This is a genomic window from Streptococcus infantis (assembly GCF_047465525.1).
Taxonomy (GTDB): domain Bacteria; phylum Bacillota; class Bacilli; order Lactobacillales; family Streptococcaceae; genus Streptococcus; species Streptococcus infantis_R.
Genome location: NZ_JASGZS010000016.1, coordinates 1 through 45,120 on the forward strand (window position 1 = coordinate 1; position 45,120 = coordinate 45,120).

Here is a 45,120-nt window from a genome sequence, read left to right on the forward strand (position 1 = left end):
GAACAAGCTATTGTAGACTATATTGATTACTACAACAACAAACGAATTAAGGTAAAACTAAAAGGACTTAGTCCTGTACAATACAGAACTAAATCCTTTGCTTAAATTAATTGTCTAACTTTTTGGGGTCAGTACATTTTAAACTTCGTTTTTTAATCCTCCATTTAAGCGCTTTTATGCTATACTGATAATAACATGACTATTGGAGGTTCACATGAAAAAACTCCCCTTGGCCTTTTCAGGGTGCTTATTGGGATTGGCTGGAGCAGGCAATCTCATCCTGGATATTTTTCCACTATTATCTCACATCTTTAGTTTGTCAGGCTTGATTTTATGGTTTTATTTTTTATACAGTCATCTTAGTGATTGGCAAGAAAGCCAGCAAGAACTTAAGAAAGCTCCGCTATTATCGGGAATGGCAACCTTTCCCATGGCAGGGATGATTTTATCAACCTACTTACTGCGAATCTTACCTGCGAGTATGAGTATCATAGCGCAAACTCTCTGGTGGTTTGCTTTTCTTCTAGATGTAGGTTTAATCATCTACTTCACTAAAAATTATGTGCAGACTAAACCAAGAACGAGCGCAACGCCAAGTTGGACAGTTCTCTATGTAGGGATAGCAGTAGCAAGCTTGACCTACCCAGTGGTGGGTATAGTCGAGATTGCCTATGGCGCTTGGATTTTTGGCTTTACCTTAACCCTTTACCTTTATCCTCTGATTTATCAGGATTTGAAAAGTAATCCATTGCCACGGGCTTTACTGGGGCAAGAAGGAATCTATTGTGCTCCCTTTTCTCTATTGTTAGCAGCACTCGTTCGGATCGGAGGTTCAGGTCTTCATGGCTGGATTTTGCTAGTCATGATCCTTGCTTCACAAACTTTCTTTTTCTTTGTCCTCAGTCGTTTACCAAGGATTTTAAAACAGGGATTTCAACCAGCTTTTTCAGCCCTAACCTTCCCAACTATCATCACAGCAACTTCATTGAAAATGGCCCGAGGCATCCTGCAGTTTCCAGTCCTAAACCTTCTCGTTTGGCTCGAAACGATCATTTGTTTAACAATCCTTGTCTATGTATTAGTAGAGTATATGCGGTATTTAAGAAACTAAAAAAGCCCCTAGCACTGAGAAGTGTTAGGGGTTTGTTGTCGACAATAAACATAATCAATTAGTTCAGCTTATACCTACTGTTCTTCATGTTCGGATAAAAAATAATAAGTCATAGTACCGAAGATTGATCCTACTCCAAGTCCTAGTAGTAGGAAAAGTGCGATCGTTTTGAGTTCTAGAAACTGCAAGAAGAAATCTGTAATCGAGTGATTTTCAAGGATTACTTTTTTGGAAAATAGGATAAATAAGTAGAGAGTTGGGGTGCTAATTCCAACTAACCAACTTCTTAACTTGATTTGATGCTTGCTGTAAGTGATTTGTGGAATCTCGGATTGATCATCATCTTCTAAGTGGAGCCCTCTAGTAGAATATCTTGCCTTGAGACTGAGGGCAAAAATCATCAAGAAGTATAGATAGGGCATAACCGTTCGAACTATCTCTATAAAGCGCCCAAACAAAAGATAGAACAGGAAGAGAAAGAAGGAAGAGTAAAAGATTTGGACCATGGAACGGGCGCAAGCCTTGTAGATGACCTCTTGACGGCATTCATCAAAGGGGCCTTGGATATGAAAGAAATTTCGAACTAAGCGAGTGGTTAAATCTTCTTTTTTCATGGTAGTGACCTCTTAATAAGATTGTTTTTGATTAACTTCTTTAAAGAGTTGATAGAGAGTATAGAAGTAGACTAGACTAAAAACGATACAGATGGTTAGAAATAAGAGATATCTCCAATCCATAGAATTCGTTAACAGTTGTGGGAAAGATACGAGGATAAAGCAGAGAGATGCGTTTAAGAGGCGTATTTTTTTTGATGTGATTTTCTGAAATCTTTGTCCTTTGTTCAAGACAGGAAGGGCTAAGAGGAAGATGATCAGAAAAGGACGCGTAATTTGGCCATAAACCAGGAAAACTGTCATAAAGATACTGATCAAAATATGACTGAGAATTAAAGTTTGTAGTGATTTCATAAGTTTCCTCCTAATCGTCGTCTTGATCTTCTCTAGCTTTTTGAATACGAAGAGTGATGACAATATGCACTGTTAGTCCGAAAAAGAAGGCTACAACGATGGTTGACAAGATACTTCTTGTATTCAAAAGAGCGGTAAGATAGCTTTTGCTATCATCCATGAGGATATTGAGAAGTGGTATGACAAATAACATAAAGACTCCATAGAAAAGTCCAGCTTTAAGGCCAGGATTACGTAACTGTTTCTTTTCCTTCTGGCTCAACATATCAGGATCGATAGCAGCAATACCAGTTTTTTTAGTTTGAGTAGTGACATAGAAAGCACAAATCAAGGAAACCAGAAAAATAATGATTGGATATCCGATTGCGACTACTTTGGGATATTTATAAGCAAGGACAAAGGGGATGAGATTACCTAAAGTCATGAAGTAAAAGAGAACCATAAAGACTTTATTTCCGATGCGGTCAGCCTCGCGTCGTTTGTGTTCATCAAGTGGCCCTGAAACGCCATAGATACGTTTGATTAGTTTTTCATAGAGGGGTTCTTTTTTCATAAGCTTTCTCCTAATCCTTATCCTGCTCTTTTTTAGCTCTTGCAATACGACGGGAGATGAGGAACTGTATGCTCGCTCCGAAGAAGATAGCACCGAAAATGCTTGCTAAACCATTTCTTATAGTGAGAAGAGAACGGAAATAGTCCTGACCTTCACCAGTAAGTATATGGAGAAGAGGGGTTATAAAAAACATCCATAGGCCAAAGAATAAACCAGCTTTAAGACCAGGGTAGTGTAGTTGCTTATTTTCTTTCTCACTCAACATATCTGGTTCAATAGTTGTAATCCCTGTTTTTTGCATTTGGTAGGTGACATAGCCAGCAGCGATGAGGGCAATCACTAAAATCAGAGGAGGGTAGACTAGAGCCACTAGTTGGGGATATTTATAGGCTAGAACGAGTGGAATAACATTGCCGAAAATCATCAGATAAAAGAGAATCATAAAGACTTTATTTCCGATGCGGTCAGCCTCACGTCGTTTGTATTCGTCAAGCGGATCAGAAATACCGTAAGTGCGTTTGATCAGTTTTTCCGTGAAGGTTTCTTTTTTCATTTTTCTTCTCCTTTTTTAAAAATCGTCCTCCCAAAAGAGACTGTTTAGGTCAGTTTGGAGGCTGCGGGCGAGATTGAGACAGAGTTCCAGAGTTGGATTGTACTTGTCGTTCTCAATCATGTTGATGGTTTGCCTCGAGACGCCGATATCCTTGGCAAGTTCGAGTTGGGACTTGCCCAGTTCTTTGCGGAACTCTTTCACACGATTCATGCTTCCTCCTTTTTAGATTGTGTCGTATATATTTGACTATAGTATATTCTTTTGAAAATAAAATGTCAACTATTTTTGACATATTTTTAAAAGAATCTTGGTGATAATATTTCTATGTGAAAATCTTCTAGCGATTTTATGCTATTTTATGCTATAATGAAGAAAAATAAGAGTGATTTGGATATCCTGAATGCTATCCAATAAAGAAAGAGCAGAAAATGAACCATAAGATTGCAATTTTATCAGACATTCACGGCAACACGACCGCCTTAGCTGGAGTGCTTGAGGACGCTAAAAATTTGGGAGCAACTGAATATTGGCTTCTGGGAGATATTTTTCTTCCTGGACCGGGAGCAAATGACTTGGTGGCTCTTTTGAAAGACCTACCCATTACAACATCGGTTCGAGGAAACTGGGATGATTGTGTCTTAGAGGCTTTAGATGGGCAATATGGTCTAGAAGATCCCGAAGAAATTCAGTTTCTCAGGATGACTCAGTATCTGATGGAGCGCATAAAACCCGAGCATATTGATTGGTTGAGAAAGCTACCTATGATAGCCAAGAAAGAAGTCGAAGGCTTGCGCTTTTCTCTTTCACATAATTTGCCTGAGAAAAATTATGGTGGTGATTTGCTGGTTGAAAATAATACCGAAAAATTTGACCAGCTACTTGATGAAACTACTGATGTAGCCGTCTATGGACATGTTCATAAACAGCTCTTGCGTTATGGTAGCCAAGGTCAACAAATCATCAATCCAGGTTCGATTGGTATGCCTTATTTTAACTGGAAAGGGCTGAAAAATCACCGAGCCCAGTATGCCTTACTCGAAGTTGAAAATGGTGAATTGGTCAATATCCAATTTCGTAAGGTTGCCTATGATTATGAAGCAGAGTTAGAATCAGCCAAGGAAAAAGGCCTTCCTTTTATCGAAATGTATGAAGAGTTGCGACGTGAGGACAACTATCAAGGCCATAATAGAGACTTGCTGGCTAGACTGAATGAAAAATATGGATATGTCGAGGATGTCAAAAATTATTTTGATTTTTTGTAAGAGTTGCTTTAACGAACAAATACTAAATAAAACGATTGGACTAGCCAATCGTTTTTAATATATCTTATTGTAATTGAGATTGATCTGCTAGGTAAGAACCACCGAGATAAGTTTTGCTGAGTTTTTCAAGGGTTCCATCTTGGTAGAATTCTTTAAGGACCTTGTCAAATTGTTCTTTAAATTCTTTTTGGTCACTTGAAAAGATGATGTAGTTGTTTGGATTATCATTGCTCTCCAAGTCGACTACGTTCAAGTCTAAACCTCGGTCTTGGATAATCTTTTGAACAGAGATTTTATCAAAGATTAGGAAATCAAATTCACCGTTAGCGAGGTCGGTCAGGCGCTTAGCCACATCTTCACCAGAGTATTGGATAGTGGCAGGATTGTAGGAGTGGTTTTGATTCCAGTCTGTAACGACTTTGGCAGTAGAAGTTCCGGTGTCATCCTGGGTTGTTTTACCAGCGATGTCTTGAAGAGAAGTAAGTGCCTTGTCTTTTCTGCTCACAAGAACCAAAGGATTTTTTGCGATAGGTAGAGAGTAGAGGTATTTGTCTGCTCTTTCTTTGGTGTAGCTCAAGTTGTTGGCAGCAGCTTGGTAACGGCCAGCATCCACTCCAGGGAAGATACTTTCCCAAGCTGTTTTTTGAAATTCAATCTTGTATTGATCCAGTTTTTCATCGACTGCTTTTAAAACCTCAACATCATATCCGGTCAAATTACCATCTTTTTCAAAATCAAAAGGAGGGATGTCTCCAGCAGTTGCTACGACAATGGTTTTAGGACTAGCAGTGGCAGTAGATGTACTATCTTGTTTGGCTTGTCCACAGGCGACTAACAAGGGACTGATGGCTAATAATAAGAATAATTTTTTCATAAGATAATGGTATCTAGTTTACCAGACAATCAATCAGATATCTAATATATATTTTTTATGGAGATGATAGAGAAACATTATAAATTTTAAAATGGAGCCTAGAACTGAAAGTGGAATTTGAAAAAAGATAATTTGTTTCACTAATGAAAAATCTCTGCAAGCTCTTTCAAAATATGGTAAAATGGAAGCAGTAGAATTAGAAAAGGAAATCAATTATGAAATTTCTTGAGTTAAATAAAAAACGTCATGCGACTAAGCATTTTATTGATAAACCGGTTGATCCGAAGGATGTTCGTACAGCTATAGAAATCGCAACCTTGGCACCGAGTGCTCACAACAGTCAGCCTTGGAAGTTTGTTGTGGTTCGTGAGAGAAATGCTGAATTAGCAAAATTAGCTTACGGTTCAAACTTTGAGCAAGTAGCATCTGCCCCTGTAACCATTGCCCTGTTTACGGATACAGACCTTGCCAAACGTGCTCGTAAGATTGCCCGAGTTGGTGGTGCTAACAATTTCTCAGAAGAACAACTTCAATACTTTATGAAAAATCTTCCAGCCGAATTTGCGCGTTACAACGACCAACAAGTCAGTGACTACTTGGCTCTTAATGCTGGATTGGTTGCGATGAACTTGGTCCTTGCTTTGACTGACCAAGGAATCGGATCAAACATTATCCTTGGTTTTGACAAATCAAAAGTCAATGAAGTCTTGGAAATCGAAGAACGCTTCCGTCCAGAGCTCTTGATTACAGTGGGATACACAGATGAGAAGTTGGAACCAAGCTATCGCTTGCCAGTAGATGAAATTATCGAAAAAAGATAGGAAGAAAAAATGACAGTTATTGATTTTACAGCAGAAGTAGAAAAACGTAAAGAAGACCTCTTGGCTGACTTGTTTAGCCTTTTGGAAATCAACTCAGAACGTGATGACAGCAAGGCAGATGCTGAGCATCCATTTGGACCTGGGCCAGTAAAAGCCTTGGAAAAATTCCTTGAAATCGCAGACCGTGATGGCTACCCAACAAAAAATGTCGACAATTATGCAGGACATTTTGAGTTTGGTGAAGGAGAAGAAGTTCTCGGAATCTTTGCCCACATGGACGTAGTGCCAGCTGGTAGCGGTTGGGACACTGATCCTTACACTCCAACTATCAAAGATGGTCGTCTCTATGCGCGTGGTGCTTCTGATGATAAGGGACCAACTACAGCTTGTTACTATGGTTTGAAAATCATCAAAGAATTGGGTCTTCCAACTTCTAAAAAAGTTCGTTTTATCGTCGGAACTGATGAAGAATCAGGTTGGGCAGATATGGATTACTACTTTGAGCATGTAGGACTTGCAAAACCAGACTTTGGTTTCTCTCCAGATGCTGAATTCCCTATCATCAATGGTGAAAAAGGAAATATCACTGAATACCTTCACTTTACCGGTGAAAATACTGGTGCAGTTCGTCTTCACAGCTTCACAGGTGGTTTGCGTGAAAACATGGTACCTGAATCAGCAACAGCAGTCGTTTCAGGTGACTTAGCTGACTTGCAAGGAAAACTAGACGCTTTCGTTGCAGAGCACAAACTCAGAGGAGACATCCAAGAAGAGAACGGTCAGTACAAGGTGACTGTAATTGGTAAATCAGCCCATGGTGCTATGCCTGCTTCAGGTGTCAATGGTGCGACTTACCTTGCCCTCTTCCTCAGCCAATTTGCTTTTGAAGGACCTGCAAAAGACTACCTTGATGTTGCTGGTAAGATTCTCTTGAATGACCACGAAGGTAAAAACTTGAAAGTAGCTCATGTGGACGAAAAAATGGGAGCACTTTCTATGAATGCGGGTGTCTTCCGCTTTGACGAAGCAAGTGCTGATAATACTATTGCCCTTAACTTCCGTTATCCAAAAGGAACCAGCCCAGAGCAAATCAAGTCAGTTCTTGAAACCTTGCCAGTTGCTTCAGTTAGCCTTTCTGAACATGGTCACACTCCTCACTATGTGCCAATGGAAGATCCGCTTGTCCAAACCTTGTTGAATGTTTATGAAAAACAAACAGGACTTCAAGGTCACGAACAAGTTATCGGTGGTGGAACATTTGGTCGTCTCTTAGAGCGTGGTGTAGCCTACGGTGCTATGTTCCCAGATTCTATCGATACTATGCACCAAGCCAACGAATTTATCGCCTTGGATGATCTTTTCCGCGCAGCAGCTATCTACGCTGAAGCTATTTACGAATTGATCAAATAATGCTATAGAAGTCTGAGATTTTATGCTTAGACTTCTTTTTGGAGGAGAAAATGTCTCAAATCGAAAGAATCAAGCAAGCTATCATAGAGGATCCACAGAATACCAGCTATACTGAGCAAGGCATCGAGCCACTCTTTGCAGCACCAAAAACAGCTCGTATCAATATCATTGGTCAGGCACCTGGTCTCAAAACCCAGGAAGCAGGGCTATACTGGAAGGATAAAAGTGGGGACCGCTTGCGCGAATGGTTGGGTGTGGATGAAGACACCTTTTACAACTCAGGTTACTTTGCAGTCATGCCCATGGATTTCTACTTTCCAGGTCATGGGAAATCGGGTGACCTGCCACCTCGTCCAGGTTTTGCAGAAAAATGGCATCCAAAACTCTTGAAGGAATTGCCAGATATTCAATTAACACTCTTGATTGGTCAGTATGCTCAAGCCTACTATCTACATGAGAAAGTTAGTGGCAAGGTGACAGACCGTGTGCATCGGTTCAAGGATTATTTGCCTGATTATTTCCCTCTGGTGCATCCTTCACCACGCAACCAAATTTGGATGAAAAAAAATCCTTGGTTTGAGGCAGAAGTGGTGCCAGAATTACAAGCATTGGTACAAAAGATTATTCATCAATAAAGGAGAAAAAGGATGGATGCCTATCAACAAGTAGCTAATAAGTTACAAGAGTTGGGGATTACCTATGATGTGGTGGATCATCCACCTGCATTCTCGACAGAGCAGGCAGATAGCTATATTGAAGGCCTGGAAGGGGTTCGGACCAAGTCTATGTTTTTGACCAACAAAAAGAAAACCCAGTACTATTTGCTCATCATGGATGACAAGAAACCATTGGATATGGATGACTTTAAAGTTCAAGTGGGAGCTAATCGGATCCGCATGGCCTCATTGGATTCCTTGGCTGAGAAAATGAACCTACCAGCAGGAACAGTATCACCTTTTGGTTTGTTAAATAATGAAGAAAAAGACATTCATGTTTATTTTGATAAGGATATTGTATCAGAGGATGTCATGACCTTCCACCCTAATACAAATGAAAAAACGATTTTTATTAAAACCCAAGACTTATTTCGATTTTTAGAGTCGATTGGATTTACCTATGAGATAGTAATCTTACCTTAATGCCATTATAAAGGAGAAATGATGAACGAAATTAAATTTAACGATTTTTACCAGCTTTATCAGAAAGAGTCACTTTCTGTGCTGGATGTGAGAGAAGTAGAGGAATTTGAGGCTCTTCATTTAGAAGATGCTCGTAATTTCCCTCTCAGTAAACTGACTGACACTTTTGAAAAACTAGATAAAGATAATCTTTACTACGTGATTTGTAAATCTGGAATGCGTTCAGCACGCGCCTGCCAATTTTTAGCAGAACAAGGCTATGAGGTTGTCAATGTCAAAGGTGGCATGGATGCCTTAGAATAAGAAAAATTTCCTTCGAAACCTTTTAAAAATGAGAAAGGACTCGAAGGATTTTTTTGCATTAAAATTCGGAAAATTGAAAACATTTTAGAATTATTTCGTGACAGCCTTTTCTAGCCTTTAATCATGTTATACTAAGAAAGTATTTTATTTTTAATAAGGAGAGTTTATGGCTAAAAAAGGTGCTTTAACAGGATTACTCCTGTTTGGAATATTTTTTGGAGCAGGTAACTTGATTTTCCCTCCAACTCTGGGCGCACAGTCTGGAGAAAACTTCCTTCCTGCCATTGCAGGATTTGTATTTTCGGGTGTTGGGATTGCCGTCCTAACCTTGATCATTGGTACCCTTAATCCGAAGGGTTATATCTATGAAATTTCTAAGAAAATTTCTCCATGGTTTGCGACGATTTATCTTGCAGTTTTGTACTTGTCGATTGGCCCATTCTTTGCCATCCCTCGTACAGCAACGACATCGTTTGAAGTTGGTATTAGTCCACTCTTGGATCAAGCAAATAAAGGTTTAGGTTTGATTGTCTTCACCATTCTTTACTTTGTAGCTGCCTACCTAATCTCGTTGAATCCTTCAAAAATCTTGGATCGTATCGGTCGAATCTTGACTCCAGTTTTTGCCATCTTAATTGTTATTCTGGTTATCCTTGGAGCTTTCAAGTATGGTGGGAATGCACCACAAGCAGCTTCAGGAGCTTATCAAGCTTCCGCCTTTGGTGCAGGTTTCCTTGAAGGATACAATACACTTGATGCGCTTGCATCGGTTGCCTTCAGTGTTATTGCAGTACAAACCTTGAAACAACTTGGTTTTTCAAGTAAGAAAGAGTATATTTCAACCATTTGGGTGGTTGGAATCGTTGTAGCACTCGGATTTAGTGCTCTTTACATCGGTCTAGGTTTCTTGGGCAATCATTTCCCAGTGACAGAAGAAGCAATGAAGAGTGGAACTCCGGGAGTTTATATCTTGTCTCAAGCGACTCAAGAAATCTTTGGTTCTACTGCTCAGCTTTTCCTCGCGGCTATGGTAACCGTTACTTGCTTTACAACGACTGTAGGTTTGATTGTATCAACTGCCGAGTTCTTTAACGGACGTTTCCCACAAGTCAGCTACAAGGTTTATGCGACAGTCTTTACCTTGATTGGTTTTGCTATTGCAAATCTTGGTTTGAGTGCTATTATTAAGTACTCTGTACCAGTTCTCGTTATTTTGTACCCAATTACGATTGCCATTGTCATGATTGTGATTGTGAACAAGTTTGTTGCTCTTTCAAAACCAGGAATGCAATTAACGGTTGGTATTGTCACAGCCATTGCTATTGCAAGTGTTTTAGGATCTACTTTTAAAGTTGAGGTCCTTGCAAATATCGTGAACGCTCTACCATTTGCGGCGGCTTCTCTGCCATGGTTAGTACCAGCTATTATCGGTATTCTACTTTCTCTTGTTCTTCCAAATAAACAAGAAAGTGAAGCTTTTGAAATGGAATAATCACTAAAATCACTTTTGTAGCTAAGTCGACAGGAGTGATTTTCTTTTTTTATCCGATGATAAATGTGTTATAATAGGTAGCAAAAGAGGTGAAGAAATGAATCAAACTGTAGAATATATCAAAGAACTAACTGCTATTGCGTCACCAACAGGTTTTACGCGTGAAATTACGAATTATTTAGTTGAGATTCTTGAAAAACTAGGCTATCAACCAATCCGTACTGCCAAAGGTGGTGTCAACGTTACTGTCAAAGGTAAAAATGACGAGCAACAACGCTATGTGACTGCTCATGTGGATACCTTGGGAGCTATCGTTCGCGCTGTTAAACCAGATGGTCGTCTCAAGATGGACCGTATCGGTGGTTATCCTTGGAACATGATTGAAGGCGAAAACTGTACGGTCCATGTAGCTAGTACAGGGAAAACTGTTTCAGGTACGATTTTGATCCACCAAACTTCTTGTCACGTTTACAAAGATGCTGGAACTGCGGAACGTACACAGGACAATATGGAAGTTCGTTTGGATGAAAAAGTGACCAATGAAAAAGAAACACGCGCACTCGGTATTGAGGTTGGTGACTTTATCAGCTTTGACCCACGAACTGTCGTGACTGAGACAGGCTTTATCAAGTCTCGTCATTTGGATGACAAGGTCAGCGCAGCTATTCTCCTTAATCTCCTTAAAGTTTATAAAGAAGAAGGGATCGAGCTTCCTGTCACTACGCATTTTGCCTTTTCAGTCTTTGAAGAAGTTGGGCATGGTGCTAACTCAAGTATCCCTAGTCAAGTTGTCGAATATCTGGCAGTAGATATGGGAGCAATGGGAGATGATCAGCAGACAGACGAGTACACAGTGTCTATCTGTGTTAAAGATGCTTCTGGTCCTTACCACTATGAATTCCGTCAACACTTGGTAGCTCTCGCAAAAGAGCAAGACATTCCATTTAAGCTAGATATCTATCCATTTTACGGTTCTGATGCTTCTGCAGCGATGTCAGCTGGAGCAGAGGTTAAGCACGCTCTTCTAGGAGCAGGTATTGAATCAAGCCATTCTTATGAGCGTACTCATATTGATTCTGTAGTGGCTACTGAGCGTATGGTGGATGCTTATCTCAAGAGTGGGTTGGTAGACTGAAGAGTCGATAAAGTACTATGTATGAAATACTGAAACAAATAGCAACGCCTGCTATAATAACAGGATTGATTTCGAGTTTGTATGCTTATTTTCAAAAGAAAAAAGAGGACTATCGTAAGTATGTGTATGAAAATAAACAAGAAAACTTTAAAGAACTAGTTGTTTATGCTGATGAACTGGTCGATAAAGGAATTACTAATCCAGATTTAGAAAAACTACTTTTTAAAATTTCTCAAAAAATTAATCCGTATGGACGAAAAATAAAAACTTTTGGAAAATATCAGTGGATAGAAGATGATGGATATGTGTGGTATCAAATAGAAATTATAGAGAAAAAACTTGCTTCTCAAATACTTCAAATAGAAGATTTAAAAGAACTAGCTCATCGGATACAAATTTCTAAACGATTACTAGATATTAAAGTAGAAAATAATATTCCGCTCATAAATTCAGCTAAAATATGGTTTAATTTATTTCAGTATGCGATGTTATTACTTCAGCTATTTTTCATTTACTCTGGGTATAATTGTTTTATTAAACAACCGACTGTAACCTCTTCGTATTTGGCTTTTTGCTTACTTGTTGTAATGATTTTAATTTTTTTACTCCCAGAATTTAGTGTTGATGAAAGTGATGATGGAAAATCTGGAATATTTATTACAGTGTATCTTTTCTATATTGCCGCAGTTGATGCTGGAATAGCGTATTATTTGTATAATAATTCTTCTATTGCTCTGCTTGTTGGAATGGTTTCATTTTGTCTAAGTCTTGGTGAAGTAATTTTAAAAGCTATTATTTTCGGGGAAAGTGAAATTGGTAAAGTATCTACAATTTATATCGAAGAATATAGAAAACTACAGGGACCTAAGTTAAGTGAGAGACGCTTAAGAAATTATTTTAAAGTTATTCCATTTTTAAATAAGATTAAGATTTTATTTCATAAAGATAAGAGGGAGGGGAATGATGACCTATAAACACCGACTCTTTGACCTTAATCACACCCTTTTAGAGTTGAAAGGAGAAACTTATGTGCCTCATCTGTCAACGAATTGAACTCATCAAGTCTGGTGATAATCCCTACTTTGTCAAGGAATTAGAAACAGGCTATGTTGTCATTGGTGACCACCAGTACTTTGAAGGCTACACGCTCTTTCTAGCCAAGGAACATGTCACAGAACTACATCATCTAGATCCAAGTGTCAAACTTCGTTTTTTAGAGGAAATGAGTATGGTTCAGGAAGCTGTCTCTAAAGCCTTCTCTGCTCAAAAGATGAATGTAGAGTTGTTAGGAAATGGGGATGTCCATGCCCACTGGCATATTTTTCCGAGACGTGAGGGTGATATGAAGGGGCACGGTCTTAATGGTCGTGGTCCAGTCTGGTGGGTTCCTTGGGAAGAAATGATTGCTGAAGAATATCAAGTTAAGGGAATTAAATTAGAAGACTTGATTGCAAGATTATCTGAGACTTTAAACCAGATGATTAAATGAAAGGATAACAGATGAAAAAAAGATACCTTATCTTATCAGGATTATTAGCCTTGACATTGGCAGCTTGTTCACAAGAAAAAACAGCAACTACAGAGGCCAAGTCTTCTACAGAACAAAAGACTGTACAAGAAGGAACCGCGGGAAGTAAGTCTCAAGAAGCTAGTCAAAAGAAAGCAGAAGTGGTCAACAAAGGAGATCACTACAGCATTCAAGGAAAGTACGATGAGATTGTTGTCGCTAATAAGCATTATCCTATGTCAAAAGATTACAATCCAGGAGAAAATCCTACTGCAAAGGCAGAACTGTTAAAACTCATTGCAGCTATGCAACAAGCAGGTTTCCCAATTAGTGATCACTATAGTGGCTTTAGAAGTTATGAAACTCAAACTCAGCTTTACCAAAACTATGTAAATAAAGATGGCAAGGCTGAAGCTGACCGCTATTCGGCAAGACCTGGTTATAGTGAACACCAAACTGGTCTGGCTTTTGACCTGATTGAAACAAATGGAGACCTAGTCACTGAAGAAAAGGCAGCCCAATGGCTTTTGGACCATGCAGCTGACTATGGTTTTGTCGTTCGTTATCTAAAAGGTAAGGAAAAGGAAACGGGTTATATGGCTGAGGAATGGCACCTTCGCTATGTTGGCAAAGAAGCCAAAGAAATCGCAGCTAGTGGTCTCAGTTTAGAAGAGTACTATGGCTTTGAAGGTGGAGACTATGTTGATTAGTCGCAAAACATCTTGCAAGATTACTTAAATTTTGATAAAATGAATAATAATTAAATAGGAATCTGCAAGACTAGTATCTCAGGGGAAGTATATCAGGGAGGAGAGCCGTGACTGAAAGCTCTCTATATGAAAGCTGGGTGAATTCACTTGCCTATGGATTCAGAAATAAAGGTCTGACTTGTCAGATGAAAACGGATGGTACCGCGTGTCAACGCTCCGAATGGAGTTTTTGGCATGTGGTTTTCTTTTTATCTACGAGAGACTGATGGAGGAATTATGTCAACTATTGAAGAACAATTAAAAGCGCTTCGTGAAGAAACGCTAGCTAGCTTGAAGCAGATTACTGCTGAAAATGAAAAAGAGATGCAAGAATTGCGTGTCTCAGTCCTCGGTAAAAAAGGGTCACTGACTGAAATCCTTAAAGGGATGAAAGACGTTTCTGCTGAAATGCGCCCTGTTATCGGAAAACACGTCAATGAGGCTCGTGATGTCCTAACAGCTGCCTTTGAAGAAACAGCTAAGCTCTTGGAAGAAAAGAAAGTGGAAGCGCAACTAGCTAGTGAGAGCATCGATGTTACACTACCAGGTCGCCCAGTTGCTACAGGTCACCGTCACGTTCTCACTCAAACTAGTGAAGAAATCGAAGATATCTTCATCGGGATGGGTTACCAAGTCGTGGATGGATTTGAAGTTGAAAAAGACTACTACAACTTTGAACGTATGAATCTTCCAAAAGACCACCCTGCCCGTGATATGCAGGACACTTTCTATATCACAGAAGAAATCTTGCTCCGTACTCACACGTCTCCAGTTCAGGCGCGTGCGATGGATGCCCATGATTTTTCTAAAGGTCCTTTGAAGATGATCTCACCAGGACGTGTATTCCGTCGTGATACAGACGATGCAACCCACAGTCACCAATTCCACCAAATTGAAGGTTTGGTTGTTGGGAAGAACATCTCTATGGCGGATCTTCAAGGAACCCTCCAGTTGATTGTACAAAAAATGTTTGGTGAAGAGCGTCAAATTCGTTTACGCCCATCTTATTTCCCATTCACTGAGCCATCTGTTGAGGTGGATGTTTCATGCTTCAAGTGTGGAGGAGCAGGCTGTAACGTATGTAAGAAAACTGGTTGGATCGAGATTATGGGTGCCGGTATGGTTCACCCACGTGTCCTTGAGATGAGTGGTATCGATGCGACTGTTTACTCTGGATTTGCCTTTGGTCTTGGACAAGAGCGTGTAGCTATGCTTCGTTACGGAATCAACGATATTCGTGGATTCTACCAAGGGGATGTCCGCTTCTCAGAACAGTTTAAATAAGCTTGAAACCTGAAACACAATCCTATACAGTTCTAGTCATTTCCTCTCGGCGAGAAATGGCAAGAGCTTACTCGAAGAAAAAGAAAGGAATTGAAAAGGTCTCGATTGATGAGATCTTACGATCAGAATTATGTTAGTATCATACAAATGGTTAAAAGAATTGGTGGACATTGATGTACCATCACAAGAGTTGGCTGAGAAAATGTCAACTACAGGGATTGAGGTAGAAGGTGTGGAATCACCAGCTGCCGGTCTCTCAAAAATTGTCGTCGGTGAGGTCTTGTCTTGTGAAGATGTGCCAGAAACACACTTGCATGTCTGCCAAGTTAACGTTGGCGAAGAAGAAGCCCGTCAAATCGTCTGTGGAGCACCAAATGTGCGCGCAGGTATCAAGGTCATGGTGGCACTTCCAGGTGCTCGCATCGCTGACAACTACAAAATCAAAAAAGGGAAAATCCGTGGCTTAGAGTCACTTGGAATGATCTGTTCACTTGGTGAATTGGGTATTTCTGACTCAGTTGTACCTAAGGAATTTGCAGATGGTATCCAAATCTTGCCTCAAGATGCTGTTCCTGGGGATGAAGTCTTCTCTTATCTAGACTTGGATGATGAAATCATCGAACTTTCTATCACTCCAAACCGTGCAGATGCTCTTTCTATGCGTGGAGTTGCTCACGAAGTGGCAGCCATCTATGACAAGGCAGTCAACTTTAAAGAATTCAGTTTAACAGAAACAGACCAAACTGCAGCAGATGCTCTTTCTGTCAGCATTGAGACAGACAAGGCGCCTTACTATGCAGCCCGTATCTTGGACAATGTGACCATTGCACCAAGTCCACAATGGTTGCAAAATCTCCTCATGAACGAAGGAATCCGTCCGATTAACAATGTAGTTGACGTAACCAACTATATCTTGCTTTACTTTGGTCAGCCTATGCATGCCTTCGACTTAGATACCTTTGAAGGAAGCGAGATCCGTGTGCGTGAAGCACGTGCTGGTGAAAAATTGGTAACCTTGGACGGTGAAGAACGTGAGTTGGAAACAAATGACTTAGTGATCACTGTTGCTGATAAACCAGTAGCCCTTGCAGGTGTTATGGGTGGTCAAGCTACAGAAATCTCTGAAAAATCTACTCGTGTCGTCCTTGAAGCTGCAGTTTTCAATGGCAAATCTATCCGTAAGACTAGTGGTCGCCTCAACCTTCGTTCAGAATCTTCTTCTCGCTTTGAAAAAGGCATCAACGTGGCAACTGTCAATGAAGCCCTTGATGCGGCAGCAAGCATGATTGCTGAATTGGCTGGTGCGACCGTGCGTAAAGGTATCGTTTCAGCAGGTAAGTTGGATACATCTGATGTGGAAGTTTCTTCAACTCTTGCAGACGTTAACCGTGTTCTTGGTACCGAGCTTTCCTACGCGGATGTAAAGGACGTCTTCCGTCGTCTTGGATTTGGCCTTTCTGGAAATGCAGATAGCTTCACAGTAAGCGTCCCTCGTCGTCGTTGGGATATCACTATCGAAGCGGACCTCTTTGAAGAAATCGCTCGTATCTATGGCTATGATCGCTTACCAACTAGTCTTCCAAAAGACGATGGGACAGCAGGTGAATTGACTGCGACACAAAAACTCCGTCGTCAAGTTCGTACCATTGCTGAAGGTGCTGGATTGACAGAAATCATCACTTATGCTCTGACAACTCCTGAAAAAGCGGTTGAATTTACGATTCAGCCAAGTCATTTGACAGAATTGATGTGGCCAATGACTGTGGACCGTTCAGTTCTCCGTCAAAATATGGTTTCAGGTATTTTGGATACAGTTGCCTACAACGTAGCACGTAAGAATAAAAACTTGGCTCTTTATGAGATTGGAAAAGTCTTCGAGCAAACTGGTAATCCAAAAGAAGAATTGCCAAATGAAATCAATAGCTTTGCATTTGCTTTGACTGGCTTAGTGGCTGAAAAAGACTTCCAAACCGCAGCTGTTCCAGTTGATTTCTTCTATGCTAAGGGAATCCTTGAAGCCCTCTTTGCTCGCTTGGGCCTTGAAGTGGCTTATACAGCAACCTCTGAAATTGCTAGTCTTCACCCAGGACGTACAGCTTTGATCTCACTCGGTGACCAAGTCCTTGGTTTCCTCGGTCAAGTACATCCTGTTACAGCCAAGGCTTACGACATTCCAGAAACCTATGTGGCAGAGCTCAACCTTTCAGCTATTGAGACAGCTCTTCAACCAGCCGCTCCATTTGTGGAAATTACGAAGTTCCCAGCAGTCAGCCGTGATATTGCTCTTCTCTTGAAAGCAGAAGTCACTCACCAAGAAGTTGTAGACGCTATCCAAGCTGCAGGTGTGAAACGATTGACAGATATCAAACTCTTTGACGTTTTCTCAGGCGAAAAACTAGGACTTGGTATGAAGTCAATGGCTTATAGCTTGACCTTCCAAAATCCAGAAGATAGCTTGACTGACGAAGAAGTCGCACGCTACATGGAAAAAATCCAAGCATCACTCGAAGAAAAAGTGAATGCAGAAGTGCGTTAAAAATTTTCAATCCATCCCTAGGGATGGATTTTTTAGTAGAAAAAATCATCAAGCTTTAGCCTGATGATTGAATCAAATTGACGGGGAAACAACTCCTTTTTAATACTGTTACAAGATGATCAGACATCGATGTTTTTTGTCATCCAATCAGCTATGAAGTGATAGGTATCGTTTCGATTATTCTCGTTTAGAATTTCGTGACGAGCCTCTTCAACTAATCGGAGGCTTACTTTCGAATGTGAAGCCTTTAGGAGTTTTACAAATCTTTCTATACCTTTACCATTTTCGCCTAGAGGGTCTTCTTGTCCCGAAATCACAAGAATTGGGAGTTGGGTTGGAATCTCTTCGATCACTTGTTTACTCGCTACTTGGTTAGAAAAGTAAAAAATAGATCTGTACATAGGAATAGTAGGTATGAATTGACAGAATGGATCCTTCAGATAAGCTTGGTTGGATTCTTCATTTTTTGAGAGCCAATCGACAGATGTTTTAGGATTCTTAATAGTTCGATTAAAGCTATCAGTTGATAGATAAGTCAAGAGTTTACTGCGGTGTTTATTCCCTTTTATAAGTCGGATGCATTCTGTTAGTATGAGAGCGAATCGAGTCAGAAATTGAGGCTGTTGACCAGTCGCCATGATAATCAAGGCATTGATAGGTGGTTTTCGTTTAGCTACATAATAGCGACACATAAGAGAACCCATAGAATGCCCTAGAAGGACGATTGGAAGTCCTGGATAGCTTTCTTGAATAAAAGAGGTCACTCTTTCAATATCATCGATGAGTTCCTCGGGAGATTCAGGAAAGACTCCGAGTTGACTTGGATTTTGAGCAGTATAGCCGTGGCCGAGATGATCATGGCCGATAACAGTAAAGCCTTTGTTATTCATGGCTAGAGCAAATTCTTCATATCGTTCTACGTATTCTACCATGCCATGTACAAGCTGAAGAATGGCTTTTGGTTGTTCAGCTTCCCAAATGATTAAGTTATTGTTGTTTGGTTCGAGTTTAAGTCTTTTTTTCATATCAGATTCCTTGCTTATGATAATCTATAGTCTATCAAAAATATACCATAAAATACCATGATAAGCTAGGCAGAATGATGAAGATTAGTAGTAACAATTCAGGACTGAAAATGAACATTTGAGGATATAGACAACGGATTTATCAAGAAATGAGTATAATAAATTTATCACTTAAAATCTGGAGGACTAAAATGCTTGGTGATGAGCCAATAAAGTCCTTATCCAGTAAATATCCTTCTTGAAATCAAGATTTAAAAATGTACATAAATCATTGTAAATGCTATCAAAAAGGAGTATAATGAGTGCAATAAATTTCGGAGGTGGATGATGCTCGAAGTAAGAAATCTAGAGAAAAGTTTTGGGCCTAAGCAAGTTTTGTTTGGTGTTTACTTTCAAGCAAGACCAGGGCGTATTTTAGGGCTGGTTGGTAAAAATGGAGCTGGGAAAACAACTATTTTTCACAGTATTTTGAAATTTTTAGACTATCAAGGGGAGATTGAGCTTGATGGTCAAGACATTCGTCAGGAGACCTATGCTCGCATTGGTTATCTCCCTGAAGAACGCAGTCTTATGCCTAAATTGACAGTCCTTGAACAAGTTCGTTACTTGGCGACCCTAAAAGGCATGGACTCTAAGGAAATCAAAGAAAAACTCCCTCAATGGATGGAAAAACTGGAAGTCAAGGGGAAACTGACGGATAAGATCAAAAGTCTCTCAAAAGGAAATCAACAGAAGATTCAGTTGATTATCACTTTGATTCATGAACCAGATTTGATTATCCTAGATGAGCCTTTTAGTGGCTTGGATCCAGTTAATACCGAACTTCTTAAGCGGGTTATCTTGAAAGAAAAAGAACGTGGCGCGACCATTATCTTTTCTGACCATGTCATGACCAATGTCGAAGAACTTTGTGATGATATCCTCATGATTCGTGATGGGCGTGTGGTCTTGCATGGACCGGTTCAAGAGGTCCGCAATCAATACGGCAAAACACGACTTTTTGTTTCAAGTGACCGAAGCAAGGAAGAACTGGAGAGCCTTCCTCATGTCAAACAGGTTAGCTTGACCAAGCAAGGTAGCTGGAAGTTGATCTTGGATGATGAAAGTGCAGGTAGAGAGCTCTTCCCAATATTGACTCAAGGTCAATATATCGCGACTTTTGATCAACAAGCTCCAACAATCGATGAAATCTTTAAATTAGAATCAGGGGTGGAAGTATGAGAAATATGTGGGTTGTAATCAAAGAAACCTATCTAAGACATGTCAAGTCTTGGAGTTTCTTCTTTATGGTGATTTCGCCTTTCCTCTTTTTAGGTCTATCTGGAGGAATTAGTGTTCTCCAAGGTTCTTCCTTGGCTCAAAATAGTAAGGTAGCAGTAGTTAGTTCTGTTCCTCTTGTTACAGAAGAACTTAAATCGACCAATGGTCTTAACTTTGACTATAAGGATGAAGCGAGTGCCCAAGCTGCTATCAAGGATGAGAAAATAAAAGGCTATCTAACCATTGACCAGGAGAACAGTGTCCTCAAGGCAGTCTATCATGGTGAAACTTCACTAGAGAGTGGCATTAAGTTAGCAGTGACTGCTAAGTTGAATGAACTTCAATCCCAACTCAACCGTTCAGAAGCAAATTTGTCTCAGGAACAGGAAAAACGCTTGGCTCAAACAATTCAATTCACAGAACAGATTGATGAAGCCAAGGAAAATAAAAAGATGGTCCAAACCTTTGCGGCTGCAGGACTAGGTTTCTTCCTCTATATGATTTTGATTACTTATGCTAGTGTCACTGCTCAAGAGGTAGCTAGTGAAAAAGGAACTAAAATCATGGAAGTGGTCTTCTCAAGCATTCGTGCTAGCCATTATTTCTACGCACGCATGATTGCCTTACTTCTTGTTATTTTGACTCATATTGGTATTTATGTTGTAGGTGGACTTGGAGCTATTTTCTTCTTTAAGGATATGCCTATCTTGGCTAATTCAGGTATTTTAAATCACTTGGGAGAAGCCTTTTCGATCAATACCTTGTTGTTTGTCTTGGTTAGTCTCTTTATGTATGTGGTCTTGGCTGCCTTCTTAGGTTCTATGGTTTCTCGACCAGAAGATTCTGGTAAGGCCTTATCGCCTTTGATGCTTTTGATTATGGTAGGTTTTATTGGAGTAACTGTCTTAGGAACTTCTGGTGATAATTTAATCTTGAAAATCGGTTCTTACATTCCATTCGTTTCAACCTTCTTTATGCCTTTCAGAGCTATCAATGGTTACGCAAATGGACTAGAGGCTTGGATTTCGCTTGCTATAACGGTGATTTTTGCAGTTACTGCAACAGCCTTTATCGGACGCATGTATGCTAGTTTGGTCCTTCAAACAGATGATTTGGGGATCTGGAAAACCTTTAAACGAGCTTTAAGTTATAAATAAAGTATCTGACCTGTGAGTGTATCTCCCAGGTCTTTTATACTCTTCGAAAATCTCTTCAAACCACGTCAGCTTCCATCTGCAACCTCAAAACAGTGTTTTGAGCAGCCTGTGGCTAGCTTCCTAGTTTGCTCTTTGATTTTCATTGAGTATTAATTAGCTGAAATATTTCACATTTATTTCTCCTAAACCTTTGACTATTAGGCAAAATTATCGTACAATAAAGAGTACATGATAAAATGAGATCAGAGTTTATCCACTCTGGCGTTAGTAGTAAAAAATGAGGAGAAACGCTTTGGAATTAGAAGTATTTGCTGGGCAAGAAAAAAGTGAACTATCTATGATTGAGGTGGCTCGTGCCATCTTGGAACTCCGTGGTCGTGATCACGAAATGCATTTTAGTGATTTGGTTAATGAAATCCAAAACTATCTCGGTACATCTAATAGCGATATTCGTGAAGCTTTGCCTTTGTTCTACACAGAGTTGAACTTTGACGGTAGCTTTATCTCCCTTGGAGATAACAAATGGGGGCTTCGTTCATGGTATGGAGTCGATGAAATCGATGAGGAAATCATTGCTCTTGAAGAAAGTGATGATGAAGAAGTAACACCTAAGGCTAAGAAAAAACGTGTCAACGCCTTTATGGATGGTGATGCAGATGCTATTGATTACAGTGCAGATGATCCAGAAGATGAGGATGCATACGAAGAAGATCCAGCTCTTTCTTATGATGATGAAAATCCAGATGATGAGAAAAATGAAGTGGAAGCCTACGATGCTGAAATCAATGAAATCGCCCCAGATGATCTAGATGAAGAAGTCGATCTTAATGAAGAGGACGACGAAGACTCTGAAGAAGAGGAAGAATAAAAACAAAAAGGTGCTGGAACAGGTATCGGTCGCTTAAGTCGCGATTTCCTAGATCCAGCCTCTTTTTTAGTTTGAATGAGTTATGCAAGATGGAATGCCAAGTCAACGATTTGTTCTATTTGACAAATGCTTCATTTTGAGGTAATATATTGTTCGGGCACCTCTTTTAGAGGTCGGAGCTCCCTAGTTATTAGGGAGCTATTTTTGTTTTTTCCAGGAAGCTTTTCTTCTTGGGGTGTAGTTATTGATGAAGGTCTTGTTTTCTTAATCCCCTGTTAGTAAACAAGACCTTGAGCATTTTAGCTTGAGCATTTTAGAAAGAGGAATCTATGTCTACGAAATATATTTTTGTAACTGGTGGTGTGGTATCGTCTATTGGGAAAGGGATTGTGGCAGCGAGTCTGGGCCGTCTCTTGAAAAATCGTGGTTTCAAAGTAACCATTCAAAAATTTGACCCTTATATCAATATCGATCCGGGAACCATGAGTCCTTACCAGCACGGGGAAGTCTTTGTGACAGATGATGGGGCTGAGACAGATTTGGACTTGGGTCACTATGAACGTTTCATCGATATCAATCTTAACAAATATTCCAACGTGACAACTGGTAAAATTTACAGTGAAGTTCTTCGTAAAGAACGCCGTGGAGAATACCTTGGGGCAACTGTTCAAGTCATTCCTCATATCACAGATGCTTTGAAAGAAAAAATCAAGCGTGCAGCTCTAACGACTGACTCTGATGTCATTATCACAGAGGTCGGTGGAACTGTTGGAGATATCGAGTCCTTGCCATTCCTAGAGGCCCTCCGTCAGATGAAGGCAGATGTGGGTGCAGATAACGTTATGTACATCCATACAACCTTGCTTCCATATCTCAAGGCAGCTGGTGAAATGAAAACCAAACCAACTCAACACTCTGTCAAAGAATTACGCGGTTTGGGAATTCAACCAAATATGTTGGTTATTCGTACAGAAGAGCCAGCAGGTCAAGGAATTAAAAACAAACTGGCTCAGTTTTGTGACGTAGCTCCAGAGGCTGTTATCGAGTCTTTAGATGTTGAACACCTTTACCAAATTCCATTGAACTTGCAGGCACAAGGTATGGACCAAATTGTCTGTGACCATTTGAAATTAGACGCACCAGCAGCGGATATGACAGAATGGTCAGCCATGGTGGACAAGGTCATGAACCTCAAGAAACAAGTCAAGATTTCCCTTGTTGGTAAGTATGTTGAGTTGCAAGATGCCTATATCTCAGTGGTTGAAGCCTTGAAACACTCTGGTTATGCTAACGACGCAGAAGTCAAGATTGATTGGGTCAATGCTAACGATGTGACAGCTGACAATGTGGCAGAACTCCTATCTGATGCTGACGGAATCATCGTGCCAGGTGGTTTTGGTCAACGCGGAACAGAAGGTAAGATTGAAGCGATTCGCTATGCGCGTGAAAATGATGTACCAATGCTGGGAGTCTGCTTGGGTATGCAGTTGACCTGTATCGAGTTTGCCCGTAATGTCTTAGGTCTTGAAGGAGCTAATTCAGCAGAGCTAAATCCTGATACCAAATACCCTATCATCGATATCATGCGTGATCAGATTGATGTTGAGGACATGGGTGGTACCCTTCGTTTGGGACTTTATCCTTCTAAGTTAAAACGTGGTTCTAAGGCAGCGGCAGCTTATCATAACAAAGAGGTGGTGCAACGCCGTCACCGTCACCGTTATGAGTTTAACAATGCTTTTCGTGAACAGTTTGAAGGAGCAGGTTTTGTCTTTTCAGGAGTGTCACCAGATAATCGTTTGGTAGAAATTGTGGAAATTCCAGAAAATAAATTCTTTGTGGCTTGTCAGTACCACCCAGAGCTTTCAAGTCGTCCAAACCGCCCAGAAGAACTCTACACTGCTTTTGTAACAGCAGCTGTCGAAAATAGTAAATAGTCATGATTAAACCTTTGAGAGTCATCTCAGAGGTTTTTCCTATATACATTTAGGATATCTCTTGCAAAAAAACAACATAGTGATATAATTAACATGGATAAAAACAGGAGGAATTCTCATGAAAAAAATTACACTATTTAGTTTGTCTTTAGCAGGTTTAGCTTTACTAGCTTTTCCTCATTCAGGAAAGGCGTTCGAGCTTGAAGAAGAGTGGGTTATTAAGGGTGGTGTTCAATATCAAGATGGCAAAATTCTCCGATTTAATAATGGCCATGAAGTAGATATCAAAGTCTTGGATTTGCCCAAAAACGAAAAAATTGAGTGGAAAGTTACTTTAAATGGTCAAGATCAGACTGTCAATTTTCTAGGTCAAGAAAAGGAAAAGTCTATGGTCGGTACAGAGGGGCGTTACCTGAATTTCTATGTACCTTATGGCTATAGAGGAGATATCAAGGTAGAAGCCAAGAGTGGAAATGAAACAAAGACCTGGTCCACTAAAGTAGTTGATGATGTGTATCATGACGGTGGAAAGAGTGGTTACTTCCGTATTGACGAATCAAACGATCAACACACCTACCTTGATGCAAAATGGGACTATCAAACCAAGACCTACACTGCTACCTTACCAGAGACTGTCAATGGTCAAAAAGTATTTGCTTGGGCAGACGACTATGAAGAATTGAAACTTCAAAAACCAGGAGTTATCAGTCATTCCTACAGGGGGGCAGGAGCCTTCAAAATACTTTATCCGATTGTAAAAGCAGAAAGCTGGCTAAAAAAGAATTACAGTGAAAAGTGGTACTATCAAAAACAAGGTCAACTAGTTAAAGATGCTTGGATCAAGGATCAGGGAAGTTGGTATTTTATGGATGATAAAGGGGTTATGTTTAATCAAACATGGCTTCATCAAGGTGGTAGCTGGTATGCCTTTAAATCATCAGGAGCTATGATTTCAGCTGATTGGTTATATGATAACGACTCTTGGTATTACCTAAAAGACTCAGGTTCCATGGCGACAGGCTGGCTTAAAGATGGTGGTACTTGGTATTATCTAAAAGACTCAGGTTCCATGGCAACAGGCTGGGTGAAAGATAAGGGCTCTTGGTATTACCTAAAAGATTCTGGTGCAATGGCAACAGGTTGGATCAAAGATAATGGTAAGTGGTACTATCTGGCTTCATCTGGTAATATGCTTAGCAATACACGCACACCAGATGGCTATTATGTAGATGCCAATGGCGTTTGGAAATAAATGTTAAACAGAGAAAGTCTACTGAGGAGGTAGATTTTCTTTTTTTTATTTTCACAATTATGAAAATCTGGAAAAAGGACATTATTTTTGGTAAGATAAGGGTATGGATTTTGAAAAAATTGAACAAGCATATACCTATTTACTAGAAAACGTCCAAATCATTCAAAATGATTTGACGACAAATTTTTACGATGCCTTGATTGAGCAAAATGGAATCTATCTGGATGGTCAGACAAATCTGGAAGATATCAAGAAAAACAATCAGGCATTAAAACGACTGGCTCTTCGAAAAGAAGAGTGGTTACGAACCTACCAATTCTTGTTAATGAAGGCAGCGCAAACAGAACCTCTCCAAGCAAATCACCAGTTTACACCAGACGCCATTGGTCACTTGATGATTTTTCTGATGGAGCAACTGTGGCCTGCTGAAAATCTAAGTTTATTAGAGTTGGGATCTGGGATGGGAATTCTGGGTGCTAGCTTCTTAACGTCCATGAACAAAAAGGTAGATTACCTTGGGATTGAACTAGATGACCTCTTGATAGATTTAGCTGCAAGTATGGCTGAAGTTATGGATCTGCAAATGGGCTTTGTCCAAGGAGATGCAGTACGTCCACAAGTATTAAAAGAAAGTGATATTATCGTGAGCGACCTCCCAATTGGCTACTACCCAGACGATCAGATCGCCTCACGTTACCAAGTGGCAGCAAAGGATGAACATACTTACGCTCATCATCTATTAATGGAGCAATCTCTCAAGTATCTGAAGACGGGAGGTTATGCTATTTTCCTTGCTCCAACAGATCTTTTGACGAGTCCTCAGAGTGATCTCTTGAAATCCTGGCTGACTGATCAAGCTCAACTAGTCGCTATCCTAGCTTTACCAGAGGATCTATTCGCTCAAGGAGCCCAGTCTAAGACCATTTTTGTTTTGCAAAAGAAGGTGGGAGAAGGGACAGAGCCCTTTGTTTATCCACTTACTAGCCTTCGGGATCCTGAAATTTTGTTGGAATTTAAGGAAAATTTTCAAAATTGGTGTCAAGAACATGAAATCTAGTATAAATTTTGATATAATAGTTGAAAACGCTTAAAAAAGGGGAAACATTATGACAAAAACCATTGCAATTAACGCTGGAAGCTCTAGCTTGAAATGGCAACTTTACCAAATGCCAGAAGAAAAAGTGCTTGCAAAAGGGTTGATTGAGCGAATTGGATTGAAAGATTCTATTTCTACAGTTAAGTTCGATGGTCGCTCAGAACAACAAGTCCTTGACATTGACAACCATACTTTGGCAGTTAAGATTTTGCTTGATGACTTGATTCGTTTTGATATTATCAAGGCTTATGATGAAATTACTGGTGTTGGACACCGTGTCGTTGCAGGTGGAGAGTACTTCAAAGAGTCTACAGTCGTGGAAGGTGATGTAATTGAAAAAGTTGAAGAGTTAGGTCTTCTTGCTCCATTGCACAATCCTGCAAATGCTGCGGGTATTCGCGCCTTCAAAGAATTATTGCCAGATATTACGAGTGTCGTTGTTTTTGATACTTCCTTCCATACAACAATGCCAGAGAAAGCTTATCGCTATCCTCTACCAACAAAATATTACACAGAAAACAAGGTTCGTAAGTACGGAGCGCACGGTACAAGCCATCAGTACGTTGCTCAAGAAGCAGCAAAACTCTTGGGTCGTCCACTTGAAGAGTTGAAGTTAATCACTTGTCACATCGGTAATGGTGCTTCTATTACAGCTGTTAAGGGTGGGAAATCTGTTGATACCTCAATGGGATTCACTCCACTTGGTGGTGTAATGATGGGAACTCGTACAGGGGATATTGACCCAGCTATCATTCCTTATTTAATGCAATATACAGAGGACTTTAACAAGCCTGAGGACATCAGTCGTATCCTCAATCGTGAGTCAGGGTTGATGGGTGTTTCAGGTAAGTCAAGTGATATGCGTGATGTAATTGCTGCTATGGAGGCAGGAGATCACGATGCTACTTTGGCTTATGAAATGTATGTTGACCGTATCCAAAAACATATTGGTCAATACCTTGCAGTCCTAAATGGAGCAGATGCTATTATTTTCACAGCAGGTATCGGTGAAAATTCTACTAATGTACGTGAAGATGTTATTTCAGGGATTTCTTGGTTCGGTTGCGATGTAGATCCAGAGAAAAATGTCTTTGGTGCAACCGGAGATATTTCGACAGATGCAGCAAGTGTACGTGTACTGGTAATTCCAACGGATGAAGAACTCGTTATCGCGCGTGACGTTGAACGTTTGAAAAAATAACAAATCAAAAAATCGACCTTCAATAAGAAAGGTCGATTTTTTTTGATCTAGTAGAACTACCATTTAGTCAACGAAACTTCGCCACTATTAAGCCCAATCTTTTCACCCTTGGCTAATTCTATCAGCAGTTGTCCTTGATCAGAGATGTCACAGGCTTTTCCTGTGATTATTTCTTGATCCTTCTTGAAGGAAATTTCTTTTCCTAAAACGATTGAGCGCTTTTTATAGAGATAGAGGAGTTCATCGGCTTCTGTTTCATAGAAACATTTCCAGATTTCAGCAATCAATTCATTGCGAGTAATGGGAGTATGTTGAGAAAATAAGCTTCCAGCTTTAGTTTGTAGATTCTTGGGAAATTCAGCGATAGAAAAGTTAATCCCGACTCCAATGATAACATCTGTAACGAGTCCAGTTTCGACGGAGGTAATGGCTTCTGTTAGAATACCAGCAATTTTTTTCTGGTTCAGATAAATATCATTGACCCACTTGATATCCACGTCGATTAAACTAAGGTTTTTGATAGCCTTGTAGATAGCTCCAGCTGTTAGAAGTGTATAGGCAGGAAGATTCTGATAAGGGAGATTGGGCTGTAGGTGAAGGGACATGTAAATCCCCCCCTTATCTGGAGAATAATAGGGACGTTGAAAACGACCGCGTCCCATAGTTTGGCTAGTGGAAAGGTAGAGTTTATCCCCTTTAGCACCAGCTTCCATAGCCTCTTTAGCATCGGTTTGGGTAGATTTTGTTGAGGGTTTAAACTGGACAGTAATGGGACTATTCGCTTCGATTTCCTGAGGCAAGATAAGGTCTCCGTCCAGAAGTTTATACCCACGATTTTTAATACTGTCAATCTCCAGCCCCTCTTGTTGGAGACGTTGGATCGCCTTCCATACGGAAGTTCGGGATAAGTTCAATCTTTCAGCTATTTTTTCTCCGCTTAGATAATCAGTCTCAGTAGCTAGTATTTTATAGACTTCTTGGTAGGATTTCATGCTAGCCCCTTTCTGGAACAATTAGATTTATTGTACCATATTTTTAAAAAGGGAGGGCGTTTTTTAGAGTAATCTTAGCCAACCATAAAATTTTACCTAGTTTTAGTTAGGAGTATAGAGGCAAAGAGGTTTTCAAATCTCTTGAAAAATGGTAAAATGTTTTAATAACTTATTTATCTGAATGTGATATTCAGAAGGAAAGGATCTGTTGTGAAATCAATAGGTGTCATCGAAAAGTTAAAAAGTTTATCGAAACAAGAAGGACTTCTTTTAGGAGTTATTCTGAGTATTTTTCTCCCTTTTTATCTTTTTGTTATTATTTTTATCTCTTACTTACTTTGGTTAGTATATACCGGGGAGATGAAGGGGATCTTGAAACGTCTGTCTCAACACCCTGTCTTGCTCTTTTTTATTGCCTATAGCACTGCAATTTCTCTTCTGGCACAAAATGTGATGGGAGTAGTTTCTTCGGTGGCCATGTTTCTGTTTGCCATCTTCTTTTACTATTATCAATCTCAATTGACTCCTAAATTTTTCAGGTTGACGATTGAAGGAATATTAGCCTTAAGTGTCTTTGCAGCAGCCTTTGCAGCCTTGGAACATTTCCAAATTGTAAAGAAATTTGATTATACCTTCCTCTCACCACGAATGCAGGTTTGGCATCAGAATCGAGCGGAGGTTGCCTTCTTTAATCCCAATTACTATGGAATTATCTGTTGTTTCTGTATCATGATTGGTTTTTATCTGATTAGCACAACGAAGTTAAGGTGGTTACGAATCTTTTCTATGATTGCCATCTTTGCTAATTTATTTGGTTTAAACTTTACGCAGAATCGTACAGCTTTTCCAGCCATTATCTTTGGAGCGATTATTTATCTCTTTACAACTATTAAGAACTGGCGTGCTTTCTGGCTTAGTGTTGGAGTTTTTGGGGTTGGTTTAGCTTTTCTATTTTCAAGTGATTTGGGTGTTCGAATGGGAACCTTAGATTCATCTATGGAAGAGCGTGTTTCTATCTGGAATGCTGGAATGGCCTTGTTTAAGCAAAATCCATTCTGGGGTGAAGGACCGCTAACCTACATGCACTCTTTCCCTCGTATTGGAGCACCTTATCATGAACATGCTCATAGTATTTACATAGATACGATTTTGAGTTATGGAGTTGTTGGTACTGTTCTCTTGGGGATTGCTTCTGCCACTCCAGTACGAATGTTGATTGATATGAGTCAAGTACCGAGTAAGCGTCCTATCCTTGGACTTTACCTCTCTTTCTTGACAGTAGTAGCTGTGCACGGAATTTTCGATTTGGCTCTCTTTTGGATTCAATCATCCTTTATTTTCCTTTTAGTGATGTGTAGTTTACCACTAAAACATAGTATGATTGATGAATTTGTTGATTAAGAAAAAGATAGTAGAAACTAACATTTTCTACTATCTTTTTTTTCAATTATGTGACTTTCAGTCCGTCTCGCTCCGTTAGGTGCGAGACAAAAAACTCTAAGCAGGCAGAGCCTGCTAACTCATGACAGAAAAAGAAGTTTAGTCTATAATGAAGCTGAACAATACAAATCCGTGGTGTTTAATAGGGCTTTTCCTAGCCTGTACAAAAAACTGGATGAACAAGAGTCATGAGATAACTCGAATATGCCTTGAGCATGAAAATATCTTACTAGTAGCCTCTTGTTCTATTGTTCAAATAGTTAACAGGAGGTTTTTATAATGAAAGTCATGATTGAAACGTGTTGTGGTATTGATGTCCACCAAAAGTCTATCGTTTGTTGTATTCTAGATGGTCCACTAGATACCAATAAGCCAAAGAAAATTCAGAAGAAATTTGGGACAACTACTGTAGCTCTTCAAAATGCCTTAGCTTGGATGGTAGAAAATCATGTCACACATGTCTTTTTTGAAAGTACTGGGCAATATTGGCTCCCTCTCTTTAATATCTTTTCAGATTCTGATCTCGTCTTAGTACTTGCCAATCCTCAACATATCAAGAATGTACCTGGTCGTAAGACAGACGTGAAGGACGCTGAATGGATCGCTCAACTCGGCCGTTGCGGACTGATTGAACCTTCCTATCTCCCCGCCCCTGAAGTGGTACAGCTTCGTTTACTGACACGTCGCATGCGTTCTTATAAGCAACGTCAAACTCAAGTTAAAAATGAAATTCACAATCTCTTACAACGAGCCAATATCAAGCTAACCAGTTATCTTTCTGATATTTTTTCTAAGACGGGGCAAGCACTTTTAAAATTATTCATTAACGGAGAAACAATTAATGTAGAATCTGTTATCCCTTGTATCCAAAAGCGAGTGAAAGCAAGTCCAGAAGAACTCGTTGAAGCGATGGAAGGAAAGTTGTCACTAGAAGACCGCTTCCTCTTAGAGCAGAGCTTAGAGGAATGTCAGATGTATCAGGAACTCATTGAAAAATTGACCGATGAGATTCAACACTACATCGAAAAGGAGTTCCCCTGAGGAAAATAGGATACTTCAAACCATTCCTGGTGTGAATGAAAACTGTGCTGGCACTATTCTAGCTGAGATTGGACCAACTGTTACAGCTTTTCCATCCGATGCACACTTAGCATCATGGGCTGGGCTCTGTCCAGAGTCTTATGAAAGTGCTGGCATTAAAAAATCCTCACACATCACGCAAGGGAATCGCTATATCAAGCAGGCTTTAACCATGTCGGGATTAATTGCAGCACATTCTAAGGATCCAGCTTTTTCTTCTTTTTACAATCGAATTTCCCAAAGAGGAAGCAAGATGAAGGCGATTATTGCTTGTGCTCATAAGATTCTCAGAATCATTTACAAACTACTCTCCACCAAGCAAACTTATCAAAAAGAAAAGGCGCTAGGACTGAGGAAACAGTTCTAACACCCAAACTAAAAAATTTTCAATTACAGTATAGCACAGGAAGTGATTTTTTGCGCTTTTTTACTGTTTTTTTCAAATAAAAAGTCCAAAGAGAAGGCTAACGATATTAATGATCGTCGCACTCAAGAATAGGACCTTAATAATCCCTACAGGGTCATTACACCCAGCAACAAAATATAGAAATGCAGTAAATGGAAGCATAAGCCAAGGGAAGAATTTAATGTACCCTAGACTCACCTCATTCGTGATTAATAGACCATGGTACCGGTCGACAGCTTGATTGCTTCTTTGTTTTTTGATTTCTTTGGTTTTCCAGAACCATGCATGGGTTGATGAGATTCTTTCTTTTTCAGTAAAAACTTTAACATTCTGTTTCCGTTCAAAAACTTGGATAAATGTATTTCTACTATACCACAATCCTAGTGATGCGGTATCTAACAAACTCTCTTTATATAAATAATGTCATATTCAGGTCATATAACGAGCGTATAATGAAAATTACCATTTGAAAAAGGAGCAAAAAGATGAAAATTGCATGGAATGAAATTAAATACCAACCTAAAAAATTTATATTAATTGAGGTCCTGATTGTGATTATGATGTTCATGGTCATTTTCCTATCGGGCCTAACAAACGGATTAGGGCGCATTATTATGGCGCAAATTGATACGTTTGGGGACGTTCATTATATTCTTTCAAAGGATTCAGAAGGAGTGATTCCTTACTCAACCCTTACAAGCGAGGAATTAACGGAGATTGAAGAACTTCATTTAGAAAACGAAACGGGACTTGTGATTCAACGTTCTACGTTTATGAAAGAGGACGAGGAAGGTTCGCAAGATGTGACATTCTTTGCGATGGATACGTACAAGAACTTAACGATTAAGACAGAAGATGGGTATGCCGCAGCTGACTTATCTGAAAACGAAGTGATTTTAGATGAATCGTATAAAGCAAAAGGCATTCATGTTGGCGACACGATTAAAGACAAGTCTTCGGAAGTAATGCTTAAAGTAGTGGCCTTTGCCAAAGACGCAAAATACGGACATAGCTCAGTGGCCTTCATCAGCTCGAAAACACTCGAAGAAATGCGTCAAAAGAAAAATCCAAACTACACTTGGCAACCACAAGCCATCATCACAAGCCAAGCGGTAACAGCCGACTTCTTATCCGAACAGTTGATGGTCTCAAACAAACAACAAATCATTAATAAAATCCCAGGATACACTGCGACGAATATGATTTTAAAAACAATGACTTGGGTATTATTAATCGCATCAGCCGCAATTCTAGGAGTATTCTTCTACATCTTAGCCTTGCAAAAATTAAAACAATTTGGTGTGTTAAAAGCCATCGGAATGTCTATGGGACAAATTACAAGAATCCAATTATCGCAAGTCGGAATTCTTTCCGTTATCGGGATTGGAATCGGACTAGGGCTTACCTTAGCGTTGACGCCATTCTTACCAGTAAGCATGCCATTTTATATGCGAGCAGAAGATAATGCCGTGATTTCTGCAAGTTTTATCGTCATCTCGATTATTTGTGGCGCGTTATCTCTATTAAAAATTAAGAAAGTGGATCCAATCGAAGTGATTGGTGGAAATGGTGAATAAGATGTCAGTGATTGAATTACAACAGATTAAAAAATCATACGCAGACGGCAATCAAATGCACGATGTGATTAAAGACTTAAGTTTAACCGTTGAACCGCAAGAATTTGTGGCTATTTTAGGTCCTTCCGGTTCAGGGAAATCAACGCTTCTTTCTATCGCAGGATTACTCTTATCTGCAGATAGTGGTGAGATTATTATCGGCGGACAAAACTTAACAAATGTAAAACAAAGTGAATGGACGAAGAAAAGATTGGAGTTGCTTGGGTTTATTTTCCAAGACCATCAATTACTTCCATATATGACAATTGGGGACCAATTAGAAGTGGTCGCTAAACTAAAAGGAGAAAAAGACGCTGCGAAACGCAAAGCAGAAGTCAAAGGCTTATTAGCAGAACTAGGCATTGAAGATTGCTACGGACAATACCCAAATCAAATGTCTGGTGGACAAAAACAACGTGCTGCGATTGCGCGTGCGTTTATCGGAAACCCACAACTCATTTTAGCGGATGAGCCAACTGCCAGCCTGGACCCAGAACGTGGTCAAGAGATTGCGCAATTGATTCAACGCGAAGTGAAATCCAAACATAAGAGTGCCATTATGGTAACGCATGACCGCTCTGTGCTTGAATATGTAGATACCGTTTATGAGATGAAGAAAGGGAAGTTAGTTCGTCTGTAGGCAGTTGTGCTATAATATTCTAGAAAGAAGGTGGAGCTATGTTTAGAATATTAGTTGCTGAAGACGATCATGCGATTCGCACCTTAATTACAACCAAGTTAAAACAAGAAAATTATACGATTTATACAGCCGAAAATGGGGAAGAAGCCCTGTCCGTCATGGAGAAGCATCAAGTGGATTTATTAATTTCCGACATTATGATGCCAGTGATGGACGGGTATTCCCTAGTAAAGGCGCTGCGAGAAACGAAACATACCTTGCCGATTTTAATGATTACGGCAAAGTCTCAGCTGGAGTCTCTGGAAGAAGCTTTTACACTCGGAGTCGATGATTATATGGTGAAACCTATTCGCTTAGAAGAGTTGGCTTTACGTGTTCGAGCGCTACTGAGAAGAGCGCAGTTGGAAACCGAGAAAGTCTTACGTTTTCCACATACGAAACTCGACTACAACGCGTTAACCTTAACGGATTTAGAGACGGATACGGTTTATCAAATTCCGAAAAAAGAGTTTTATGTGCTTTATAAATTGCTCAGCAATCCAGAGAAGATTTTCACGCGTCTGGACTTGCTGGATGATATTTGGGGGATGGAAGAAGACCTCGATGAGCGATTGGTGGATGCGTGCATTAAACGGGTTCGCCAGAAGTTTAAAGACAATCCGGACTTTGATATTGTGACGATTAGAGGATTAGGGTATAAGGGGACGGTTAAAAATGGATAAACAAAAAGAATTACAGTTCCCGCTAAGAAACTACTTTGTATTTATGTTTTGTAGTGTTTTAGTGACGACGAGTATCATTGCCCTCATGACCGTATTCGTGTTGAAACATTGGCTTCATGTAGAAGTGAGTTTTCAATCGTGGCTACTAATTTTTAGTTTTGTCATTATCGTTGTAGGAAGTCTTGCGATGTGGTACGGTTCGGTGCATTTAACACGGCCAATTTCGGAGTTAAATGAATCGGTAAAGGCGATTTCTAGAGGAGATTTCAACCGTAAGATTCCGCGTAAACCTTATCCTAACGATACTGCAAAATATCATAACGAGTTGGACCAGCTTTCTCAGCATGTGAATCAGATGGCGGAGGACTTGAAGCGGACGGATGAACATCGCTCGGCATTTATCGCCAATCTGTCGCATGAATTGAAGACGCCGATTGCTTCCCTTGTTGGGGTAAGTGATTTGTTGGCCGATGAGAAATTAGATGAAACAACTCGTAAAGAATTGACGACTATCTTGCAGTCGGAGAGTTTGCGATTAAGTCGCCTGTGCGATGGGATTGTGACACTCACGAAGATGGAGCGCGATTTTGAACCGAAGAAAAAATCGGTTCATCTGGATGAACAAATTCGGCATGCCGTGATTTTGATTACGGAGAAGTGGAAGCAAAAAGAAATTGACTTGACGTTTACGAGTCAGCTCGTTCATTGTGTGACGGATCCAGATTTAAGCATGCAAGTGTGGACGAATCTGCTTGATAATGCGGTGAAGTACTCTGGAGATAGCGTGCATTTAACGATTGATATTCAAGAAGTAGATGATACGGTTAGAGTCACGATTGCCGATAACGGAATCGGAATGAGTGAGGAAGACCAACGACATATTTTTGAGCAATTTTACCAAGTAGAAGGTTCTCATGTGCAAGAAGGGAATGGCCTAGGCCTTGCGATTGTTAAAACGATTGTAGAACGCCTCGGCGGAACCATCACAGTAGAGAGTGAACTCGGAAAAGGTAGTGTGTTCCAAGTGGTGCTACCAAAGTAAAAATTAGCTGTTTGTTTTAGGAAAAGTTGACAGTCTTCTGATAAACGCTATAATCATATTGAAGAATATTCATTGAGGGCAGAAATGTTCCTGACGCACCTCTTAGGAGGTACCTGAGATGACGAGGTTACTGAACGTCCAATGAATATAAGTAAAGAGCCTGAGAACTATTTTGTCCCAGACTCTTCACGAATATAAAAATTTGAGAACGAGTAAAGCATGATATAGCACTAGATAAATTAAGTGTGAAAGAATATGAGGATCCCTTTAGGGATAGTGGTAAGTAATACTCACGCCTCTTTAAGAGGCAAGTGACGAGTCAAGAGCAATGAAGCTTGAACAACGTGAAAGCCAGCGTCTTTAGGCGCTGGCTGGTAATTTGGGCTTATAGCCCTAGTGCAAACCACCCGTTTGACGGGTGGTTATGATTCAATTATTGAATAGCTTGAACCAAGTCTTCAGCTTGTTGTTTTAGGGAAGAAGCAACACTGTCTTCAAGGACTAATTTGCCATCTGCCCAAGCAGAATCGTTGACACGAGCTGCAGTGAATTCACCAACAACTTGTGTACGGATGAATGGCAAGAGGTCTTTGTAGATTGCAAAGAGTTGGTCATGACCAGCATTGGCTACAGATGATACTGTTACAATCTTATCTTGAAGAGCAGATGCTCCGCGTGTATCAGACAAGTCAATTGCGCGTGAAAGCCAGTCAAGCAAGTTTTTCACTGTACCAGGAATCGAGAAGTTGTAGACTGGAGAGAAGATCCAGATAGCATCAGCAGCAAGAACTGCTTCACGAGCTGCTGTTACAGCTGGAAGTGTAGGAACTTCAAGGTCTTGACTAAATAAAGGAATTGTAGAGTAGTCAAGGTAGCTGACTTCAACATTTTCAGCAAGAGCTTTTTCAGCTTCTAGAGCCATTTGGTGGTTGAAAGAACCTTTGCGAAGTGAACCAACGATAAATAATACTTTTTTAGACATAGGGAGTCTCCTTTAGATTTTAATCAGAGTTGTCTCTGTTGTTATAAACAATGTTACAACAAAAGGAAATCATTTGCAAGAAATCTGCTCAGAAAATAAAAATCTATGATAGTCAAGATTATTTTTAGGAGTAGAGATTATGAAAAGACTGTGAAATCAATGATTCAAGCTTCATATACTCCTGTCATAAGAGAAGTTCCTTGCTAAATCCTCCCCTTTATTCACTTGTAATTCACTAGGATAGATGGTAAAATAGACGAGTGAAAATGAGACAGAAAAAAGAAAAAAATTCCTTATTATTTCAGTACAGCATTGGCTTGACCCTGCTGGCTCTAGTTGTGACTTCTTCCTTTCTCTATTTGGTGTGGCTTAGCATGAAGCCTTATCAGACAGCAAAGGTAGAAGGGGAAAAACTGGCTAAGCAGTATGCGAATCTAGAAACGGTCAGTCAGGTTGATATCTTTAATGGCTTAGAAAGCTATTATAGTGTTCTTGGTCAAGATAAGAATCAGAAACCAGTTGCTGTTTTAATAGAGAAAAGTAATAACAATATTTACGTATATCAACTAGAAAATGGTACTTCACAAGAAAAAGCAGAAGCAGTTGTTAGAGAAAAAGGAGCAACTGAAATTGATACGGTTACCTTTGGACGCTATGCTGAAAAACCTGTCTGGGAAATCAAGTCTGGAGGAGACTATTATCTAGTAGATTTTGAATCTGGTGCCCTAATCGAAAAGGAGAAGCTATGAAATTATCTAAACGTGTCTTAGAAATGGAAGAAAGTGTCACTCTGGCTAGTGATGCAAGAGCTAAGAAATTAAAGGCTGAAGGAAAAGATGTTCTTTTCTTAACTTTAGGTCAGCCTGATTTTCATACTCCTGAGAGTATTCAGGATACTGCAGTTGAGGCTATTCGAGATGGACGTGCTTCTTTCTATACGGTAGCTTCAGGTTTGCCTGAATTAAAAGCAGCGGTCAATACCTATTTTGAACGTTATTATGGTTATTCTGTGGCGGCAAATGAAGTCACCTTTGCTACAGGTGCTAAGTTTTCCCTTTATACTTTCTTTATGGCTGTGGTTAATCCTGGAGATGAGGTTATCATTCCAACCCCTTACTGGGTCAGCTATGGTGACCAAGTTAAAATGGCTGGTGGTGTTCCAGTCTTTGTCCAAGCCAAAGAAGACAATCACTTTAAAGTAACAGTGGAGCAATTAGAAGCAGCTCGCACAGATAAGACCAAAGTCTTGGTACTAAACTCACCATCTAATCCGACTGGGATGATCTATTCTCGTGAGGAACTCTTGGCCATTGGAAATTGGGCTGTTGAACATGACATTCTCATCCTAGCAGATGATATTTATGGTCGTTTGGTCTATAATGGGAATGAGTTCGTCCCAATCTCAAGTCTGTCAGAAGCTATTCGTAAGCAAACCATTGTTATTAATGGGGTTTCAAAAGCCTATGCCATGACTGGTTGGCGTGTAGGTTATGCAGTTGGTGATCCAGAAATCATCGCTGCCATGAGTAAACTAACAGGTCAAACGACTTCTAACCTGACTGCGGTATCTCAATACGCAACAATCGAGGCACTAACTGGACCGCAAGATTCTGTGGAAGTTATGCGTCAAGCATTTGAAGAACGTTTGAATACCATCTATCCACTCTTGTGTGAAGTCCCTGGTTTTGAAGTTGTCAAACCACAAGGAGCTTTTTATCTCTTTCCAAATGTCAAAAAAGCTATGGAGATGAAAGGTTATAGCGATGTAACAGCATTTACAACGGCTATTCTTGAAAAAGTTGGTCTGGCCTTGATTACAGGAGCCGGATTTGGAGCACCAGAAAATGTTCGTCTCAGCTACGCAACAGACTTGGAAACTCTTAAAGAAGCCATTCGTCGTTTGCACCAATTTATGGAAAAATAAGAAGTTAAACCTCCGTCCTTTTGGCGGAGGTTTTTGTAGCTAAAAACTTATGAATTTCTGTTAAACTAGCTAGCTATCAGGCATTATTTGTGGTACAATAATGAGTGATAATGTCTTTGGACAAGTTAAACGAAAAAGGAAGATAAATGATGACAAAACGTGTAACAATTATCGAAGTAAAAGACTACGTTGGTCAAGAAGTGACCATCGGAGCCTGGGTTGCCAACAAATCAGGAAAAGGGAAAATTGCCTTCTTACAATTGCGTGATGGAACAGCCTTTTTCCAAGGTGTCGCTTTTAAACCAAACTTTATCGAAAAATTCGGTGAAGAAGTAGGTCTAGAAAAATTTGACACCATCAAACGCCTAAGCCAAGAAACTTCTGTTTTCGTGACAGGGATTGTTAAAGAAGACGAACGTTCTAAATTTGGTTACGAGTTGGATATTACAGACATCGAAGTTATCGGTGAATCTCAAGATTACCCAATCACTCCAAAAGAGCACGGAACAGACTTCTTGATGGATAACCGTCACTTGTGGCTGCGTTCACGCAAACAAGTAGCTGTCATGCAAATCCGTAATGCTATCATCTATGCAACTTATGAGTTCTTTGATAAGAATGGCTTCATGAAATTTGATAGCCCAATTCTTTCAGGAAATGCTGCAGAAGATTCTACAGAACTGTTTGAAACAGACTACTTTGGAACACCAGCCTACTTGAGCCAATCTGGTCAGCTTTACCTTGAAGCAGGTGCTATGGCTCTTGGTCGTGTCTTCGACTTTGGTCCAGTATTCCGTGCTGAAAAATCAAAAACTCGCCGTCACTTGACTGAGTTCTGGATGATGGATGCAGAGTATTCATACTTGACACATGATGAGTCACTTGACTTGCAAGAAGCTTATGTTAAAGCTTTGCTTCAAGGTGTTCTTGACCGTGCTCCTCAAGCCTTGGAAACATTGGAGCGTGATACGGAGCTTTTGAAACGCTATATTGCTGAGCCGTTCAAACGCATCACTTACGATCAAGCCATTGACCTTTTGCAAGAGCATGAAAATGATGAAGATGCAGACTACGAACATCTCGAGCATGGTGATGACTTTGGTTCACCACACGAAACATGGATTTCAAACCACTTTGGTGTACCAACCTTCGTGATTAACTACCCAGCAGACATCAAGGCCTTCTACATGAAACCAGTTCCTGGTAATCCAGACCGCGTACTTTGTGCAGACTTGCTCGCACCAGAAGGTTACGGAGAAATCATCGGTGGTTCAATGCGTGAGGAAGACTACGATGCCCTTGTAGCGAAGATGGAATCACTCGGTATGGATCGTACTGAGTATGAATTCTACCTTGATCTTCGTAAATACGGTACAGTCCCACATGGTGGATTTGGTATCGGTATCGAGCGTATGGTAACCTTCGCAGCTGGTACAAAACACATCCGTGAAGCCATTCCATTCCCACGTATGTTGCACCGTATTAAACCTTAATAACTATAAACGCCGTCTGGCGTTTTTATACACTTCGAAAATCAAATTCAAACTACGTCAGCTTCACCTTGCCGTACTCAAGTACAGCCTGCGGCTAGCTTCCTAGTTTGCTCTTTGATTTTCATTGAGTATTACTTTAAATGAAAGAGGTGGAGAAAATGTAGGCAACTCTAAGTAAGTCTTTTAGAAAAACTCATATTATATATTGAAAGAGAGAAAACGATGTTTAAAAGAACTTACAAACGCAATATTCCACTCCTAGCAGGTCTGGAATTCACTTCTTATTTTGGGATTACCAGTTTTTGGATTTTATTTTTCATCCAAAATGGTCTATCCTTGCTTCAAATCGGTCTATTAGAGAGTATTTTTCATGGGACAAGTCTCTTGTGTGAAATCCCATCTGGTATGTTGGCCGATCGATTTAGCTACAAAACCAATCTCTATTTGGCTCGCTTGGCCAGTATTGTATCCTCTATCTTGATTTTGTTTGGTCATGGGAATTTTTGGATTTATGCTTTTGCTATGATGGTCAACGCTTGGTCTTATAATTTTGACTCGGGAACCAGCACCGCTTTCTTATATGATTCTGCGGTAGAAGCAGGTCAAAAGGACCGCTATCTTCAGATTTCTAGTTTTTTGTCTGGTGTGGCAGAAGTCACCCGAACCCTAGGTACAGTTGTGGCAGGCTTCTTCATTCACGGAGCATTGGCTTGGACCTATCTGATTGCTATTGGATTTTCATTTCTTTCTATCATTTTGATTTATTTTATGAAAGAACCAATGGCTAAGAGAGAGAAAAACGAAGCCTTAACCTTTAAAACGATTGTCCTGCAAGTTCGAAAAGAATGGCAGGAAAAACCAGTACTCTTTTACTGGATGCTGACTTATCAGCTAGTCGGAACACTCATGTGTATGTTTTACTTTTACTATCAGCAGAAAGTAAGTGACTTAGCAGGATGGCAGGTATCGCTGGTCATGCTAATTGGTAGTGGCTTAAATCTTATAGCAGTTTATGTAGCTAGTCAAATTGGTAAAAAATGGAATAGCAATCGAGTTTTTCCGACTCTTGTTGCACTAACGGGCTTGACCTTGTTGTTGGTGTTTTCAGGAACTCCCTTTGCTCTTCTTCTCGTATATCTTTTGACCGATACACTCTATGCAGTTTATCAGCCGATCTATTTCAATGACTTACAAGGTTATTTACCTTCTAGTGTAAGAGCAACTATGCTTAGTATCAATTCTATGCTCTTTAGTCTTTCCATGATTGTCATATTTCCACTGACAGGTTGGTTGATCGATCGTTGGGGTCTTGTAGCGGTCTTTTTAGTTCTAGGACTTATCTTGCTTTTAACCTACCCTATCCTAATAATCGGTCTAAAAAGGATGGGCAAGGTATTGAACCAGGACTTAAAAACTGAGTAAAGCACGAAAACCTAATTGCCCAAAGGATCATCCTGTGGTACAATAGCAAGAGGAAAAGGAGAAGAGTATGATCGATGTAGAAGAAATTCTAAGTAAGATGAATCCCAATCAAAAGATCAACTATGACCGTGTCATGCAAAAGATGGTTCAAGTTTGGGAAAAAAATGAAGAAAGACCAACCATTCTCATGCACGTCTGTTGTGCTCCTTGTAGCACCTACACTCTAGAGTATTTGACCAAGTATGCGGATGTGACTATTTATTTTGCTAATTCAAATATCCATCCTAAAGCTGAGTATCACAAGCGTGCCTATGTGACAAAAAAGTTTGTCAGTGATTTCAATGAACGAACTGGCAACAAGGTTCAGTATCTAGAAGCACCCTATGAACCCAACGAATACCGTCAGCTGGTCAGAGGTTTGGAAGAAGAACCTGAAGGTGGCGATCGTTGCAAGGTTTGTTTTGACTATCGTTTGGACAAGACAGCGCAAGTGGCTATGGACTTAGGCTTTGACTACTTTGGCTCAGCCCTAACCATCAGTCCTCATAAAAATTCGCAAACCATCAATAGTATCGGAATTGATGTGCAGAAAATCTACACCACTCATTATCTTCCAAGCGACTTTAAGAAAAATCAAGGCTACAAACGCTCTGTAGAAATGTGTGAAGAGTACGACATTTATCGCCAATGTTATTGTGGCTGTGTCTATGCCGCTCAAGCACAGAATATTGACTTAGTACAGGTCAAGAAGGATGCAACAGCCTTTATGGTAGATAAGGATATCGAAAAAGACTATTCGCATATCAAGTTCACTGTTACAAAATTAGATATTTAGACGAAAACCTGCCCAATGTGGCAGGTTTTTTACTAGGGAAAAGTGATAGCCAGAAATTGATGGACCAATCTTTGAATTCCTAGCCCATGACTCGCGAGCCTTCAATAAACTAGTTGAGACTTAAGATTTGTGGATAAACATGAAGTTTAGGTTAAAAGTATTTTTTGGAGTCTAGAGAAGTCCAATAAATAGTTCAATACTGCAGTAAAATTATTCCTTTTTGCATTTATACAACTTATTTTACACTACCTTTATTCTTGTGATATAATGTCAAATTATAGAGTGGAGGTCATTTAGAATGATTGATAAAGTAATTGAACAATATAAAAGTCATGATAATCTTGATATTCGAGTAGAATTGCATAAGAGGTATTCTAAAAATAAATTGGGATTTAACAATTGGATTTTTTCTAACTATCAAATCACTGGTGAGTTAAAGATTCTAGAATTGGGATGTGGTACAGGAGAACTGTGGAAAAGCAATCTTGATTCTATAGACAAGATGAAGCAATTGATTATAACGGATTTTTCTAATGACATGGTAGAAACTACGAAGTCAGTGATTGGAAATAGAGATAATGTCAACTATGAAAGAATGGATATCCAAAATATTTCTTTTAAAAATGAAACTTTTGATATTGTTATTGCTAATATGCTTCTACATCATGTAAATGACATTGATAAAGCTATCTCTGAAGTGAATAGAGTATTAAAAAAAGGAGGAATTTTTTATTGTGCTACATTTGGTGAAAATGGAGTTGTAGATTATTTGGCAAGCTTATTTAAAGATGTGGTTAATCAAAATTTGGAAAATAAAACTTTTACTTTACAAAATGGGAAAGCTTTTTTAAATAGGTATTTTGACACTGTGGAAAAATTAATTTATGATGATGAGCTACAGGTGACAAGTATAGACGATCTAGTTCAATATATTCAATCCTTGAAAGGAATTTCCGAAATAGGTTCACTAGAAGATGAAATAATTCGTAATAGATTGGAAAGTGAGTTTAATAATGGTATGTTGATTATTCCTAAAGAATATGGTATGTTTATCGCTCGAAAAGAAAGTTAAGGGAACGAAATTGTGAAAAATTACGGAGAAGCTTTTAGATATTTTAGAAAATTAAACGGATATTCTTTAGAGTATGCTGCAGCTGATTCTATATCTAAATCTCAACTTTCTAGATTTGAAAGGGGAGAAAATGAAATTTCTCTTTCAACGTTTTTTGAATTATTATCAAATATCAATGTTTCGATCGAGAATTTTTGTAATTATCTAGAACATTATAAAAGATCGGAGCTTGATGATTTTTTGGTTAATTTATCTCCAAATTTTTATAGTTTGAATACTAAAGGATTGGAGGAAATAAAAAATGAGCAACAAAAACTTTTTGAGAAGAGTGGAGAAAAAACTTATAGAATAAATACAATTATGGTTCAGGGACTATTAAATCAGATAGATTGTAATTATGTAGTTAGTAGAGATGATCTAAATTTAGTATATGACTATTTATTCCAGAAGGAACGATGGGAGTCCTATGAGATAGCGCTGATTGGTAATTTATATCATCTTTTTGAAACAGATTATATCTACAGGGTCGGAAAAGAAATACTAGAGCGTACACATTATTACGAAAAAATCGGTAAGAATAGAAATTTAGTTGTGTCAGCTTGTTTAAATTTTTGGTTCTGTTGCCTTGAAAATTCACATCTAATATATGCAGACTACTTTGAAATGAAATTAAAAAAATTATTAAAAGATGACACAAAAGTTTTTGAGAAATCTACCTTCAAATTTATAGAAGGATATAAAATATACCTGATAGAATCTAAAGAATCTGGAATTAAACAAATGCAAGATGTTATTAAATACTTTGAGTTTATTGAATCTAAAAATATTGCTTTATATTTTCAAAAACGATTAAATGAGCTGGTAGATTAAATAGCATTTTCTCTGTTAAGGTATCCTTTTAAAATGTTGTACTAAAAGATTGATGTTATATAGAAATACAAAAACTAAATAATTTGATACGAAGGTGATCTGAATTCTTTTATAGCAATCATCTTCGTATTTTTGTATTAAACGATATAAGTTTGTTGTAAACTTACAAGGAACAAAGAAATTAAAAAAATATTAGTATATCTATTTGTTTTGTATATTTCGCGAATTCTATCATAATGGATTTATTCCTTTTTGTGTTTATACAACTTATTTTACACTACCAAAAAAACGAGGTCAGGATTTTAATCCTGACCTCTGACAACTTTACCGATTCTTTAGTTCTACGTAGCGTTTGTACCAAATGTTGACATAGGCTTCTGAGAAAGGACCTCGCTCATTGTTAATCCAATCAACAAGAATCTTAACATGCTCTTTCAGAATATAGTCTAGATCAGAAGAATACTTCATTTTTCGCTTGTGTCGTTCATACTCCTCAACGTCCAAGAGGCGTTTTTCACCATCTGTAAACACTTTAACATCCAAATCATAGTCAATGTATTTTAAAGCTTCTTCATCCAGATAGTAAGGACTTGCCATATTGCAGTAGTAGGAGATACCATTTTCACGAATCATAGCGATAATATTAAACCAATATTTCTTGTGAAAGTAAACAATAGCCGGTTCTCGAGTCACCCAACGACGACCGTCACTTTCGGTAACAAGTGTGTGGTCGTTGACGCCGATAATAGCGTTCTCTGTTGTTTTTAGTACCATGGTGTCTCGCCAAGTACGGTGGAGACTCCCATCATGCTTATAACTTTGAATTGTAATAAAGTCGCCTTCTTTTGGAAGTTTCATAACTAACCAACTTTCTACAATTTATAAGTTTATCGTTTACTATTGTATCACATTTTTGTTTAAAGTTCTTAGTTTTTTCATGAAAAAATTAAAGATATTCTCTGAGGGTAATTTCTCAAAGTAACTTCCACTTTCCTGACCAAAGTGGAAATTAGTCTAAAACGGATTTTTATGGTGGAATTAAGTGTGAGACGTTTGTGGTAGAAATGAGGCCTACTATGACCAAACATAAA

Annotated in this window: 46 protein-coding genes and 1 pseudogene; 37 read left to right on the top strand and 10 right to left on the bottom strand. The window is 39.3% G+C overall.

The window, feature by feature from the left end; genetic code table 11:
* Both QM374_RS06875 and QM374_RS06880 read left to right on the top strand, forming a co-directional pair.
* A partial coding sequence (locus tag QM374_RS06875; RefSeq protein WP_414311304.1) for an IS3 family transposase occupies positions 1–105 on the top strand: 105 nt, incomplete at its 5' end.
* Between the two features lie 109 nt (positions 106–214).
* Positions 215–1,111: a TDT family transporter gene (locus QM374_RS06880; protein WP_414311271.1), complete on the top strand. Its 897-nt coding sequence runs from the start codon at positions 215–217 to the stop codon at positions 1,109–1,111.
* A 74-nt stretch (positions 1,112–1,185) separates the two neighbouring features.
* On the opposite strand, the gene QM374_RS06885 is transcribed toward QM374_RS06880, so the two are convergent.
* The 5 genes from QM374_RS06885 to QM374_RS06905 are packed head-to-tail and all read right to left on the bottom strand — an operon-like array spanning position 1,186 to position 3,395.
* Complete coding sequence (locus QM374_RS06885) at positions 1,186–1,725, bottom strand: DUF3278 domain-containing protein (protein WP_414311272.1); 540 nt, start codon at positions 1,723–1,725, stop codon at positions 1,186–1,188.
* Positions 1,726–1,737: 12 nt separating this feature from the next.
* Positions 1,738–2,079 carry a hypothetical protein gene (locus QM374_RS06890; RefSeq protein ID WP_414311273.1) on the bottom strand — a complete coding sequence of 114 codons (342 nt, stop codon included), beginning with the start codon at positions 2,077–2,079 and terminating at the stop codon, positions 1,738–1,740.
* Positions 2,080–2,089: 10 nt separating this feature from the next.
* The gene (locus QM374_RS06895) at positions 2,090–2,632 is read right to left on the bottom strand and encodes a DUF3278 domain-containing protein (protein WP_414311274.1); all 543 of its coding nucleotides are present in this window, start codon (positions 2,630–2,632) and stop codon (positions 2,090–2,092) included.
* Positions 2,633–2,642: 10 nt separating this feature from the next.
* Positions 2,643–3,185 (bottom strand): DUF3278 domain-containing protein, encoded by a 543-nt coding sequence (locus tag QM374_RS06900; protein WP_414311275.1) that lies wholly within the window; start codon positions 3,183–3,185, stop codon positions 2,643–2,645.
* Positions 3,186–3,200: 15 nt separating this feature from the next.
* On the bottom strand, positions 3,201–3,395 hold the full coding sequence (locus QM374_RS06905) for a helix-turn-helix transcriptional regulator (RefSeq protein ID WP_006152985.1): 195 nt from the start codon (positions 3,393–3,395) through the stop codon (positions 3,201–3,203).
* 218 nt (positions 3,396–3,613) lie between these two features.
* On the opposite strand from QM374_RS06905, the gene QM374_RS06910 reads away from it, so the two are divergent.
* Positions 3,614–4,447 (top strand): metallophosphoesterase family protein, encoded by an 834-nt coding sequence (locus QM374_RS06910; RefSeq protein ID WP_414311276.1) that lies wholly within the window; start codon positions 3,614–3,616, stop codon positions 4,445–4,447.
* Between the two features lie 64 nt (positions 4,448–4,511).
* On the opposite strand, the gene QM374_RS06915 is transcribed toward QM374_RS06910, so the two are convergent.
* Positions 4,512–5,321, bottom strand: coding sequence for an amino acid ABC transporter substrate-binding protein (locus tag QM374_RS06915; protein ID WP_414311277.1), 810 nt, complete (start codon positions 5,319–5,321; stop codon positions 4,512–4,514).
* A 215-nt stretch (positions 5,322–5,536) separates the two neighbouring features.
* Between QM374_RS06915 and QM374_RS06920 the strand changes: the two genes are divergently transcribed.
* The 12 genes from QM374_RS06920 (at position 5,537) to pheT (ending at position 17,697) form a co-directional block, all read left to right on the top strand.
* Positions 5,537–6,142 (top strand): nitroreductase family protein, encoded by a 606-nt coding sequence (locus tag QM374_RS06920; protein WP_414275853.1) that lies wholly within the window; start codon positions 5,537–5,539, stop codon positions 6,140–6,142.
* Positions 6,143–6,151: 9 nt separating this feature from the next.
* Positions 6,152–7,552: a dipeptidase PepV gene (pepV, locus tag QM374_RS06925; protein WP_414275854.1), complete on the top strand. Its 1,401-nt coding sequence runs from the start codon at positions 6,152–6,154 to the stop codon at positions 7,550–7,552.
* Positions 7,553–7,602: 50 nt separating this feature from the next.
* Positions 7,603–8,187: a uracil-DNA glycosylase family protein gene (locus QM374_RS06930; RefSeq protein WP_414311278.1), complete on the top strand. Its 585-nt coding sequence runs from the start codon at positions 7,603–7,605 to the stop codon at positions 8,185–8,187.
* Positions 8,188–8,199: 12 nt separating this feature from the next.
* Positions 8,200–8,691, top strand: coding sequence for a prolyl-tRNA synthetase associated domain-containing protein (locus tag QM374_RS06935; protein ID WP_301559046.1), 492 nt, complete (start codon positions 8,200–8,202; stop codon positions 8,689–8,691).
* Between the two features lie 21 nt (positions 8,692–8,712).
* Entirely contained in the window at positions 8,713–8,994 is a 282-nt protein-coding gene (locus QM374_RS06940) for a rhodanese-like domain-containing protein (protein WP_414294306.1), read from the top strand.
* Between the two features lie 166 nt (positions 8,995–9,160).
* On the top strand, positions 9,161–10,486 hold the full coding sequence (brnQ, locus tag QM374_RS06945; protein ID WP_414311279.1) for a branched-chain amino acid transport system II carrier protein: 1,326 nt from the start codon (positions 9,161–9,163) through the stop codon (positions 10,484–10,486).
* Positions 10,487–10,583: 97 nt separating this feature from the next.
* Positions 10,584–11,621, top strand: coding sequence for a M42 family metallopeptidase (locus QM374_RS06950; RefSeq protein ID WP_414311280.1), 1,038 nt, complete (start codon positions 10,584–10,586; stop codon positions 11,619–11,621).
* 17 nt (positions 11,622–11,638) lie between these two features.
* The gene (locus QM374_RS06955; RefSeq protein ID WP_414311281.1) at positions 11,639–12,595 is read left to right on the top strand and encodes a hypothetical protein; all 957 of its coding nucleotides are present in this window, start codon (positions 11,639–11,641) and stop codon (positions 12,593–12,595) included.
* 53 nt (positions 12,596–12,648) lie between these two features.
* Entirely contained in the window at positions 12,649–13,110 is a 462-nt protein-coding gene (locus tag QM374_RS06960; protein WP_414311282.1) for an HIT family protein, read from the top strand.
* Positions 13,111–13,121: 11 nt separating this feature from the next.
* Complete coding sequence (ldcB, locus tag QM374_RS06965) at positions 13,122–13,838, top strand: LD-carboxypeptidase LdcB/DacB (protein ID WP_320693166.1); 717 nt, start codon at positions 13,122–13,124, stop codon at positions 13,836–13,838.
* Positions 13,839–14,114: 276 nt separating this feature from the next.
* Entirely contained in the window at positions 14,115–15,161 is a 1,047-nt protein-coding gene (gene pheS, locus QM374_RS06970; protein WP_414311283.1) for a phenylalanine--tRNA ligase subunit alpha, read from the top strand.
* A 130-nt stretch (positions 15,162–15,291) separates the two neighbouring features.
* Positions 15,292–17,697 (top strand): phenylalanine--tRNA ligase subunit beta, encoded by a 2,406-nt coding sequence (gene pheT, locus QM374_RS06975; protein WP_414311284.1) that lies wholly within the window; start codon positions 15,292–15,294, stop codon positions 17,695–17,697.
* Positions 17,698–17,816: 119 nt separating this feature from the next.
* On the opposite strand, the gene QM374_RS06980 is transcribed toward pheT, so the two are convergent.
* Positions 17,817–18,722 (bottom strand): alpha/beta fold hydrolase, encoded by a 906-nt coding sequence (locus tag QM374_RS06980; protein ID WP_414311285.1) that lies wholly within the window; start codon positions 18,720–18,722, stop codon positions 17,817–17,819.
* Positions 18,723–19,049: 327 nt separating this feature from the next.
* On the opposite strand from QM374_RS06980, the gene QM374_RS06985 reads away from it, so the two are divergent.
* From QM374_RS06985 to QM374_RS07015, 7 genes are all read left to right on the top strand, one after another.
* On the top strand, positions 19,050–19,943 hold the full coding sequence (locus QM374_RS06985) for an ABC transporter ATP-binding protein (RefSeq protein ID WP_414311305.1): 894 nt from the start codon (positions 19,050–19,052) through the stop codon (positions 19,941–19,943).
* On the top strand, positions 19,940–21,139 hold the full coding sequence (locus QM374_RS06990; RefSeq protein WP_414311286.1) for an ABC transporter permease: 1,200 nt from the start codon (positions 19,940–19,942) through the stop codon (positions 21,137–21,139). The genes QM374_RS06985 and QM374_RS06990 overlap by 4 nt, the downstream gene beginning before the upstream one ends.
* Before the next feature lie 292 nt (positions 21,140–21,431).
* Positions 21,432–22,007 (top strand): DNA-directed RNA polymerase subunit delta, encoded by a 576-nt coding sequence (gene rpoE, locus QM374_RS06995; protein ID WP_075232134.1) that lies wholly within the window; start codon positions 21,432–21,434, stop codon positions 22,005–22,007.
* 329 nt (positions 22,008–22,336) lie between these two features.
* Positions 22,337–23,944: a CTP synthase gene (locus tag QM374_RS07000; RefSeq protein WP_414311287.1), complete on the top strand. Its 1,608-nt coding sequence runs from the start codon at positions 22,337–22,339 to the stop codon at positions 23,942–23,944.
* Between the two features lie 118 nt (positions 23,945–24,062).
* Positions 24,063–25,196: an N-acetylmuramoyl-L-alanine amidase family protein gene (locus QM374_RS07005; protein WP_414311288.1), complete on the top strand. Its 1,134-nt coding sequence runs from the start codon at positions 24,063–24,065 to the stop codon at positions 25,194–25,196.
* Positions 25,197–25,299: 103 nt separating this feature from the next.
* Positions 25,300–26,253, top strand: a complete 954-nt coding sequence (locus QM374_RS07010) for a class I SAM-dependent methyltransferase (protein WP_414311289.1) — start codon at positions 25,300–25,302, stop codon at positions 26,251–26,253.
* A gap of 49 nt (positions 26,254–26,302) precedes the next feature.
* The gene (locus QM374_RS07015; protein WP_414311290.1) at positions 26,303–27,493 is read left to right on the top strand and encodes an acetate kinase; all 1,191 of its coding nucleotides are present in this window, start codon (positions 26,303–26,305) and stop codon (positions 27,491–27,493) included.
* Between the two features lie 56 nt (positions 27,494–27,549).
* On the opposite strand, the gene birA is transcribed toward QM374_RS07015, so the two are convergent.
* Positions 27,550–28,485 carry a bifunctional biotin--[acetyl-CoA-carboxylase] ligase/biotin operon repressor BirA gene (gene birA / locus QM374_RS07020; protein WP_414311291.1) on the bottom strand — a complete coding sequence of 312 codons (936 nt, stop codon included), beginning with the start codon at positions 28,483–28,485 and terminating at the stop codon, positions 27,550–27,552.
* 210 nt (positions 28,486–28,695) lie between these two features.
* Here birA and QM374_RS07025 point away from each other — a divergent pair, with 210 nt between their 5' ends.
* The 8 genes and pseudogenes from QM374_RS07025 to QM374_RS07060 all read left to right on the top strand — a co-directional run.
* On the top strand, positions 28,696–29,886 hold the full coding sequence (locus tag QM374_RS07025; protein WP_414311292.1) for an O-antigen ligase family protein: 1,191 nt from the start codon (positions 28,696–28,698) through the stop codon (positions 29,884–29,886).
* A 318-nt stretch (positions 29,887–30,204) separates the two neighbouring features.
* Positions 30,205–30,966, top strand: coding sequence for an IS110 family transposase (locus QM374_RS07030; protein WP_414311293.1), 762 nt, complete (start codon positions 30,205–30,207; stop codon positions 30,964–30,966).
* Positions 30,929–31,372: a transposase gene (locus QM374_RS07035; protein WP_414311294.1), complete on the top strand. Its 444-nt coding sequence runs from the start codon at positions 30,929–30,931 to the stop codon at positions 31,370–31,372. Before QM374_RS07030 ends, QM374_RS07035 begins: the two co-directional genes overlap by 38 nt.
* Before the next feature lie 524 nt (positions 31,373–31,896).
* Positions 31,897–32,988: an ABC transporter permease gene (locus QM374_RS07040; RefSeq protein ID WP_414311295.1), complete on the top strand. Its 1,092-nt coding sequence runs from the start codon at positions 31,897–31,899 to the stop codon at positions 32,986–32,988.
* A complete protein-coding gene (locus tag QM374_RS07045) occupies positions 32,978–33,667 on the top strand; it encodes an ABC transporter ATP-binding protein (protein ID WP_414311296.1) in 690 nt (229 codons plus the stop codon). Before QM374_RS07040 ends, QM374_RS07045 begins: the two co-directional genes overlap by 11 nt.
* A 38-nt stretch (positions 33,668–33,705) precedes the next feature.
* Entirely contained in the window at positions 33,706–34,389 is a 684-nt protein-coding gene (locus QM374_RS07050; protein ID WP_048710758.1) for a response regulator transcription factor, read from the top strand.
* Positions 34,382–35,431 carry an ATP-binding protein gene (locus QM374_RS07055; RefSeq protein WP_414311297.1) on the top strand — a complete coding sequence of 350 codons (1,050 nt, stop codon included), beginning with the start codon at positions 34,382–34,384 and terminating at the stop codon, positions 35,429–35,431. Before QM374_RS07050 ends, QM374_RS07055 begins: the two co-directional genes overlap by 8 nt.
* Positions 35,432–35,637: 206 nt before the next feature.
* Positions 35,638–35,718 (top strand): annotated as a pseudogene (locus QM374_RS07060) (IS200/IS605 family transposase); the annotation flags it as partial.
* 146 nt (positions 35,719–35,864) lie between these two features.
* Here the strand turns inward: QM374_RS07060 and QM374_RS07065 are convergent.
* On the bottom strand, positions 35,865–36,413 hold the full coding sequence (locus QM374_RS07065) for an NADPH-dependent FMN reductase (RefSeq protein WP_414311298.1): 549 nt from the start codon (positions 36,411–36,413) through the stop codon (positions 35,865–35,867).
* A gap of 260 nt (positions 36,414–36,673) precedes the next feature.
* Here QM374_RS07065 and QM374_RS07070 point away from each other — a divergent pair, with 260 nt between their 5' ends.
* The 7 genes from QM374_RS07070 (at position 36,674) to QM374_RS07100 (ending at position 44,029) form a co-directional block, all read left to right on the top strand.
* Complete coding sequence (locus QM374_RS07070) at positions 36,674–37,162, top strand: DUF5590 domain-containing protein (protein ID WP_414311299.1); 489 nt, start codon at positions 36,674–36,676, stop codon at positions 37,160–37,162.
* Positions 37,159–38,337 carry a pyridoxal phosphate-dependent aminotransferase gene (locus QM374_RS07075; RefSeq protein ID WP_414311300.1) on the top strand — a complete coding sequence of 393 codons (1,179 nt, stop codon included), beginning with the start codon at positions 37,159–37,161 and terminating at the stop codon, positions 38,335–38,337. The genes QM374_RS07070 and QM374_RS07075 overlap by 4 nt, the downstream gene beginning before the upstream one ends.
* 149 nt (positions 38,338–38,486) lie before the next feature.
* The gene (gene asnS / locus QM374_RS07080) at positions 38,487–39,830 is read left to right on the top strand and encodes an asparagine--tRNA ligase (protein ID WP_045763626.1); all 1,344 of its coding nucleotides are present in this window, start codon (positions 38,487–38,489) and stop codon (positions 39,828–39,830) included.
* Between the two features lie 222 nt (positions 39,831–40,052).
* Positions 40,053–41,252: an MFS transporter gene (locus QM374_RS07085; protein ID WP_414311301.1), complete on the top strand. Its 1,200-nt coding sequence runs from the start codon at positions 40,053–40,055 to the stop codon at positions 41,250–41,252.
* 67 nt (positions 41,253–41,319) lie between these two features.
* Positions 41,320–42,087 (top strand): epoxyqueuosine reductase QueH, encoded by a 768-nt coding sequence (locus QM374_RS07090; protein WP_000567559.1) that lies wholly within the window; start codon positions 41,320–41,322, stop codon positions 42,085–42,087.
* A gap of 298 nt (positions 42,088–42,385) precedes the next feature.
* Positions 42,386–43,159 carry a class I SAM-dependent methyltransferase gene (locus QM374_RS07095; RefSeq protein WP_414311302.1) on the top strand — a complete coding sequence of 258 codons (774 nt, stop codon included), beginning with the start codon at positions 42,386–42,388 and terminating at the stop codon, positions 43,157–43,159.
* A 12-nt stretch (positions 43,160–43,171) separates the two neighbouring features.
* The gene (locus QM374_RS07100; protein ID WP_414311303.1) at positions 43,172–44,029 is read left to right on the top strand and encodes a helix-turn-helix domain-containing protein; all 858 of its coding nucleotides are present in this window, start codon (positions 43,172–43,174) and stop codon (positions 44,027–44,029) included.
* Positions 44,030–44,353: 324 nt separating this feature from the next.
* On the opposite strand, the gene QM374_RS07105 is transcribed toward QM374_RS07100, so the two are convergent.
* Complete coding sequence (locus tag QM374_RS07105; protein WP_000775325.1) at positions 44,354–44,887, bottom strand: DUF402 domain-containing protein; 534 nt, start codon at positions 44,885–44,887, stop codon at positions 44,354–44,356.
* Positions 44,888–45,120 lie beyond the last annotated feature (233 nt).

What these genes read in the sequence shown, in the direction of transcription:
- QM374_RS07040 (WP_414311295.1), top strand. Translation starts at nt 31,897, where the DNA reads ATGAAAATTGCATGGAATGAAATTAAATACCAACCTAAAAAATTTATA.
- QM374_RS06880 (WP_414311271.1), top strand. Translation starts at nt 215, where the DNA reads ATGAAAAAACTCCCCTTGGCCTTTTCAGGGTGCTTATTGGGATTGGCT.
- QM374_RS07090 (WP_000567559.1), top strand. Translation starts at nt 41,320, where the DNA reads ATGATCGATGTAGAAGAAATTCTAAGTAAGATGAATCCCAATCAAAAG.
- QM374_RS07015 (WP_414311290.1), top strand. Translation starts at nt 26,303, where the DNA reads ATGACAAAAACCATTGCAATTAACGCTGGAAGCTCTAGCTTGAAATGG.
- QM374_RS07050 (WP_048710758.1), top strand. Translation starts at nt 33,706, where the DNA reads ATGTTTAGAATATTAGTTGCTGAAGACGATCATGCGATTCGCACCTTA.
- brnQ (WP_414311279.1), top strand. Translation starts at nt 9,161, where the DNA reads ATGGCTAAAAAAGGTGCTTTAACAGGATTACTCCTGTTTGGAATATTT.
- pheT (WP_414311284.1), top strand. Translation starts at nt 15,292, where the DNA reads ATGTTAGTATCATACAAATGGTTAAAAGAATTGGTGGACATTGATGTA.
- QM374_RS06985 (WP_414311305.1), top strand. Translation starts at nt 19,050, where the DNA reads ATGCTCGAAGTAAGAAATCTAGAGAAAAGTTTTGGGCCTAAGCAAGTT.
- QM374_RS06915 (WP_414311277.1), bottom strand. Translation starts at nt 5,321, where the DNA reads ATGAAAAAATTATTCTTATTATTAGCCATCAGTCCCTTGTTAGTCGCC.
- QM374_RS06910 (WP_414311276.1), top strand. Translation starts at nt 3,614, where the DNA reads ATGAACCATAAGATTGCAATTTTATCAGACATTCACGGCAACACGACC.
- QM374_RS06960 (WP_414311282.1), top strand. Translation starts at nt 12,649, where the DNA reads ATGTGCCTCATCTGTCAACGAATTGAACTCATCAAGTCTGGTGATAAT.
- QM374_RS06950 (WP_414311280.1), top strand. Translation starts at nt 10,584, where the DNA reads ATGAATCAAACTGTAGAATATATCAAAGAACTAACTGCTATTGCGTCA.
- QM374_RS07085 (WP_414311301.1), top strand. Translation starts at nt 40,053, where the DNA reads ATGTTTAAAAGAACTTACAAACGCAATATTCCACTCCTAGCAGGTCTG.
- QM374_RS06920 (WP_414275853.1), top strand. Translation starts at nt 5,537, where the DNA reads ATGAAATTTCTTGAGTTAAATAAAAAACGTCATGCGACTAAGCATTTT.
- QM374_RS07000 (WP_414311287.1), top strand. Translation starts at nt 22,337, where the DNA reads ATGTCTACGAAATATATTTTTGTAACTGGTGGTGTGGTATCGTCTATT.
- QM374_RS06930 (WP_414311278.1), top strand. Translation starts at nt 7,603, where the DNA reads ATGTCTCAAATCGAAAGAATCAAGCAAGCTATCATAGAGGATCCACAG.
- pheS (WP_414311283.1), top strand. Translation starts at nt 14,115, where the DNA reads ATGTCAACTATTGAAGAACAATTAAAAGCGCTTCGTGAAGAAACGCTA.
- QM374_RS07010 (WP_414311289.1), top strand. Translation starts at nt 25,300, where the DNA reads ATGGATTTTGAAAAAATTGAACAAGCATATACCTATTTACTAGAAAAC.
- asnS (WP_045763626.1), top strand. Translation starts at nt 38,487, where the DNA reads ATGACAAAACGTGTAACAATTATCGAAGTAAAAGACTACGTTGGTCAA.
- QM374_RS06990 (WP_414311286.1), top strand. Translation starts at nt 19,940, where the DNA reads ATGAGAAATATGTGGGTTGTAATCAAAGAAACCTATCTAAGACATGTC.
- QM374_RS07095 (WP_414311302.1), top strand. Translation starts at nt 42,386, where the DNA reads ATGATTGATAAAGTAATTGAACAATATAAAAGTCATGATAATCTTGAT.
- QM374_RS06900 (WP_414311275.1), bottom strand. Translation starts at nt 3,185, where the DNA reads ATGAAAAAAGAAACCTTCACGGAAAAACTGATCAAACGCACTTACGGT.
- QM374_RS07045 (WP_414311296.1), top strand. Translation starts at nt 32,978, where the DNA reads ATGGTGAATAAGATGTCAGTGATTGAATTACAACAGATTAAAAAATCA.
- birA (WP_414311291.1), bottom strand. Translation starts at nt 28,485, where the DNA reads ATGAAATCCTACCAAGAAGTCTATAAAATACTAGCTACTGAGACTGAT.
- QM374_RS06955 (WP_414311281.1), top strand. Translation starts at nt 11,639, where the DNA reads ATGTATGAAATACTGAAACAAATAGCAACGCCTGCTATAATAACAGGA.
- QM374_RS07030 (WP_414311293.1), top strand. Translation starts at nt 30,205, where the DNA reads ATGAAAGTCATGATTGAAACGTGTTGTGGTATTGATGTCCACCAAAAG.
- QM374_RS07105 (WP_000775325.1), bottom strand. Translation starts at nt 44,887, where the DNA reads ATGAAACTTCCAAAAGAAGGCGACTTTATTACAATTCAAAGTTATAAG.
- QM374_RS07065 (WP_414311298.1), bottom strand. Translation starts at nt 36,413, where the DNA reads ATGTCTAAAAAAGTATTATTTATCGTTGGTTCACTTCGCAAAGGTTCT.
- ldcB (WP_320693166.1), top strand. Translation starts at nt 13,122, where the DNA reads ATGAAAAAAAGATACCTTATCTTATCAGGATTATTAGCCTTGACATTG.
- QM374_RS06890 (WP_414311273.1), bottom strand. Translation starts at nt 2,079, where the DNA reads ATGAAATCACTACAAACTTTAATTCTCAGTCATATTTTGATCAGTATC.
- QM374_RS07075 (WP_414311300.1), top strand. Translation starts at nt 37,159, where the DNA reads ATGAAATTATCTAAACGTGTCTTAGAAATGGAAGAAAGTGTCACTCTG.
- QM374_RS06980 (WP_414311285.1), bottom strand. Translation starts at nt 18,722, where the DNA reads ATGAAAAAAAGACTTAAACTCGAACCAAACAACAATAACTTAATCATT.
- QM374_RS06895 (WP_414311274.1), bottom strand. Translation starts at nt 2,632, where the DNA reads ATGAAAAAAGAACCCCTCTATGAAAAACTAATCAAACGTATCTATGGC.
- QM374_RS07005 (WP_414311288.1), top strand. Translation starts at nt 24,063, where the DNA reads ATGAAAAAAATTACACTATTTAGTTTGTCTTTAGCAGGTTTAGCTTTA.
- QM374_RS06940 (WP_414294306.1), top strand. Translation starts at nt 8,713, where the DNA reads ATGAACGAAATTAAATTTAACGATTTTTACCAGCTTTATCAGAAAGAG.
- QM374_RS06885 (WP_414311272.1), bottom strand. Translation starts at nt 1,725, where the DNA reads ATGAAAAAAGAAGATTTAACCACTCGCTTAGTTCGAAATTTCTTTCAT.
- QM374_RS06935 (WP_301559046.1), top strand. Translation starts at nt 8,200, where the DNA reads ATGGATGCCTATCAACAAGTAGCTAATAAGTTACAAGAGTTGGGGATT.
- QM374_RS06905 (WP_006152985.1), bottom strand. Translation starts at nt 3,395, where the DNA reads ATGAATCGTGTGAAAGAGTTCCGCAAAGAACTGGGCAAGTCCCAACTC.
- pepV (WP_414275854.1), top strand. Translation starts at nt 6,152, where the DNA reads ATGACAGTTATTGATTTTACAGCAGAAGTAGAAAAACGTAAAGAAGAC.
- QM374_RS07055 (WP_414311297.1), top strand. Translation starts at nt 34,382, where the DNA reads ATGGATAAACAAAAAGAATTACAGTTCCCGCTAAGAAACTACTTTGTA.
- QM374_RS07035 (WP_414311294.1), top strand. Translation starts at nt 30,929, where the DNA reads ATGAGATTCAACACTACATCGAAAAGGAGTTCCCCTGAGGAAAATAGG.